The following is a 56154-nucleotide window of genomic DNA, read 5'->3' as shown; positions in this document are numbered from 1 at the left end:
CCGGTGATCGAGGATCTCGGCAGCGACGTCGAGGAAGCCAGCCGCTCGTTGGGCGCCAATGACCTGCAGATCTTGGCGAAGATCATCTTCCCGTCGATCTTCCCGGCCCTGCTGGCCGGATCCTCGCTGGCGTTCGCGCGCAGCCTCGGCGAATTCGGCGCAGTGATCTTCATTGCCGGCAACCAGCCGATGAAGACCGAGATCGTCGCGCTGCTCGCCTTCATCCGGCTCGAGGAATACGACTATCCGGCCGCCGCCACGATCGCCGTGGTGATGCTGGCGATGGCGTTCGCGATGCTGATCGTCACCAATGCGGTACAGGCCTGGCAGCTGCGCTATCTCGGACGCGGAGGCGTGTGATGAGCAAACCGCACGCAGCCCCTCACGTGTCGCCGAAGAAGGACTGGATGGTCACGCCGGTCGGCGCCGGCCGGGTGACCCGCCTGGTCGTGCTCGGCATTGTGGGCGTGATCACGCTGTTCATCCTGGTCGCGCCGCTGGCAGTTATCCTCAGCTCGGCGTTCGCGCAAGGCGTCGGCGTGTTCCTGCGCAACCTCGGCGATACCGGCACGCTGCATGCGATGTGGCTGACCACCATCACGGCGCTGATCGTGGTGCCGGTCAACATCGTGTTCGGCCTCGCCGCGGCCTGGACCGTCAGCAAGTTCGAATTCCCCGGCCGGACGCTGCTGATCGCGCTGATCGAGCTACCCTATTCGATCTCGCCGATCGTCGCCGGTGTCGCCTATCTGTTCGTCTATGGCACCCAGGGGCTGTTCGGGCCGCTGCTCGATGCGCTCGGCCTCAAGGTGATGTTCGCTCTGCCCGGTATCGTGCTGGCCAGCATGTTCGTCACCGCGCCCTATGTGGCCCGCGAGCTGATCCCGCTGATGCAGGTGCAGGGCACCGACGAGGAAGAGGCGGCGGTGACGCTGGGCGCCGGCGGCTTCGCCACCTTCCTGCGCGTCACCCTGCCGAACATCCGGTGGGCGGTGCTGTACGGCGCGATCTTGTGCAACGCCCGCGTACTGGGCGAATTCGGCGCGGTCTCAGTGGTATCCGGCAACGTTCGTGGCCAGACCACCACTTTGCCCCTGCAGATCGAGCTGCTCTACCAGGACTACAATGTCGCAGGTGCGTTCGCGGCCGCGACCACGCTGACGGCGGTGGCGCTGCTGACGATCCTGCTCAAGATCGTGCTGGAGCGGCTGGCGGCGGACGAGCACCCGGCTTCCTAGCCCCGCACCGGCGGCGGGCCCCTTCCAATACCCGCGCCTTTGGCGCTAAAAGAGGCGCCCCCGGGCCGCCTTCGGCGGCATCGGCTCATTTCGAACCCTGAAACGGCCGCCGCTCCGGCGCCTTTCTCGCGAGACATCCTCATATGAATCGTATTGACGCCCACGGCTTGAAAATCGCGCCCGTCCTGTTCGACTTCATCGCCAAGGAGGCCGTGCCGAAGACCGGGGTAGACCCCGACGCGTTCTGGGCCGGGCTCGCCGCGATCCTGCGCGACCTGACGCCGAAGACCCGTGCGCTGCTGAAGACGCGCGACGATCTGCAGGCCAAGATCGACGCCTGGCACCTCGCCAACAAGGGCAAGAAGCAGGACATGGCGGCCTACACCGCGTTCCTGAAGGAAATCGGCTATCTGCTGCCCGAGCCCAAGACCGTTCCGGTCGAGACCGCCAATGTCGACGAGGAAATCGGCAAGCTGTGCGGCCCGCAGCTGGTGGTGCCGCTGTCGAACGCGCGCTACGCGCTGAACGCCGCGAACGCGCGCTGGGGCTCGCTTTATGATGCGTTCTACGGCACCGATGCGATCCCGCAGGAAGCCACCCAGGCCAAGGGCTACGACAAGGTCCGCGGCGACAAGGTGATCGCCAAGGCCAAGGCGTTTCTCGATCAGGCTGCCCCCCTCGCGACCGGTAGCCACAGCGACGTGACCGGCTACAGCGTGATCGCCGGCCAGCTCTCCGCCAAGCTGAAGAACGGCAACGCCACCGGCCTGAAGACCCCCGCGCAGTTCGCCGGCTACAACGGCGACGCCGCCTCGCCCAGCGCCGTGCTGGTGGTCAACAACGGCCTGCATATCGAGATCAAGATCGACCGCGCCAACACGATCGGCAAGGACGATCCGGCGGGCGTCGCCGATCTGATCATCGAGTCCGCGGTCTCGACCATTCTGGACATGGAAGACTCCGTCGCCGCCGTCGACGCCGAAGACAAGGTGCTGATCTATCGCAACACCCTCGGCCTGATGGACGGCACGCTGTCGGAGAGCTTCGACAAAGGCGGCAAGACTGTCACCCGCGCACTCAACGGCGATCGCACCTACACGGCGCCGGACGGCAAGCAGCTCACGCTGCACGGACGTAGTCTCCTCCTGATGCGCAACGTCGGCCACCACATGTGGACCGATGCGGTGCTCGACAGCGAAGGTCAGGAGATTCCGGAAGGCTTCCTCGACGCCGCGGTGTCGGGCCTGCTGGCGATCAACGACCTCAAGGCGCTCGGCAAGACCCGCAACAGCCGCACCGGCTCGGTCTACATCGTCAAGCCGAAGATGCACGGCCCGGACGAAGTCGCCCTGACGGTCGAGCTGTTCGCCCGCGTCGAGAAGATGCTCGGCCTCAAGGAGAACACCCTGAAGGTCGGCATCATGGACGAGGAGCGCCGCACCACGGTGAACCTCAAGGCCTGCATCCAGAACGCCAGCAAGCGGATCGTGTTCATCAACACCGGCTTCCTCGACCGCACCGGCGACGAGATCCACACCTCGATGGAAGCGGGTCCGATGATCCGCAAGAACGAGATGAAGGCGCAGCCCTGGATCAAAGCGTACGAGGACTGGAACGTCGACACCGGTCTGGTCGACGGCCTGCCCGGCCACGCCCAGATCGGTAAGGGCATGTGGGCGGCCCCGGACAAGATGGCCGACATGCTGGCCCAGAAGATCGGCCACCCGCAGGCCGGCGCGACTACCGCCTGGGTGCCGTCGCCGACCGCCGCGACGCTGCACGCGCTGCACTATCACCAGGTCGACGTCGTCGCGCGGCAGCAGGAACTCGCCAAGGGCGGCCCGCGCGCCAAGCTCGAGGACATCCTCACCATCCCGGTGTCGAACTCGAACTGGGCGCCGGACGATGTCCGCCAGGAGATCGACAACAACTGCCAGGGCATCCTCGGCTACGTGGTACGCTGGATTGACCAGGGCGTCGGCTGCTCCAAGGTGCCGGATATCCACGATGTCGGCCTGATGGAAGACCGCGCCACGCTGCGCATCTCCAGCCAGCACCTCGCCAACTGGCTGCACCACGGCGTCGTCACCAAGGAGCAGGTGATGGAGTCGCTGAAGCGGATGGCGGTGGTCGTCGACAAGCAGAACGAAGGCGATGCGCTGTATCGCCCGATGGCGCCGGACTTCGACGGCGTCGCGTTCGAGGCGGCCTGCGACCTGATCTTCAAGGGCCGCACCCAGCCGAACGGCTACACCGAGTACATCCTGCACGAACGCCGCCGCGAAGCGAAGGCGGCGCATCTGCAAGACCTGCGCTGATCGATCCGACTGGCGACTGAGATCCGAGACCTCTCCCGCAAGGGAGAGGTCTTTTTCTTTGCCTGCTGCGCTGGGCTTCCCCGACCGCGCCAGAAAGCGACGCGTTGCCGCATCGCCGGGCGGAAACTGCGATGTCGCGAGCCGGTTATCGCGGCATCCAACGAGGGAGAGACGCAATGAACTGGGATCGTGTTGAAGGCAACTGGAAGCAGCTCAAGGGCAACATCAAGGAAAAGTGGGGCGAGCTGACCGACGACGATCTCGACAAGATCGCCGGCCGCCGCGACCAGCTCGAAGGCAAGCTGCAGGAACGCTACGGCTACGCCAAGGACAAGGTCAGCAGCGACGTCGACGACTGGTTCAAGACGCTGCGTTGATCGCGCAGAGAGACCAGACAGGGGAAGCCCGGGATCATCGATCCGGGGCTTTTCTTTGCGTATGGGCGGCCGCTACCTGTCTGCCCCGCACCAAAGAGAAAGGCGCCCGCCGTTGCGGCGCGCGCCTTTCCTTCAAAGCCTTTGGAGCTGCTCCCGGAGCGGGAGCGCTAGAATACGGCCAGATACTTCAGCAGCGAAATGATGCCGATGATGATCACCACAACGCGCGCGATCTGTTTGGCGCGGCCATCGAGCGGCAGCAGGTTGATCAAGTACAAGACCAGAATAACGACGAGAAACGTAATCAGGATACCGATCAGCATCGCAAAATCCTCTTCAGCCCGCGGTCAGCCCGCACTGCACCACTAACGGCGAGGAGGCAGCAGAGTTCCACGCCAGGAACCGGAACTCAGGATGGTCAGACGGTTCGGCTGTCCAAAGCGGGATAATCTCGGGACGCGTCCCGCCTTGTCCTACATGCGCCGCGGTGTTGAGGGCTTGAGGCCTTTCGACCAGTCGATCAGTTGGCGGCGACGACCGGGATGTTTCCATAGAGCGCGCGGATCGAGGCCGGCGCGGGGGAGAAATTGATCGCGCCTTGCCGACGGTCGCTGCGACCAGCGACCTTCAGACCGTCGTCGCTGGCCACGATGTCGCCTCGGCGCAGCGTCGGATCATCTTCGATCTTCACCTTGGCCAGACCGAAATGATCCTTGCCGTTGCAGGTGCAGCCATCGACGATTTCGGTGCGGAATTTGAACGCGTTGGGCATCTCGGAATACGCCTTGCCGCTCGACGTGCGCGCGCCGTCGATGTTCGAGCCAAAAACCACCTTGGTTTCGCTGGCCGGGCAGAAGCTGTTGCAGGTGGCGTCCTTGCTCTCACCGCCCGTCGCCGAAATCGGGAAGTAACGGCCGTCGCAGGTGCGAACGCAATAAGCCTGGCCGCCGCCGCTCGCGTAGGACCGCTGAGCCGGACGGGACTGGCGCACACCGTAATCACCCTCGCTGGCGAACGGGAACGCACGTGGCATCTGAGGCGCGTAACCGCGCTGCGGCTGGTAACCTCCGAACAGCGCCGAGAAGAAATCCTGCGCCTGCGCGCCGGAACTGGCGCCGACGACCAGCAGGGTCGCGGCTGCGGCGATCGCAGCGGTCGATTGAGCGACAGAGCGGGACATCGTGGACCTCCGGTCCGTGAGAAGATTAGTCGACCGACGAGACCGAAACGTTCATCGCCTGGCGGCCCGGCCGCGCCTTGCGGGCTTCCAGGTTCGGCGCGGACTTCCGCAGCACGACCACGCGGGTGCCGACCCGGGCGCGACTGAACAGGTCTTCGACGTCCTCATTGGTCAGGCGGATACATCCCGACGACACGAACTTTCCGATGGTCGACGGATCGTTGGTGCCGTGGATGCGGTACTCTGTCGAGCCGAGATACATCGCGCGGGCCCCCAAGGGGTTGCCCGGGCCGCCGGCCATGAAGCGCGGCAAATAGGGCTGACGCGCGATCATCTGCGCCGGCGGGTGCCAGTCCGGCCACTCCGCCTTGCGGGTGATGGTCTCGGTGCCGGACCAGGTGAACCCTTCCCGGCCCACGCCGACGCCGTACCGAATGGCCCGGCCGCCGCCGAGGACGTAGTACAGATAAGTATTCGACGTATCGATCACGATCGTGCCGACCGGCTGGTTGCTGTCATAGGCGACGACCTGACGGCGAAGACGATCGGACAATTGGGCGTCCTCATCAGCCGGCACGGAGGAGTCCGCTTCCGGCGCGGCGGGCACAGCCAGCACCTCGTCGTCGGCGCCGAACGGACCGGCCTGCGGCGCTGCCGCGTAGCCCATCATCTGCTGAGCCGACGCAGCTCCCGGAAGCGCAGCGGTCATCAGCAAGGCGGCGGCGATGGCCAGGACCGGGCGCGCGGCACGGTTGGTTCGCGATACGATCTCCGAAGTAATCATGATGATATCCCCGCAGTGTCGACGCATCGTCCTGGATGCCGCGGAGAAACGCGACTGCGTCATAACAGTTCCGGGCGTGACGCTTGCTCACGCAACTAAGCACGCCGACGGAGCGATGGCGGTGCCGAGGAACCATCCCCAGCCATTTAGGTTGAAGCCAACGAACTGCCGCGTATTCACCCGGCGGTGCAACCGGCGCGTCGCGCCTTCATCTCCTGCGAACAAGCTGGGTGGGCACTCGTGCGAACTCTTCCCGTCGAGCCCGTCAGCACTCCGCTTCCGGACAGCAAGGAAGAGCGCCCGCCGCTGATCCGGCGCACCGAAGTGGTTGCCTTCGCGCTGGTGGCGTTGCTGATCGTGATGCTCACCGGCCTGCTCTATGTGGCAAAGCCGTTCTTCCTGCCGATCGTCACCGCCTTCGTGGTTGGGACCATGCTGTCGCCGGCTGCGACCTTCATGGAGCGCTGGCGGCTCCCGCGGGCGCTCTGCGCGGTGCTGATCGTCTCGTTCGCGTTGATCACGGTCGGCTTCATGGTGGCGCTGATTTCGGTGCCGCTGATCGAATGGAGCAGCCGCCTGCCCGAACTGGGCGGCCTGCTGCGGGAGAAACTCAGCTTTCTGGAGCGCCCGATCGGGCTGTGGCGGCAGTTGCAAGCTTCCATCGGCGGCTCCGAGGCGCTGCCCGCGGCGCCGATCCAGATGCCCCAGATCGACTGGATGCAGCCGACCCTGGAATTCGTGTCCCCGACGCTGACCGAATTTCTGCTGTTTCTCGTGACGCTGGTGCTGTTCGTCGCGAGCTGGAAGGATCTGCGCCGCGCGCTGGTGATGAATTTCGGCGCCCGCGACGCACGTTTGCGGACCCTGCGCATCCTCAACGAGATCGAGCTCAGCCTCGGCGGCTATCTGCTCACGGTGACGACCATCAACCTGTGCTACGGCGCAGCCACCGGGGTGATCTGCGCTCTCGCCGGAATGCCCAATCCGGCCGGCCTCGGAGCCCTTGCGGCGATCCTGAACTTCATCCCGATCATCGGCCCGTCGGTGATGTTCATCGTTCTGGCGCTGGTGGGAATCGTCAGCATGCCGACGCTTGGCGAGGGGCTGATCGCGCCTTTGGGGTTCGCTGCGTTGACCTTCGTGGAAGGGCACTTCATCACGCCGACCATCATCGGCCGCCGGCTGGAGCTGAATGCGCTCGCAGTGTTCATCGCGCTGGCGTTCTGGACCTGGCTGTGGGGACCGATGGGCGGCTTCCTGGCATCACCGTTGCTGATCGTCGGCCTGGTGATGAAGGAGCACCTCCTGCCGAGCGACGCGCCGCAGCTCCCCGGCGGCGGCGAGCAGTGAGCGTTTCGCGGTCAGGTCATCGCGGATGAGCACTTCAAACGACAACATCCGCCACGAGGTGGCGGATGCAGGTATTCGATCCAGAAGATATGCTTGGTACCGAACTTCAGGTCATGCAGCGGCCCGGCTGGAGCTGTTTGGCGACCTCGGTCAGAACGCTGACAACCGGCTCGCACGCCACCATCCGGCGGGGGGCCGCAGAGGGCTGCTGGGCCCGGGTGCGCGTCGCCTCCCCAACCTGGGCGTCAGGCACCCGCACCAGAACGGACTGACCGACCAGCGTCACGCCAAAAGTCTGTCCCGGCTCGGGAAGCTGGGAAACGGCGCCACGGTCGGCCTTGCCGTCCCGGTTGACGTTCTGCGTGGAGGCGGCTTGTTGCTGCAGACGAGGCTCGCCGAGATCCCCGCCGATCGCCAATTGTGCGACGCCCAAGGTCCCTGTGACCGCGATGGCGCCTAAAATTCCCCGCACGATATGTGACATGGTATCCAGCCGCTGTTATCTCGCCGCGGCAGAATCGCCGCAATCTTTGTTTGGGCGGCTTGTCAATACCCGCCGCACAAATTAATCGCGCGGGCGGGCCTTAGGTTCGATCATGGTTGATCAACTAAGTGTGTGGCGTTTTTTGCATTCGGTCGGGAACGAAATTTTAGGCCCAAGGTTCTCCCCGCGCCGGTTAGTCCCCCCTGCCCCAATTAACCGGCGATACAGGGCGCAGCTGTGGTGATGCCAGCTGCGCCCTGTTCTTTTTCGCTGCCGGCGCCGATGCACGATCAGCCGTCGCAGGACATGGCGCAGCCTGAGCCCTTCAGAAAAGACAAGCCGCCCGCGCCTATCGGGCGCGAGCGGCTGTGTTGGAGTCGCGAAGCTTAGGATACGGCGGCGTTCGGCGTGCGGTTACGCGAGTTGCGCTGGAAGAACAGCGCCTGACTTGCGACCGCCGACACCATCGCGGGCTGGAACGGCTTGGAGATCAGGAACGCCGGTTCGGGGCGCTCGCCGGTCAGGAAGCGCTCCGGGTAGGCGGTGATGAAGACCACCGGCACTTCGAACGTCTTCAGCAGTTCGTTCACGGCATCGAGACCGGAGCTGCCGTCGGCAAGCTGGATATCGGCCAGGATCAGACCCGGCTTCTTGGTTCGCGCCAGCGCGATGGCATCGGAATGCGTCCGGGCGACGCCGATCACGTTATGGCCGAGGTTCTTGACGAGGCTCTCGAGATCCATCGCGATGAAGGTCTCGTCCTCGATGATCAGCACATCGGTCGCGATCTCTTCCGCCATTTCGCGGCCGGCGGCGTCGGCAAGCTGCCGAACCTCGCTGACGTCCGTATGCAGAACGAAGGCGACTTCCTCTTCGGAAAAGCCTTCGAGCGACAACAGCAGGAATGCCTGTCGCGGCAGCGGAGTGATCGCCGACAGACGACGCTCCGACGGCATCGGCAGAGAGCGGATCTCCGAATCGTCATTGAGAGCCACCGAATTCCAGATCTGGGCAAACAGCCGGAACAGCGCGGCGCGCGGTCCATGCCGTTCATCCAGCAGGCTCGGGTCCTGAAGCAGCGCTTCCAGCATCGCCGCCACATAAGCGTCGCCGGAGGCCTGGCTCCCCGTCAACGCGCGCGCATAACGGCGCAGCAAAGGCAAATGCTCAGCAACCAATTGCGATCTCGACATCCCCACTCCAATCTCGAAGCTTGTCTCGGCCCGTGATCCATCGGGGCGGCCGGCCTCCCCTGCAGCATCACCTACGCCCGACATGGCGAAAAGTTCCATCGTGCGCGGAACTTTAGAGCCGCTGTCGAATTAGGCTCCCAGTGACACGGCAAAACCTTCAAAAATCAAGCAAAACCCTAGATTTTCAGGGACTTGACCATGGGGAAAACATTGGATCAGTCATGGCAGAATTCAAGGCTAACACCATGAAGAAGTCGGCGCCTGGCAGTAAAGGCGGCCTGAACCAAGAGATTCAGGCGCGGATTGGCCACCAATTGCGCGCGATGTACGACGACGTCGTTCGACAGGGCGTGCCCGATCGGTTCGCGGAGCTGATCAAGCGGCTCGACGAGCCCCAGCAAGGCGAGGCGGCAGCAGTCGACAGCGAGAGGAGGGATTAATGCCTCTCACAGACTCTCTGCGAGACGATATTCTCGCCGCCGTTCCGAGTTTGCGCGCTTTCGCGATCTCGCTGAGCGGCAACGGCGACCGTGCGGACGATCTGGTGCAGGAAACGCTACTGCGCGCGCTCGCCAACATCGATTCCTTCCAGCCGGGTTCGAACCTGCCGGCCTGGCTGTTCACGATCCTGCGTAATCTGTTTCGCTCCGACTATCGAAAACGTCGTCGCGAAGTGGAAGACGCCGATGGAAGCTATGCCAAGACGCTGAAATCTCAGCCGGGGCAGAACGCTCATCTGGAGTTCGAGGAATTCCGGGCCGCACTGGACAAGCTTCCGCAGGACCAGCGGGAAGCGTTGATCCTGGTGGGCGCCTCGGGCTTCTCCTACGAAGATGCCGCCGCGATCTGCGGCTGCGCCGTCGGCACGATCAAGAGCCGCGTCAATCGTGCCCGATCGAAGCTGAGCGCCCTGCTCTATGTCGACGGAGCCGAAGACTTCGGGCCGGACGACACGGTGCGCGCCGTGATCGGCAGCAACGGCTAATCCTTATCGCTTTCCCCATGACACGCGAAGCGGCCTACGGGCCGCTTCGTTGTTTCTTGCGTGCTGTTTCTAGCCTAGCGCATTGTCGATGGGCCGGGCGGACCACCAACGATCGGCGTCAAGGAATAAGGAAGTCAGCTTCGGCGAAGCGGCGCGGAAATCTGGCCGGTACGGTCGCGCTCGTTCATGTCGACGACGGTTTCCATCGGAGCGGTCAGCTCATACACATAGCTGACGTCGGTGAAGTAGCGCTTGGCACTACCACCGAGGGCCTCCGGCGCGACGCGATCCAGCAGGATCACCCCGAATTCGCTGTCCGGCCGGCGCGTCGCTTCGCTGGTGTTGAACTCCTCCCAGCGGAAGTTGAACATCGAGTCGGCGCCATCTCCCGTGACTTCCCAGCTCGCGACGATATGCGGATGCTTGCCGACCAGCGACAATCCCTCGTCGGAGTGAGAGGCGAGCTCGAAGAACAACAGCGACAGGCTCTGCGCCGCCCGCGCGCTGACGGCGATATCCGGCCCGTTCACCGCAATGCGGTCGGCATGAGGGATCGCGCGGGCTTCGAACAACCCCTTCAGCATCACGCCCTGCCACTGACTTTCGCTCAGCAGCGAAACCACGTTGGACATGGCGTGAATTCGTCCGATCAGCAGCTCCCGGGCGACGTCCATATCCGATCCGTGCCGCAGCGTCCGCGTCACAATCGACTGGATGACGGCCAGGATGTTCTTCACCCGATGATTGAGTTCGTCGATGACCGCTGTCAACCGCCGCTCGAACCCGATCCTGATCTCAATTTCGCGGCGCAGCCGGATATTGCTGTTGGTCACATAACCGAACAAACCGCAGACGATGAAGGTCAGCGCCAGTCCGATCGCCGCGACGATCGCGGCGACCTGCTGGGCGCGGACATACGGACTCACCTTGGCGTAGTAAGCCAGCGACCAGTCGCGATCGCCAAATGTCACCGTCCTGATGACGGTCGGCTGAGGGCCGTCAGGATTGGCGTGACGCTCGCTGACCTTGCCGTGTTCGTCGGCGACCAGCTCGACATTCGCTTGCCGCGGGTCCTTGAGCACCACCGAGAACAGCGACATGTCGTCGTTCGTCAGCATCAGCGCGGACAGGTCGTAGGAGAAGGTGATGAACCCGACGGCCTCGGTCGCGTCTTCGCTCATGACCGGCGCCGCGAGAACGATGCCGATCGGCGCGCCGGGGACCTGGAGACGCGCCGGATCCGAGGCTTCGGGCTTGCCGTCCGCGAGCGAGCGGGCAAACATCTGGCCGAGCACCGGATGATCGTCCAGCGATCTGCCAAGAAGTTTGATGGTTTCGTCGTTTCGCGGCTCGATATCCATCACCACGTCGAGCGGCTGATCCTGGGTGGCCGGATCGATCAACGATCCGTCGGAATGACGGATCTTGATATCGGTGAAGCCGGCATTTGCCAGCTCCGTCTCGGCAGCCGTAAATTCCGGGCCTTTCAGCCGCACGACCCAGCTCGCCAGCAGGAAGTCGGTCTTGAACGCATAGATCGACGACCGCAGCGGCTTCAACATATCGGCTTTGATGATCGCCGGAGTCCGGAACAAGCCCGACGCGACGCGGCCGAGCAGTTCCCGCTCGGTCAGCCGATCCTGGACCTGGCTGGCATGGACATCGATCGCGCGGCCCAGCGCGATGCGCTCGACCGCGGCTTCCTGGTCATAGATGCGAAACGCCGCAAAACCCGACAGAAGGATCCCGACGATTGCAACCAGCGCAATGATGAGTCCCAGCCGAACCAACGCTTCTACTCGATCAACGGACGCAGGACTTCGTTGCCCTCCGCCCCAACATGCCGATGCTCGCGTCCATCAGCTGAGCCGACGGGCCACGAGGCAACTGGGACCATTGCTGGTGACATCCTTACAACATGAGTGTCAGGTCCGAAGCGGCACAACGTGAGTAACCCGTGATTGTTCCGGATTCGGCGGTTTTTACCGAAAAGCCAACGGGTTACTTGGTGCGCCATCAGACGGTCGATGGTTGCGGAGAGAGGCCGCCCTTGGCTTCGATGAAGCTGATGATCCGGTCGAGCCCGTCCTGCTTCTTCAGATTTGTCATAATGAAAGGCCGCTCGCCGCGCATCCGGCGGGCGTCGGTATCCATTTTTTCCAGCGAGGCGCCGACATGAGGCGCCAGATCGATCTTGTTGATCACCAGCAGATCCGACCGGGTGATCCCGGGACCGCCTTTAGAGGGGATCTTGTCGCCGGCAGAAACATCGATGACGTAGATCGTCAGATCGGCAAGCTCGGGCGAGAACGTGGCGGCGAGATTGTCGCCACCGGATTCGATCAGCACCAGGTCCAGCCCCGGAAACTTGCTGCGCATGTCCGCGACGGCCGCGAGATTCATCGAGGCGTCCTCGCGGATCGCAGTGTGCGGACAGCCACCAGTTTCGACGCCGGCGATGCGGTCGGGCGTGAGAGACCCGGATCGCACCAGAAACTCGGCGTCCCACTTGGTGTAGATATCGTTGGTGATCGCCGCGATGTCGTAGCGGTCCCGCATCGACTTGCAGAGCAGATCCATCAGCGCGGTTTTGCCGGAGCCGACCGGGCCGCCTATTCCAACGCGCAAAGGACCGTGATGAGCTGACATGGCTGTTTCCCAGTGACGCAGCTTTTCAGAACGGTGCAGCGTCAAGAAAAGCTGACACCGCGTGCGCTGGGAATAAGAACGATGAAGCAGAAGATTGCAAGTCACGTCGTCGGTTGATGAGCGCAGGCTCGAACGACGACGGTCGTGCAGCTACCACGTGCCCGGGCTCAAAGTCTCGCCCCCGTCCCTGATCAAGGTGATTGGGCCAGAGACTCTCCGATCGCCAGAGCGTCAGGCCGTCTTGGGCGAAGGCGCCGCCGGATCGGGATCTTTGGCGGGAGCTTGCCTTGCCGTTTCCTTGCGAGGCTCGGCCACCGGTTTCTTGGTCGACTTCCCATATCGGGACAACGCTGCGAGCTCTGCTTCGAGTTCGGCCTGCCGGGCGGCAACCTTCTCGGTCAACTTTTGGGCTGCGTCATCGCGCAAGGACGCCAATTCCTCGATGCTGAGTGCGTCGAGATCAATCTTCGCCATCGCATATCTCCGGTTCAGCAACTTTGGCTACCGGGTACCGCTTTTCGTCGCAAGCGACCCACGGTTTTATCCACTGACAGAAGGAAAACCGGCGCATTCGGGTTGACGCACGACAAATGGCGGACTGAATGATGCCGATAGAGGACCCTAATGACTTCATCGAAATCATTGAATAACGAGCCCGTCGCGCGTTCCGCGTCGTTGGACACCCAACCGCACGTCCCGGCTTCTCAGATATCGATCAAACAGCAACCGGTTGAGCTATCAGCCCATTACTCGCATTCTTCCGTGCAGGCCGAAGAGACACACTTGGCAGCGAGCGAGACTATTTCGTCGGCCGCCGGGGCCTCACCCGGGCCCGTAGATGCCGCAGGATCGGACGTTTCCAAGCGTGAGGCGGCCGAGCGCGCGGAAATTCTAAAACGCATTGCTGCATTCCGAAATCTGCAGGTCAAGCTGCGGCAGGATCGCGAAAAGTACTACGACGAGACCATGGCGCGCGCCCGATCGCTGCTGTCGCAGCCGCTGAAGCCGCGCCGCTGAGGCCCTCGGGACACCCCGTTAGTCTGACTACGTCTTTGGTTGGACGGATATCCCGCGATGCGGACACGCGGGCGCTGCCGGATGCTATCAGCGCAAATCGTGACGAATCAGCGCACCCGGGGCGAATGAGCAGCCATAGATCGACACAATTCCCGCGACCGGCATCCTAACAATCAGCGCAAGCCCCGTATTTACTACCTGGACGGTGCTGATTTTCGCCAAAATCTCAACTAAGCAGACTTAAGCGATTGCTAACCGCCGTGCCCGTGGTGAGTTAGATTTCGTGAAATTGAGAATTGTCGACACGAAACGAGTGTAGTAGAAGGGCGCTTCACTAAAGGAGCCTACGCGTGGCAAAGAAAGCTAAAGCCAAGACTGCAAAGACTGCAGCCAAGTCGAAGAAGGCGAAGACCGTAGCGAAAACCGCTGCGAAGCCCGCCAAGAAGACGAAGATCACTCGGCGCGAGTACACCAAGGAAGACATCAAGGAGTTGCGCGCGCACTCGAAGGCGCGGACCCCGGTCGCCGAGATCGCGAAGCTGACCAAGCGTACCGTCGGCTCGCTGCGTCAGAAGGCGCTCAAGCTCGGTATCGGCCTCGGCCACCAGCGCTGAGAGCTTAAAACCGCCTCGCGAAGCGCGTTTCAGGCCGCCGATCGGCAGCCTGATCGCTGGTTCGAATATCAGTCGCGCTTCGCGGGCGCCGGTAAAGCCTTCCTGATCCACACTTTATTATCGTGAAACGCCGCCCCACCGTGCGGTGCAACGGAATCCGCGCTGGTCAGCACGTTGATTCCGATCCCACCCTTATGCGCGCTGTTCGGAAACACCGATTCGGCGATCAGGACGCCTCGACGTAGTCCACCGTCGAGCTTGGCCATCAATTTGGTCTCACCCCGCTTATTGCCGAGGGTGACGATATCCCCCTCTTCCACCTCGATCGCGGCGGCATCGGCCGGATGTATCAGCACCGACGGGGCTCCCTCCCGCTCGCGTGATGACGGCGTCTCGTTGAACGTCGTGTTGAGAAAACTCCGCGCCGGGCTCGTCGCCAGGCGGAACGGGTGCTCGTCGTCGATCTCTTCGGTGACGGCCCAGTGGTCCGGCAGGCTCGGCATCTGCTGCCAGGGCCCGAATTTCAACTGCCGCGGCACCTTGATGTTCGTCCAATCGGCGCGGAAGTGGAACTTGCCGTCGGCATGGCCGAACCCATCGAGGAAATGTGCGGTTCTGAACTCCGGCTGCAGGTCGCGCCAGAGATCAGCCTCCAGCTCTTCGATCGTGCCGCGCCCGCTTTTCTTCAGCGTCGCATCGATCACTTCGCGCGGCGTCATCTCGAAGGCCGGGTGACGCACGCCGAGCCGCGTCGCGAGTCCCTGAAGCACTTCGTGGTTGGACCGGCATTCGCCCGGCGGGTCGACCAGGCGGGTGCCGACCGAAATGTGCTGATGGCCCCCGCCATAGTACAAATCATCGTGCTCCAGAAACATCGTGGCCGGGAGCACAAGATCGGCCATTTGCGCGGTTTCGGTCATGAACTGCTCGTGGACCGCAACAAACAGGTCTTCGCGCGAGAAACCGGCGCGGACGAGGGCCTGCTCCGGTGCGACCGTCATCGGATTGGTATTCTGGATCAGCATGGCCTTGACGGGCGGCCCGCCGCAGAGTGCCTCGGTATCACCTGTCAGGATTCGACCGATCTTGGACTGATCGAGCACCCGGGTGGTCGGATCGAGCGAATCCAATCCCTCGATTAGCGTCTTGTCGAAGCCGAAGATCGCCCCATTGTTGAAGAAGGCACCGCCGCCTTCGTATTGCCAGGCTCCTGTGACCGCAGGAATACATAGCGCGGCATGCATCTGCGCGGCGCCGTTGCGGCTGCGCGTGAAGCCGTAGCCGAGTCGGAAAAAGCTGCGTTTGGTTTCGCCGACCGCCCGGGCAAATGCTTCGATCTCGGCCACCGGCACGCCGCAGATCTCCGACGCCCATTCGGGCGTACGGGTCCCGAGGTGGGCCTCCAGCTCGTCCGGACAATCGGTGTAGCGATCCAGATACGCGCGGTCGGCGTAGCCCTCGCGAAACAGCACATGCATGACGCCGCAGGCGAAAGCGCCGTCCGTGCCGGGACGCAGGATGATCCGGATATCGGCCTGCTTCATGGTTTCGTTGTCGTAGATGTCGATCGCCGCGATCCGGGCGCCCCGCTCCTTCCGGGCGCGCGCAGCATGGGTCATGACGTTGACCTGGGTGGAGACCGGGTTGGTCCCCCAGATCACTACCAAATCGGACTTCGCCATCTCGCGGGGATCGACGCCTGCGACCTTGCCGGTGCCGGCCGCGTAGCCGGACCAGGCGATGTTGGAGCAGATCGTCGAGTAGAACCGCGAGTACTTCTTGACGTTGGCAAGCCGGTTGATGCCGTCCCGCATCACCAGGCCCATCGTTCCGGCGTAGTAATACGGCCAGACCGCCTCGGCGCCGAACTCCGCTTCCGCCGCGTTGAAGCGGGCTGCGATCTCGTCCAGCGCCTCGTCCCAACTGATGCGGACGAACTGACCGGAGCCCTTGGGACCCGAGCGCCGCATCGGGAACGTGAGGCGATCGGGATGATGGATGCGCTCGGCGTAGCGCGCGACCTTGGCGCACACGACGCCGGCCGTATAGGTCTGACGCTTCGACCCGCGGACGCGTCCGATTGTCGAACGATCGATCACCTCGACGTCGAGCGCACAGGCCGACGGGCAATCATGCGGGCAGGTCGAATGGCGGATATCGATGCCGGTACGCGGGTTCATATGCGAATCGTTAGCATGTCAGGTCGCCGCTGAGAACGGCTTCCAGCCTGCAACTGCTATTCCCTGCCCGCGTCCGAATTCCCGCGCTGATCGGCAACTTCTTTGCTGCTTCGCGGTTACCGCGCTGAACAACGATCGAGCAGCGCGTGCACTCCGGAAAAATCGTCCAATTCGAGCGACTGATGCAGGAATTCCGTGCCTGGCGGGCTGTCCCGGAGAGTGATCGCGCGCCGGCAGCAGCGTGGTGGTGGGGAACGGCCGTCGAACTGTTGGACGAAAGCGACCGGATGTCGCCGGAACATTGCGACGCATTCGGCCTGCCGAAAGGTTGTTCCTATGCGCATGCGGCGGGCCGATTGATGGACTTGATCGCCGGCCAGAAGTCTCTGGCGTCCGCTGCGGGCTTTCCGCGCAAACCGGCTGAAGCCGATCGGAAGCCGGAGCGGTCCGGATCGTCAGCCGTACCATCAGGGCGGGACATGTCCTGATCGGACGGGCGCGACGTAGCAGCCCCCCGCAGATCAGTCGATCTTTTCCAGCGGCGCCTCGGCGGTGACGTCGTCCTGGCCCTCGATATCGGCGATCTCCAGATTGAGAGTCCGTCCGGTGCGGCCTTCGACGATCTCGTTGATCTTGCGAGCAATCCCCGGCTCGCGGCTGATCAGGGAGCGTAGATCCGCGGCGTCCAGGACCAGCAGGCGAGCCCGCGACACCGCCTTTACGGTGGCGGACCGCTCGACGCGCTTCAGCACTGCTATCTCGCCAAAGAAATGCCCAGCGCCAAGCCGGATGCGCCTCCCCCGCTCCTCAGGCCCCAGCTCGATCTCGACATCGCCCTCGGCGATGAAATACATCGCCGTCGCCGGATCGCCCCGGCGGAAGACCACGTCACCGCGGTCGATCTGCCGGGCCTGCAGCAACTGCATGATATGCGCGATGTCGCCGGCGGTGAGATGGGAGAACAACGGCACCCGTGCCACCATGCTCCAGTTGACGATGAAATCGCGGCGGTGAATGACTTCGGAGAAGGCGTTCGCCACGATGCCGACCGGCAAGGCGATCATGATCAGGCCACCGACAATGGTGACAGATGCGATCATCCGGCCCAGACCGGTCGCCGGCACTACGTCGCCGTAGCCGATCGTGGTGAGGGTCACGATCGCCCACCACATCGCATCCGGGATGGTGCCGAACTTGTCCGGCTGAACATTGCCTTCGACAATATGCATCGCGGTGGCGGATACCAGCGTGGCGCAGCCGAGGATCACCAGACAGGCGAGCAGCGCGCGTCGCTCCGCCTCCAGCACCTCGAGCAGCGAGCGCATCCCGGACGAGTAACGGGCGAACTTGAGCACGCGCAGAATGCGCAGGATGATCAGCACCCGCAGATCGTCGAAGCCGAGCATCGCGACCCACAGCGGCATCACCGCGAGGCAATCGACGATGCCCTGGGCGCTCGTCATGTAGGCCCAGCCGGCGCGCAACGAGCTCATCTCGCGATAAGGCACATGCTCCGGCGCGATCCAGATGCGGATGTAATACTCGATCGAGAAGAACACGAGGCAAACGAATTCGAGCGCGCGGAACAGCGCGCCGTAGTCATCGCGCAGATGCGGCACCGACTCCAGCACCGTGACGCCGACGCTGAGCATGATGAAGAATACGATGACGCGATTGACGAACACGCCCATCGGCGTGCTCTGCGCGTGAGATTCCAGGATCTCGTAGAAATATTGCCGTGCTCTGAGGTAGAGCGGGCGGTCGTGGCGCATCGGTGGGCCTCTAAAGACCTCAGGCGGACGCGCCGTCAGACGAACCGGATCAGGCCGCGGCGAGCGCGTCGAAACGCTTCGGATCCAACACGCGCACCCCGTCGGGGACGATCACGATGAGTTTTTCCCGCTCCAGCTTGGTGAAGGTGCGGCTGACAGTTTCGATGGTGAGGCCGAGGAAGTCGGCGATGTCTTGCCGCCCCATCGGCAGGCTGACGGTCTTGGTAACGCCTTCGAGCCGCGCGAGCCGATCGCGCCATCCGACCAGGAAGGCCGCGACCTTTTCTTCAGCCGAGCGGCGGCCGAGCAGCAGCATCTGATCCTGCGCCAGGCTCAGTTCCCGGGTGGCGAACTCGTTCATTCTCAGCAGCATCTGCGGGCGGTTCTCGATGAATCGCATGAACGGACCACGGAAGAATTTACAGACCGTGACGCCGCCGATCGAATCGGCCGAAAAAGAGTAGCGTGCCGAGGGCGCCATGCCGAGGAAATCGCCCGGAAGCGCGAACCCGATGATCTGGCGACGGCCGTCGGGCAGCAGCTTGTAGAGCCGCGCGATACCCTCGACCAGACTGTACACCGCGTCGGCGACTTCATCTTCCGAGAACAGCGCCTCTTTCGGCCCATAGCGCACGTGCTGAGCAAGGCGCTCGAATTCTTCGTGCTCGAGCTGCTCGAGTTCGCCGCAAATCGCGAGGGGACGAACCGAACAATGCGTCGCGCAACGAAAACCGTCGCAAGTCGAGTTCGGAAAAGCGAGGTGCGGCATCCATCACTCCATGGGGTCGCCAGATTTACATCATGTGCCGCGCACTGCCGTCGAAGACTACGTACGATGCGCCCGACAAGGTAATATGTCGGTAAATCGTCAAGACAGCTTGACACAGATCAAGGCCGTATCCGACCGTGCACGGAATGGTCGATGTTTCGATAGCGCCCCTCCCGGACCGAGCGCCCGATGCGACTCACCCCTGCTATTATAATGTCGGCAACGCTTCTGATGATCAGTTCGGCCGACGCCGCGACTCGGACCGAATACCGCGGGTACGTTTTTGCCAAATCGCATTGCGCCCGCTGCCACGCGATCGGCCGCACCGGGCAGAGCCGGCTGAAACAAGCTCCGCCGTTTCGAACGCTGCACAACCGTTACCCGATCGAAACGCTGGCCGAGGCCTTCGCCGAAGGAATCTACACAGGGCATTCCAAGATGCCGGCGTTCGAACTCGATCCCGACGAGATCAACGACCTTTTGTCGTACCTGAAGAGCCTGAACTGATCGGCTTGGCCTCGCCGCCGCCCGACAGGCTGTTCATGGTCCATGGAATAAGCGCCTTGGCGACGGCGTCGAACGACGCATCGAAGGCCGTGACCGCTGCGGCAGGGTCCGGCTTGTCGAGTTTGGTCGTCTCCTGAAACAGCCGCGCGACAACCAATTTACCGTTCTTGTCGATGATCTTGGCCCCCAGGCTGACATCGGCGGTCGGCTCGCCTTCGCCCGCGATCTGAAAACTTCGGATATCGATCAGCAGCTGATAGTCCGGCGTCACCGCATCGTTCGGCCGCAACGGCGGATGCCCGATGTCGTAGTTCTCGAAACTCTGGATCAGCTTCTCCTGGACCAGTTTCGGAATGCTGTCGCTCCACTGTGCGCCGGCGAAAGCCGGCAGGTCGAGATTTGGCGCGACGAGCATTTTCTGACTGTCGAACAGCACCACGGTGGTCGGCTCGGGAATGGTCAGCTGGCCCTTGATCGCGCCGGTCGGCGGCGGAAAGCCGGAAGCCGGCTGCAGATCGTACACCACCTTCTTCACCACCGGCTCGTTGGCGCCGGTCATGCGTTCGACACCGCCGAGAATACCGTCGAGCGCGCCGGTCTTGCTGGAGAGCCATTCGGAGAAGGTCTTCAGATTCCCGATGGTATCCTTCAGCGGCTGGGCATTCTCGCCGAGCACGGTATCGACCTTGCGAAGCGCCTCGCGCGCAGCCTGGGTCATGCTGAGTCCCGCACCCGGCTCGGCGACCAGTGTGGTAGCGATGGCAGAGCCGGTGAGATCCTTGCCGCCCTCCAGAGCCACGACCGGAACGCCGGTGAGTCCCTGGAAATCGAGCCCCACCTTGGTGTCCGGCCGGACCGGCGTGTCGGTCGCCACCGCAATCGTCGCATTCACCCGGCGCGGATCGTCGGTCGCCAGGCTGAGCGCCGTGACCTCGCCGACGCGGATGCCGTTGAACAAGACAGCGGCGCCGACCAGCAGGCCGGGCACCGGATCGCGGAATTGAATGTGGTAGCTGGTCCGCGCCCCGATGCCGCTGGTGTTGTGCAGCCAGAACACGAAGCCGAACACCGCCAGGATGGCCGCGAGGACGAAGGCACCGACGACGACGAAGGGAGCACGGGTTTCCATGGAGCGTCCTAGTCCTGTTTGGGCTGCAGCATCGACGAGCGCTTGCCGTGGAAATAGGCGTGCACCCAGGGATGCTCGGATTGCAGCAAATCGTGCATCGGGCCGATCGCGACGATCTTGCCGTCGGCCAGCGCGGCGACGCGATCGCAGACGACGTTGAGACTGGCGAGATCGTGCGTCACCATGAATACGGTGAGGCCGAGCGTGGTCTGCAGCGTCTTGATGAGCTGATCGAAATCGCCGGCCGCGATCGGATCGAGGCCGGAGGTCGGCTCGTCGAGGAAGACGATGCCCGGATCGAGCGCCAGCGCGCGCGCCAGCGCCACGCGCTTGGTCATTCCGCCGGAGAGTTGCGCCGGGTACTTGTCCCAATCGTCCGGTCCGATCCCCACCATCTCGAGCTTGGCAGTGGCGATCTCGTCCTGCAGCTTCTCCGACATCGTGAGCATCTCGCGCAGCGGAAACTGCACGTTCTGCCGCGCCGTGAGCGACGAGAACAGCGCGCCCTGCTGAAACAGAATGCCCCATGTCGCGGCGATCGTGGTGCCGCGGCCGAGCCCGCGCTCGCTGTCCCGGCCCATCACTTCGATGTGCCCGCTCTGCTTCGGGATCAGGCCGATGATGGTGCGCATCAACACCGACTTGCCGCCGCCGGAGGCACCGACGAGACCGAGGATCTCACCGCGACGCACGTCGAGCGACAGATGGTCGAGCACGACCTGGCGGCCAAAGCCGACCACGAGGTCGGAGACGCGGATGGCATAGAGCTCGGCGAGCGCGTCCATCGTCACATCCCGATCGAGGCGAAGAACACGGCGAACAGGCCATCGAGCACGATCACCAGGAAGATCGACTTCACCACCGAGGTGGTGGTCTGCAGGCCGAGCGACTCCGCGCTACCCTGGACACGAAGCCCTTCGCTGCAGGCCACGATGCCGATCACCAGCGCCATGAACGGCGCCTTCCACATCCCGACCTCGAAGCTGTTGAGCGACACCGCCTCGTGCAGCCGGGCGATATACACCGCCGGCATCATGCCGCCGTAGAACCAGGCCGTGAGCAGGCCGCCATACAGCGCCGCCATCGAGCCGATGAAGGTGAGGATCGGCAGTGCGATCACCAGCGCGATGATGCGCGGCAGGATCAGCACCTCGACCGGATCGAGTCCCATGGTGGAGAGCGCGTCGATTTCCTCGCGCATCTTCATCGAGCCGAGCTCGGCCGTGTAGGCACTGCCGGAGCGGCCGGCCACCATGATGGCGACGATCAGCACCCCGATCTCGCGCAGCACCAGGATGCCGACCATATCGACCACATACGATTCCGCGCCGAATTTGCGGAAGTGGAAGATGCCCTGCTGCGCGATGATGGCGCCGATCAGGAAGGTGATCAGCACGACGATCGGGATGGCCTGCCAGCCGACGCGGTAGACCTGGTACGTCAACGAGGTCAGACGCAACGACCGCGGGCGCCGCAGCACGCCGAGCATCGCCATCGCCAATGCACCCAGCATGTCGAGAAACACCGACACATCCTGGGTGGCGCTGTAGGCGGAGCGGCCGAGCTGATCGAGGCGCGCGATGATCGGGTTGACCTTCGGCCTTGGTACCGGGCCACGGCGATTGACCTGACGAACCTCCTCGATCAGTCCCGCGTAGCGATCGCCGACGCCGACGAACAACGCAGTGCGCCCCGCCTGAACCGCCTCGCGTGAGACCTTCTCCAGCAGCCACGCCCCGATCGTATCGATTTCAGCAACGTCGCTCATGTCGATTTTGAGCGACCTTGCGGCGGCGACCTGGGAAGCGACTCCCGCGAACAACCCCTCAAGCGCGGCGGAATGCGTCGCGGTCCACGCGCCCCCCGGATGCAGCTCGAGCACATCGCCATCGACCACCGCATTCAATACAGGCGCAGAACTCACGGCAGCTTCGCCCCGACCTTCAAATTCACCACCGGTGCTCCGTTCGCGAATCGCCGGCCGCCATGCGGCCCGTCGAGGCGGCAGCTTGCGTCGCAAGATGGGATTGACGCAAATCAATTATCGCGACGGTGTGCTGCGTAAGCTTCAAGCAAGCAAGGACGACAGGATCGATCCGATGACCAAGGGCTCTCCGTCCGCCATTCTCAACACCTCGTTGCCTGCGCGCTTCCGTCAAATTCGACTCGAACTTGCACGCGAGCCGGGTCACCCGGAGGGCGCCTCGCAGATCGCTTATGTCCTGATCGCGCCGCTGGATGAGAACGACCGGATCGATGCGGAGACGTGGCGCAGCCATCGCGAGGCCTGCCGGGTTGCGCGGCAGCGGCCGCAGCAGGCCGACAGCCTCGGGCATCTGGTGCATCGACCGGGCGGCTCGTGGGCCTTTCAGTACGAGGCCGACGCCGCGATCCCGGACGAAGCCGGATATCACTTCGGCGACGAACGTTTCGTCCAGGGCGAATATGTGTCGATCCGCGAAGAAGGCGACATGCATACTTTCCGCGTCGTCTCGGTCAGCAGGCTATAGACACCTTCCCGCCCGGAACTTGTTTCATCCGCATGACGTCGGCACGTCGCGGCTTACGCCCGCGCTGCCGCTCTCGCCGACTCTTCGGTCAGCGCCAGCGTCACGTTGAGGATATCGGGCTCCGAGTGATCCGCTTTGGCCTCGAAGCCGAGATGCCGGCACATCCGCAGCATCGCGGAGTTCTCGCGCAGCACCTGACCGCAGACATATTTCAGCCCCTCGGCCCGGGCGTACTCGATGATCAGCTTCATCAGTACCCAACCGAGCCCCTTCCCCTTCAGGTCGGAGCGCAGCAGGATCGCGTATTCGCCGCTCTCGTAGATCGAATCCGAGTGAATGCGCACCACGCCGAGCGTCTCGCCGGTGGCCTCGTCGATTGCGATGAACGCCATCGCGCGCGCATAGTCGATCTGGGTCAGCCGCGCGATGAAGGCGTGGCTGAACTCCTTCATCGCCGCGAAGAAGCGCAGCCGCAGATCCTCCGGCGTGACGTGCTGCAAGAACGCGTGGATCGCCGGCTCGTCGTCCGGTCGTAGCGGCCGCGCCAGGACGCGCCAGCCGTCCTTCACCTCCAGGTGCCGCTCCCATTCCGAGGGATACGGCTTCACCGCGAAGGTGGTGTTGCCGAGGCCGGCGAATTTCCGCTGCGCCTGCCGCACCATCACGCGCGCATCGATCGCCACCACGCCGCTTTCATCGGCGAGCAGCGGATTGATGTCGAGTTCGTGGATCTGCGGGAAATCGGCCGCCATCTGCGACAGCTTCACCAGCGTCAGCGCAACCACGCCGTCCTTGACCGCCGGCACATCCCGGTAGGCCTGCAGCAGCTTGGAGACGCGGGTGCGGGCGATCAGCGAATGAGCAAGCGGCAGATCCAGCGGCGGCAGCGCCAGCGAGCGGTCATCGATGATCTCGACGGCCGTACCGCCGTGCCCGAATGCAATCACCGGTCCAAAGGTCGGGTCATCGGCGATGCCGACGGTGAGTTCGCGCGCCTTGCGGCGGATGATCATCGGCTGGACGATGACCCCGTCGATCCGCGCCTGGGGCCGCAGCTTCGCGGCGCGATCGAGAATCTCGACCACCGCGGACCGCACCGCCTCCGCACTGGTGAGATTCAGCACCACGCCGCCGACATCGGATTTGTGAGTGATATCGCGCGACATCACCTTGACCACAACGGTCACGCCCTGGGCCAGGAACGGCTCGGCCCAGGCAACCGCCGCATCCGCATTCGGCGCGGCGAGCGTCGGCACCATCGGGATTTGGTAGGCAGCGAACAGCGCGCCGACTTCGATCGGATCGAGCCAGGAGCGACCTTCCACCAGCGCCTTCTCGATCACCAGCCGAGCCGACTCGGTATCAGGCTCGAACTCCTTCGGCAGGCTCGGCGGCACTTCGGTGAGGAGCTGCGCCGCTTCGCGGTAGCGCACCAGATTCATGATGCTGCGAACGGCGTCGTCTTCGGTCGGATAGTTCGGGATGCCGGCCGCATCGAACGCATGCGTCACGGAGTCTTCGACTCCGACCCAAACCGCGAACACCGGCTTGAAGAACGCGCGGCGGACCCGCTCCTCGCCGACCAGCCTGATCACCGATTTGGCAATCTCGCTCGGTGACGCCATGGCGGTCTGAACGTTCATCACCAGCACGGCGTCGTTGCCGGGATCGGCGAGCAACGTGGCGAGCGCCGTCGCGTAGCGCTCGGCGTCGGCATCGCCGGTGATATCGACCGGGTTGGAACCGGACCAACTCGGCGGCATCGTCGCGTTGAGCTTGTCACAGACGTCCTTCGACAGCGTCGCCGGAATGCCGCCCAGTTCGGCCAACCGATCGACCGCGAGCACACCGATTCCGCCGCCATTGGTGAGGATCGCGACCCGCTTGCCGCGCGGTGCGCTGACTCGCCCCAGCGTTTCGGCGCAGTCGAACAACTCGCGAAGATCGAAAACCCGCAGCATGCCGGCGCGGCGGAACGCGGCATCGTACACCGCATCGGCACCGGCAAACGCGCCGGTGTGGGTCGCGGCCGCCTGGGCGCCATGCGCGAGACGTCCGGACTTCACCACCACCACGGGCTTGACGCGCGCCGCGGCGCGGGCGGCCGACATGAACTTGCGAGCGTCGGTGATCGCCTCGATGTAGAGGAGGATGGCGCGCGTCTCGATATCGGCCGCGTAGTAATCGAGCATGTCGGCGATATCGATATCGAGCTGATCGCCGATCGACACGATACCCGAGAACCCGATATCCTTGACGGCAGCCCAGTCCACCATCCCGGCCGCAATCGCGCCGGACTGCGAGATCAGTGCCAGATGGCCGCGGCGCGGCATGTGGGCCGCGAAGGACGCATTCAGATTGGACGACGGCACCATCAGGCCAAGGCAATTCGGCCCGAGCAGCCGGATGCCCGACTTGCGGGCCGCCACATTGGCAGCTTCGGCGTAGGAGCCCTTGCCGCGCCCCATCTCGGCGCTGATGATGATCGCGCCGGCGACGCCGCGTTCGCCCGCATCCGCGACAATCTTGGCCACGAAGCGCGACGGCGCCGTGATGACGATCAGATCCGGCACGAAGGACAGATCTGCCAGCGAGCGAACGGTCTTGAAGCCGCCGATCTCGGGATAGCGCGGATTGACCACGCCGATCTCGCCCTTGAAGCCGGCGCTGCGTAGATTTTCGAGGACGGCGCGGCCCAGCGAGGCCGGCCGCGGGCTGGCGCCGATCACCGCCACCGCAGCGGGCGCCAGGAGATTGTTTAATCGATAGGTCGACATCTCACCTCGGCACCGGGCGCCGGAGGCCTATGTCTGCGGGATCCATCGATTCCCGGCACCCACCGACTGTGTAGTACAAATAAGCGCCCGATTCCAATTCCGGCCGCCGCGGCCGAGCGCCGCGCGACTAGGGAGCCGTCTTGGTGAAGCTCGCCAGCGCCTTGATCACGTCCTCGCGGGAGATGATGCCCTCCAGCTTTCGATCGTCTTCCAACACCGGAATGCTGCGGGTTTGGTGCTCGACCATGAGCTGCAGCACCCGCGTCAGCTTGGTGTCGGCATGAACATAGATGAAATCCGGCGTCATGATGTCGCCGACGGTCCGATTCATCAGGTCGTCATAATGCGGCAGCATCTGGGTCGGATGGAACGCGAAGCAGCTGAGAAAATCGTACTTCGTCACCAGACCGATGGCGCGGGTGTTCTCCACCACCGGATAGGCATTGTAGTCATCGCGTTCGAACTGGTCTTCCAGCTCGCGCATCGTCATTTCCCGCGATACGGATTTAACCGAACGCGTCATGTGGTCGGCAACGGTTGCCTCGAGAAACTTGTACAAGAGCAGATTCCAATCGCCTGCAACGTCAGTCCTGGGCACAGGTTAAGTGTATCGAGACACCTGCTAATCGCCCTTTCGGGCAAATTGACCGCAGCTTTGAGGAATTGAATTGATCAAGGTCAATCCGCCCTCGTTTTCCCGGACCTCTTGTTATGCTTGCAGCAATTCCATCTTGATGCACCCGCGACGCTGATCCAATTCCGGACAACACGTAGGTTCCCGGACTTCGCCATGGCTGATCCGATGACGGATTCCGAGCGCGCCTTGCAGGAGCAGATATTCGGATTCATGGCAGACCCGGCCACGCATGGTGGCGCTGCGGTGACCCGGATCGATACGCATGGTGCGGCCGTCTTCCTGGCCGGCGACCGCGCTCTCAAGATCAAGCGCGCAGTCCGGTTCCCCTTCCTCGACTATTCGACGCTGGCGCGGCGGAAAACCGCCTGCGAGCAGGAACTCGACGTCAATCGTCGCTTCGCACCGCAGATCTATCGCCGCGTCGTGCCGGTCACACGCACCGCCGCGGGCACGTTCGAGATCGGCGGAGGCGGTGAACCGATCGAATGGGCGGTCGAGATGCAGCGCTTCGACGAAAGCCGCACCGTCGACCACCTTGCAACGAAGCAGCCCCTCGCACCCGCGCTGGTCGACGCCATCGCGGACGCGATCGCAGCGTCGCACCGCGCGGCGCCGAAGGCCGACACCGCGACCTGGATCGCATCGCTCCTGCCGATCCTCGACGACAACACCGCGTCCTTCACAGCCGGCCATTTTCCGTCCGACCGGGTTACGGCGCTGGATCACGCCACGCGGGCTGCGTTCGAGCGTGTCCGCCCGTTACTCGACCGACGGGGCGCGCAGGGCTTCGTGCGCTGGTGCCACGGCGATCTCCACCTCGCCAACATCGTCCTGATCGACGAAGCGCCGGTGCTGTTCGACGCCATCGAATTCGATCCGGCCTTCGCATCGGTGGACGTTCTCTACGATCTTGCCTTCCCGATCATGGATCTAATCCAGCATGACCGCGGCGATGCGGCGGCTGGATTGCTGAACCGCTATCTCGCGGTCGGTGATGAGGCTCACGGCGATGCGCTTGCGGCGTTGCCGCTGCTGATGTCGCTTCGCGCGGCGATCCGCGCCAAAGTGATGCTGTCGCGCCCGGCCGCGGACGAAGACACCGAGCGCAGCAATCGGCAGATCGCGCTGTCATATTTTGCTCTCGCGGAACGTCTCATCGTGCCTCCGCGACCTCGACTGATTGCCGTGGGCGGCCTGTCCGGCACCGGCAAATCCGTGCTCGCACGAGCGCTGTCCAGCCATGTGGCGCCGCTGCCGGGTGCCATCGTGCTGCGTTCGGACGTGACACGAAAGCGACTGTTCGGGGTTGCGGATACGGAGCGGCTGCCGGCTTCGGGTTATTCGGCCGAGGCCACCGCCAGGGTGTATCGGTGGCTTGCCGAGCGGGCGGCTCTCGTTCTGGCCCAGGGCTGTTCGGTGATCGTCGATGCCGTGTTCGCCAAGGCGGCGGAGCGCGGAGCGATCGAAGCCGTCGCTCGGGAACGCGGCGTCGATGTCGCAGGGCTCTATCTGGTTGCCGACCTCCAGATCAGGATCGATCGTGTCGCCGGCCGCCTCGGCGATGCCTCGGACGCGACGCCTGAGATCGCCCGGCAGCAGCAGGCTTATGAGCAGGGCGAAATCGGCTGGACGATGATCGATGCCTCCGGCACGCCGGGCCAGACACTGGCCCGCGCCGAAGCCGCATTGGGGCTTCCCGGTCAGGTCTGCAGCACGTAGCTCCCGGGCGCATCCGGAAGCGCCGCAACAGTCGCACCGGGCAGCCCCATCTGCGGCGGTGACACCGGAGCGCCGGATCGAACGCCGAGCCAATTCACCCACTCGGTCCACCACGAGCCTTCGGCGTGCGGCGCTTCGGCGAGCCAGACGTCCGGACCGACATAGGGCCCATCGGCCTCCTTCACCATCACCTGATAACCATGGGCCGTGGGCGACGGCGGAGAGACGATGCCGGCATTGTGGCCACCGCCGGTCAGGCAGAACGTGATCTCGGCATCCGCCAGCAAGTGGATCTTGTAGGTCGAGCGCCACGGCGCGACGTGATCGCGCAAGGTGCCGACCACGAACATCGGCGTGTGGATATCCGACAGCGCGATCGGCTTGTCGTCGACCATGTAGTGGCCCCCGGCCAGATCGTTATCGAGGAACAGCTTGCGCAGATATTCCGAGTGCATCCGGTAAGGCATTCGGGTCGCGTCGGCGTTCCACGCCATCAGATCGTTCGGCGGCGACCGCTCGCCCATCAGATAGTCGCGCACCATCCGCGACCAGATCAGATCGTTGGAACGGAGGATCTGAAAGGCCCCCGCCATCTGGCTCGTGTCGAGGACGCCGCGCTTCCACATCATGTCTTCGAGGAAGGCGACCTGGCTCTCGTTGATGAACAGTGTAAGCTCGCCCGCCTCGGTGAAGTCGGTCTGCGCGGCGAACAGCGTGATCGATTTCAGCCGCTCGTCGCCATCGCGCGACATCGCCGCCGCGGCGATCGACAGCAGCGTGCCGCCGAGACAATAGCCGGCCGTGTGAATCCGCTGACCTGGAACGATCGCGCCGACTGCATCGAGCGCAGCCATCACCCCGAGCCGGCGATAATCCTCCAGGGACACGTCGCGCTCCCGTTCGGTCGGATTGCGCCACGACACCATGAACACGGTGAAGCCCTGCTCCGTCAGATACTTCACCAGAGAGTTATGTGGCGACAGATCGAGGATGTAGTATTTCATGATCCAGGCCGGCACGATCAGGACCGGCTCCGGACGCACCTCCGCGGTGGCCGGCGCATATTGGATCAGCTCGATCAGGTGGTTGCTGTAAACCACCTTGCCGGGCGTCACGGCGACGTCGCGGCCGACCTTGAAGTCCGGATTCGGCTCCGGATCGTGCGACACCGTGTGCAGCAGATCTTCCCACCAATTGTGCAGACCAGCCGTGACATTGCCACCGCCGGAGGCCAGCGTTCGCCGGATCACCTCCGGGTTCGTCCATGGGAAGTTCGACGGCGCGAACACGTCGAGCATCTGGCGCGTGGCGAACTCGACGATCTTCTCGTTCTGACGGGACACGCCGCGATTGCCCGTGGTGGCGTTGTGCCACCACTCCTCGGCAAGCAGGAAGCCTTGCGCCATCAGGTTGAACGGGGCCTGCTGCCATTCCGGCGCGCTGAACCGCCGATCCTGAGGCTGCGGCGCAATCAGTGACCACGGCGAAGTGGGAAACAACCCGGCTTCGGTGACTCGCGACGCCCGTTGCAACGCGTCGTGCGCGAGTTCGCGCTGGCGCGCCGGCGACCAGAACAGGTGCGCGAGCCAGTCGGCGTAGGCCTGCGACAAGGCGGTCGGCGACAGCCCGCCGGTCAACGGCGCGAGGGTCGCGTGCAACGCGCGATCGCTGTCCACGGCCCGCGCATGCGCGGCCGCCTGCGGCGACCCAACCTCGACAGGGAGCGCTCGAGCCTGCTTCTGCAACATCATCGCCTCGTTCGGTAAGCTTTGGATCACGGCGAAGGTAGTGCCGACCGTCGCCGCGCGGCAGCGCTATCGCCTCGATAGATAGGATGAAGAGGCCGTCATGGCATCGTCACAGGTCGATGCAGCGCACTGATTGGTCCGATGGTTAAACCCGCGTAACGCATGCGTTGCGCCGCAGCTTGGCAGCCGAGCCGGGGCAGGCCTTGATGGCGATCAATGCGGGATTCGACGTAACCAGCGACGGGCGCATAACCGGATCAGCGGGCGAGAAAGACGCAGCGGGCCGATTGTTCGAGGAGATGCTGGGTGACGCCGCCCAGAATCCATTCCCGAAATCGTGAGTGACCATAAGCCCCCGCAATGATGGCGCCCGCGCCGACGCGATCGGCAACCTTGTCGAGCTGCGCCGCGACATCGCCGGCCTCTGCGGGCACGTCGCCCACCGCATGGATGTGATGCCGGGACAGCCAGTCGACGACATCGTGGACGCCGGCCAGCGCCTCGGCGCGGTCGCCGTCTTCCTCGACAATTTCCAGCACGGTGACATGGCTCGCCTGGCGCAGCAGCGGCAGGGCATCGACGATCGCGCGCCGTGCTTCCGGATTGTCCTTCCACGCGACGAGCACGCTCGATAGATCGACCCGGCAGACGCCGGTCGGGACCACCAGCAACGGCCGTCCGATCCGCATCACGAGATCGGCCGGATCGGTCACGGTGAAGGGGTCTGTCAGCGCTCCACGGTCGGTGGCGCCGGTGATGACGAGGTCGGCGGCGCGGGCCTGCTGCACGATGTACTTGGCCGGCTGGCCGATCGCCGAGCGCCATTGGAGTTCGCGGGCATGGCCGCGCATCGCGTCCCGAAACTCGGTCTCCAGATCGGCGAGCCGCTTGCGGATGGTGGCGATCCCCTGCTCCAGCAGCCGCTCGGCACTGTCTCCCGAGGTATAATACAGGGGTGGGCTGAGGTCGGACGCCGAGACGCCGATCAGCCGTGCCTCGAAGCGCTCGGCCAGCTCTGCGGCGATCCCGAGCGCATACGCATTCGGCTGGTCGCATTGCAGGGCGACCATTACCGTCGAATACGTCATCGGAACCTCCCTTTTCGGCTGCTCGCCCGAACTAATCGTCTTGAGCGGACGGCTCTTTGCTGCAGGGGAGCCATGTTTGGGCGGCGGGCGCCCCGATACGATGAGCTAGATCAAAGTGCAGCGTCTTCAGGCGGATATATTCCAGCCACAATTCGCATCACGTGCGATCCGGAGTCTTCTCCCATGCTGAACGATGTCGTCGTGCATATCCCGGCCGACCGGCCGGCTGACGGAATCATCGACTGCGCTGTTTCCATCGCCAAAACCTTCGACGCTCACCTCGACGGCATCGTCTGCACCTACCAGCCGATCAATCCGGCGGTCGTGGTCGGGGCTTCGACCGCCTACTACGCGGCCGTCAATCAGTACAACACCGACAACGATCAAGCCGCGGCACGGCTCGACCAGTTCGAGATCGCCGCCCGCGCGGCCGGAGTCACGCATGGTGCACGCAGCGTCTGCGACACTCCGGTGCTCGCGAACGAGTCGCTCTCGGAGATCTCGCGGCTGTACGATCTCGCTGTCGTGCCGCAGCCCGACCGCGCCCACCCCGGCCACCAGGATCCACTGCCCGAAAGCATCCTGTTCAATTCCGGCAAGCCGATGCTGATGGTGCCTTACATTTACAAGGGACCGCTCAATCTCGACCGTGTTCTGATCTGCTGGGACGGCGGCCGCCCGGCTACTCGCGCGGTTCACGACGCCATGCCGTTCATGCGACGGGCGAAGACCATCGATGTGCTGGCGGTGAACGAGGACGAGGACGACGTCGGTCAAGCCACGACCAACGCCCTGCTGGCCCATCTGATGCGGCATGATCTCGCAGCGACCGCCCACCACTTCACCGCGCCGCCGACCAACGTTCACAACACCATCCTGTCGATGGCGTCGGACATCGGAGCCGATCTGCTGGTGATGGGCGGCTACGGCCATTCACGGCTACGTGAATTCATTCTTGGCGGCGTCACTCGCGGCATCTTCAAGTCGCTGACGCTGCCGGCGCTGATTTCGCATTGAGCTGCCGGCGCAGCGGTCGTTGAGACATGCCGGCAGGTTCGATCAAAGGCGGCACGATGTGCCGGAGGGGATACAGACATGCGCGCAGATCAGATCATGACATCCCAGGTGGTGACGATCGGCCCTGAGGCTTCGATCGTCGATGCCGCCAACGCGATGCTGGAGCACCACGTGAGCGGCCTTCCGGTGGTCGACTCGGGCGGGCGGTTGATCGGCATCATTTCGGAAGGCGACTTCATCCGCCGCGCCGAACTCGGCACGCAGCGCAAGCGCAATCGGTGGCTCCGGATGCTGCTCGGGCCCAGCACCTGCGCCGACGACTTCGTGCACGAGCACGGCCGGAAAGTCGGCGAGGTGATGACGCATCATCCGCACACGATCACCGAGGACACCTCGGTCGAGACGATCGTCAGGACGATGGAGAAACACCACGTCAAACGCTTGCCGGTGATGCAGGGCGAACGTCTGGTCGGCATCGTCACGCGCAAGAACCTGCTCCGCGCGGTCGCCGAGCTGGCCCGTCAGGCTCCGGATCCATCCGCGGTCGACGACAAGATCCGGGATCGGATCATCGCCGAGATCGAACGCAACGACTGGCGCCCGTTCGGACTGAGCGTGGTGGTGCGCGACGGGGTGGTGCATCTCAACGGCGTCATCACCGAGGAGAGTTCGCGTCAGGCCGTCATCGTCGTCGCCGAGAATGTCTGCGGCGTCAAAGAGGTGCACGACCATTTGTGCTGGGTCGACACCATGTCCGGCTTTTATCTCAATTCGCCGGAAGACGATCGCTCCGCCAAGAAGACGAGCTGAAACCGCCCCAGCGCTCCGGACTTGACACCACCAACCGATGCGGCAAACCCAAGGCGTTTGCCCATCGGTTTTTTGTTGGCCATTGCGTCCGTTGCGGATTGGAACACCTGTATGATAAGACCACTTCCATGAGTAGCGAAGGTAACTCGTGACCGATCAAGCCCAAACATCGGACGCCCTTGCGCGCGATCGGCGGCTGCAGCAGGGCATCGATCAATACGGCGTTGGGAGTTGGGAGCTCGATCTCGCGACCCGCAACTTGGTGCTGTCGGTGACGGCCCGGCGTCTGTTCGGCGTCGCACCGGATGTGCCGGTCGACTTCGATGGGTTTCTGTCGCTGATCGATCCGGAGGACCGGGAGCGCGTCGCGCAGGCGATGCAGCGCGCGATCGATCAGGGTGAGAACCTCGACATCATGTACCGTGTGGCGGACCGCAACCAGGCCAGCCACTGGCTGCGCTCGCGCGGCGGCATGGTCCGGGAGGACGGCGGCGCCGGCTATCTGTGCGGCATCGTGCTCGACGTCGACCAGCAGAAGGTGCTCGAGCAGGAGCTGCGGCTGCAGCAGAACCAGCTCCGCTCGATTCTCGACACCGTGCCGGACGCGATGATCCTGATCGACGGCCGCGGCATCATGCGATTCTTCTCCAGCGCCGCCGAGCGGATGTTCGGACTGACCGAGAAGGAAGCGATCGGCCAGAACATCAGCATCCTGATGCCTCGCCCGGACGCGACCCGTCACGACAACTACATCACCCGCTACAACTCCACCGGCGAGCGGCACATCATCGGCATCGGCCGCATCGTCACCGGCCAGCGCAAGGACGGCACGACCTTTCCGATCCATCTGTCGATCGGCGAAATGGAATCCGGCGGCGAGCGTTATTTCACCGGATTCATCCGCGATCTCACCGAGTATCAGCAGACCCAGGCGCGGCTGCACGAACTCCAGGCCGAACTGGTCCACGTCTCGCGGCTGACCGCGATGGGAGAAATGGCTTCGGCTCTCGCGCACGAGCTCAACCAGCCGCTGTCGGCCATCAGTAACTACATGAAAGGATCGCGCCGCCTCCTCGCCGGCAGTCGCGATCCGAACACGGCCAAGATCGAGAACGCGATGGAGCGCGCCGCCGAGCAGGCGCTGCGCGCGGGTCAGATCATCCGCCGGCTGCGCGACTTCGTCGCACGCGGCGAATCCGAGAAGCGGGTCGAGAGCCTGGCCAAGCTGGTCGAGGAAGCCGGTGCGCTCGGCCTCACCGGCGCGCGCGAACAGGGCGTGGTGCTGCGCTTTCAGATGAACCCGGCCAACGATCTCGTGCTGGTCGACCGCGTCCAGATCCAGCAGGTGCTGGTCAATCTGTTTCGCAACGCACTCGAGGCGATGGCCAACGCGCCGCGCAAGGAATTGTCGGCCTCGAACGCGCGAGTCGCCGACGACATGATCGAAGTCACGGTTTCGGACACCGGCAGTGGCATTCCGGACGACGTTAAGGCAAAGCTGTTTCAGACTTTCTTCACCACCAAGGACACCGGAATGGGCGTTGGACTGTCGATCAGTCGCTCGATCATCGAAGCCCATGGCGGGCGGATGTGGGCGGAGACCAACAGCGCGGGCGGCGCGACTTTTCGTTTCACGCTGCCGATGGCACCGGGCGAGGACGTGAGCGATGGCGCGTAAGGGCATTGTCTATGTGATCGACGACGATCAGGCGATGCGGGAATCGATCGACTTCCTGCTCACGTCCGCCGATTACGAAGTCCGCCTGTTCGAAACCGCGGCGTCGTTCCTCGAAGCGAGCGGCAGCATTGCATTCGGCTGCGTGCTGTCCGATGTCCGGATGCCGGGGATCGACGGGCTCGATCTTCTGAAGCGGCTGAAAGCCGGGCGCAGCCGGCTGCCGGTGGTGATCATGACCGGCCACGGCGACGTGCCCTTGGCGGTGGAAGCCATGAAGCTCGGCGCGATCGACTTTATCGAGAAGCCGTTCGATGACGACCGCCTGATCGGCCTGATCGAAACCGCCATCAAACAGGCTGGTGACGAAGCCAAGAGCGAGGCCCTGTCGCAGGACATCGTCGCGCGCATCCAGTCGCTCAGCCCGCGCGAACGGCAAGTCATGGACGGTCTGATCGCCGGCATGTCGAACAAGGTGATCGCCCGCGAGTTTGATATCAGTCCGCGGACGATCGAGGTCTATCGCGCCAACGTGATGACCAAGATGCAAGCCTCGAGCTTGTCGGAACTCGTCAGGATGGCGATGCGCGGCGGCGTGATCAAGGATTGAGGCAGATCAACCCGCTTCCCCCAACCCCGATTATCTTTCCGCCATGGAAAAATTGCATGCCGGGTTGGGTGCGTAGGAGCGAGCTATGACCTGCGCGCCCTCAAAGACTGTTGTTTATGTCGTCGACGACGATCAGGGCGTGCTCGGATCGCTGCGCTTCCTGCTGGAAACCGATGGCTTCGAAGTTCGCACGTTCCGCAGCGGACCGGCGTTGCTCGACTCGCTGAACGATGGCCGGGCCGATTGCATTGTCGTGGACTACAAGATGCCCAACATGAACGGCATCGACCTCGCGCAGAAGTTGCGCGACCGCAACATCGCTTGCCCCGTGGTGATGATCACCGGCTATCCGGATGAAAGCATCTCCAGCCGCGCAGCCGCGGTCGGCGTGCGCCACGTCGTGCTGAAGCCGCATCTGGAAGAAAGCCTCGTGTCGCACATTCGCGACGCGCTGGTCGATCACGGCGCAGCGGTCTGAACGCCCGGTCAGTGATCTTCCTCTAACCTTTTGAAATTGCTGAATTGGCTTTGCGGCGACCACTCTCAGGTAGGCCGCCAGCTCCGTAAAACCCCTTAGGGAACCCAACTTAAGATATGGGGCGAAATATTCGGCTCCGGCATTCTTCACTACAACCACGCCATCCGATCCCGATACCCGCAGGAGATGGCAAAATGCTGAACCAGTCGCTCAGGGCCCCGACCGTCGCCAAGGCTCCGGTTGACCCTTCCCGCTCCCCGGCTGATCAGTTCTTTGCAACCACCGGTCACGCCGGCCTGATCGCCTCCGAATTCACCTACAAGAAGGAAGAGGAAATCTACGGCGAGGACGAGCCGTCCGAGTACGTCTACCAGGTCGTGTCGGGTGCCGTCCGCAGCTACAAGCTTCTCTCCGACGGCCGCCGCCAGATCGGCGCCTTCTATCTCCCCGGTGATGTGTTCGGGCTGGAGTCGGGACCGACCCATCGCCTCACCGCGGAAGCCATCGTCGACACCACCGTTCGCCTGCTGAAGCGCCGCAGCCTCGAACAGGCCGCCGCCACCGACGTGCACGTCGCCCGCAGCCTGTGGTCGATGACCGCCGGCGAGCTGCGCCACGCCGAAGATCACATGCTGCTGCTCGGCCGCAAGAATGCGATGGAGCGGGTCGCCAACTTCCTGCTCGAGATGGATCGCCGCCTCGCCGTCGCCGGCATGATGGCGCTGCCGATGTGCCGCCGCGACATCGGCGACTATCTCGGCCTCACGCTCGAAACCGTGTCGCGCGCGCTGTCGCAGTTGCAGAGCCAGGGCATCCTCGGCTTCTCGGGCGCCCGCCAGATCGAACTGCGCAACCGCCAGCAGCTGCGCAACCTCGACGCCTGATCGACAGCGCGGCCCCTCCAGCCGCCTGCCTGCCCCCTCTCCAGGGTCTCTCGAATGGGCCGCCAGCAATGGCGGCCTTTTTTTTGTGACGCGATGAGCCCCTCTCCTCAGCGAGGCCGAACGCTATCTCGAAAGATTTTTCTCCGCATCATGTCTTTTATCGGAGAATGAACGCTTCAATGCGACACCGAAAGGCAGTCGATAGATTTTTATTTCCTCGACTTGATTGACTTGGAGGCGCCCGCCCGACCTGATGGACGTCCCGGCGAACCTCTGTGCTGGCCCCTGAACAGGCACCAGCGCATCGCCTTTCATCGTCGCAGGATTTTGTCATGACCGAGAAACTTCACCCCGAAACCCTCGCGCTGCATGCCGGCTGGCGCGCCGATCCTTCGACCGGCTCGGTTGCGGTGCCGATCTTCCAGACCACCTCGTACCAGTTCAACAACACCGAGCACGCCGCGAACCTGTTCGCGCTGAAGGAGCTCGGCAACATCTACACCCGCATCGGCAACCCGACGACCGACGTCCTGGAAAAGCGCGTGGCCGCGCTGGAAGGCGGCGTCGCCGCGCTCGCGGTGGCGTCGGGCCAGGCCGCGTCGGCCTTCGCGCTGCAGAACCTCGCCCGCGCCGGCGACAACGTCGTCAGCTCGACCGACCTTTACGGCGGCACCTGGAATCTGTTCGCCAACACGCTGAAGGATCAGGGCATCGAAGTGCGCTTCGTCGATCCGTCCGATCCGGAGGCGTTCGAGCGCGCGACCGATGACCGCACCCGCGCCTACTACGCCGAGACGCTGCCGAATCCGAAGCTCGCGGTGTTTCCGATCGAAGAAGTCGCCGCGATCGGCCGCAAGCACGGCATCCCGCTGATCGTCGATAACACCGCGGCGCCGCTGCTGGTGAAGCCGCTCGAACACGGCGCCGCCGTCGTCGTGTACTCGGCGACCAAATATCTCGGCGGCCACGGCACGTCGATCGGCGGCCTGATCGTGGACGGCGGCAATTTCGACTGGGAGAAGTTCCCGCAGCGCCAGCCCGCGCTCAATACGCCGGACCCGAGCTATCACGGCGCGGTCTGGGTCGAAGCGGTGAAGCCGCTTGGGCCGATCGCCTACATCATCAAGGCGCGGACCACGCTGCTGCGCGACCTCGGCGCCGCGCTGTCGCCGTTCAACGCCTTCCAGATCCTGCAGGGCCTCGAAACCCTGCCGCTGCGGATCGAACGCCATGTGCAGAACGCCCAGGCGGTCGCCGACTATCTCGAGAAGCGGCCGGAAGTCGTCAAGGTGATTCACCCGTCGAAGCAGACGGGCATCGCACGCGAGCGCGCTGATCGCTACCTGAAGGGCAAGTTCGGCGGCCTGGTCGGCTTCGAACTCGCAGGCGGGCATGAAGCCGGGCGGAAGTTCATCGATGCGCTGCAATTGCTGTATCACGTCGCCAATATCGGCGACGCCCGCAGCCTCGCGATCCATCCGGCCTCGACCACGCACTCGCAACTGTCGACCGAAGACCAGCTCGCGACCGGCGTCTCCGACGGCTACGTGCGGCTGTCGATCGGCCTCGAGCACATCGACGACATCATCGTCGATCTGGAACGCGGCCTTGCAGCGGGACGCCTCGCCCGCGCCGCCTAACGGAACATCGCTGCTCGCCTCCGGTTGTCGTCGGAGAAATCCGAACGACATTCCGGAGGCGACATGCAGGAAAAAATCACCGGTGCATTTTCAACCAGGCGGGCCGCCGAACTCGCGGTCGAGCGCCTGGTGCAGGAACACGGCGTCGATCGCAAGCAGGTCGTCGTGCAGGCCCGCGGTCGCGACAACAGCGCCGGCACCAAAGCCGCCGGCGCAGATACGCAGAGCGGCCACCCTGGCGAGACGAAACACGGCGATCCGGAATTGAACGACGTGATCGAAGTCTCGGTCTCCGGCGGCGACGCCAGCGTGATCAAATCCGCGATGAAAGATGCAGGCGCGAGCTCCGTCGGCTAGAGCAGTTCTGCTTCACAAGCTTGATGATCTGCGGCGCGCGCCACAACGAAACCTCATGGTGAGGAGGCGCGAAGCGCCGTCTCGAACCATGGGCCTCGTGCACTCTGCGGCCCCATCCTTCGAGACGCCCGGCTTCGCCGGGCTTCTCAAGATGAGGTCGGTGCATTTTGAAGCGCGTGATTGTTGCAATCAATCATTGGACCGCTCTAGCCCAGGTGGGCTACGCTTCGCCCATCCTATGATCAGTGCGGAGTGACGGCCGGCAACAGTGCCATCAGCGTCATCGGCGCGACGCCGAACAGGAGGATCAGCACACTGCAGACGATCAGCAGGCCGCGATCCAGCGGCGGCAGAGGTTCGGCCTCGGCGTGGCTTTGCCCAATGAGCGGCGCGGTGAAGAACCTCGCGTAGTAGAAGAAGCCCAGCGACGAGCCGGTGACGGCGATCGCCAGCAGCGCCCACAATCCGCCGTCTACCAGCACGCGCAGCAGATACAGCTTGGCGATGAAGCCGCCCGCCGCGGGCAGGCCGGCGAGCGACAGCATCGACAGCGACAGTGCGATCGCTTCCAGCGGCCGCCGCTTCACCAACCCGTGCAGATCCGGCAGCGTCGGGGCGCGGCCGAGCAGCCCGGCGACGCACAGCGCCACCAGCATCGCCGGTGCGTAGACGCCGAGATAGAACAGCGCCGCTTCGCCGGCGAGCGGCTGGCCCGACGCCAGGAGCAGCGCGACGTAGCCGGAATGCGCGATGGTCGAGTAGCCGAGCATCCGCGGCAGCTGCGGCTGGCGCAGCGCCAGCAGATTGCCGGCCAGCACCGAGGCGGCGCCGAGCGCCGCAAGGCCGCTGCTCCACACCGGCTCGGGCAGATGCGCGGTGAGCACCAGCCGCAGGATCACGATCGTCATCGCCGCCTTGGACACGACGCCGGCCAGCGCCGCCGCACTCGCCGGCGAGGCTTCGAACGCGTCCGGCGTCCACATGTGGAACGGCACCAGAGAAAACTTGAAGCCGAGGCCCGCGAGCAGCAGCGCGGTGCCGAGCGCCGCCAGCGCGTCGTGCCCGGTCCAGCCGGCAAAGTCGAGCGCGCCGGTCTCCGCGTAGATCAGCGCGATGCCGAGCAGCAGCGCCGACGAGGCGAGCCCGCTCATCACCAGAAACTTGTAGGCCGCCTCGAGGCCCTGCCGTGACAGCCGATACGCGAACAGCGCGATCAGCGACAGGCTGACGATCTCGATGCCGAGAAACAGCGTCGCCGCATGGCCCGCGCCCGCCAGCGTCACCGCGCCGGTCGCCACCAGCACCAGCAGCGACGGCGCCTCTTTGGCGGGATGACCGGTGCGCAGGAACACCAGCGCGCCGAGCGAAGCGAGACAGATATAGACGATGCCGAACCGCGCGATCGCGTCATCGGTGAACAGCGCGCCCGTGGGCGCCGCTGGCGCACCGAGCCGTAGCAGCACTAGCGCCGCGGCCGCGGCGAGCCCCGCGGCTGCGGCCCCCTGCGCGGCTTCGATACGCGCCAACGGCACCAGCATCATCGCCGCGATGGCGGCGACGGCCAGCACGATGAGCGGCGAAAGCGCGGCGAACTGGGTTGCGGTCATGGCGCGGCGATCACGGCGTCTGGATTAGCGCGGCCCTGATCGCCGGCTCGAGCAGCGCCAGCAGGCTCTGCGGATAGAGGCCGATCACCAGCGTGGCGAGGCCCATCACCACCACAGGCGCATATTCGCGCCAGCTCAGATCGGCGAGCGGCCCGGCCGGCTTCGGCAGGCCGAACACCAGTCCCTTCAACAGGCGCGTCGCGTAGATCACCGAGACGATCAGCGTCGACAGCGCCAGCAGCGCGAACACCCAATTGACCTGGAAGATGCCGACCACCACCAGCGCCTCGCCGACGAAATTCGCCGTGCCGGGCAGCGCCAGCAGCGCCGAGCAGAACAGTGCGAACGCCGCGGCGAATTTCGGCGCGACCTGCTGCAGGCCGCCGAGCTGGCGCAGATCGCGCGTATGGGTGCGCTCGTACAGCGCGCCGATCAGCAGGAACAGCGCCGAGGCCGAGAACGAATGCGCGATCATCTCGACTGCGGCGCCGGCCAGTGCGTAGTGCACGCCGGCCGAGATGCCCATCAGCACGATCGCCATATGGGCGATCGACGTGTAGGCGACCAGCCGCTTGGCGTCGTTCTGGCCGCAGGCAACGAGGCCGCCATACAGCGCGCCGGCGGCGCCGAGCGCGATGCCGTAAGGTGCCACGGCGGCGAGCCCCTCGGGAAACAGCATCGGCGCGAAGCGGAACAGGCCGTAGGCGCCGGTCTTCAGCAGGATGCCGGCGAGCAGGATCGAGCCCGCGGTCGGCGCCAGCGTGTGCGCCTCCGGCAGCCAGGCGTGGAACGGAGGCACCGACAGCTTGACCATGAAGGCCAGCGAAAAGCCGAGCAGCATCCAGACCTGCGCCGACGTCGAGAGCTTCATCTCGGCGAGTTCGAACGCGCTGAACGTCATGTGATCGGACATCGCCGCCAGCGCGAACGACGCTGCGAGCAGACCGAAGCCGGCGACCGCGTTGAAGATCAGGAATTTCAGCGCCGCACCTTCCTTGTCGCCATGCCCCCACACGGCGATCAACATAAAGGCCGGCACCAGCATCGCCTCCCAGAAGAACGCGAAGATCAAGAGGTCGAACGAGATGAAGACCCCGACGGTGGCGGACACCGTCCAGCACAGGCTGGCGTGAAACAGCCCGGACTGCGTAGGGATCTCCGTCCACGACGCCATCACCGAAATGATGCCGAGCCCCGCGGCGATCGCGATCAGCGCGGCGGACAGGCCGTCGAGCGCGAAGTCGAGCGCGATGCCGAACGACGGCACCCACGGATAGCTGACCTTGGCGTACCAGCGGCCCTCCGGCGCGCCGGCGACGATCGCGATAAGCAGCACCAGCATCAGCGCGAAGGTCGCGATGCTGACCCAGCGCTCGCGTTCGCCCTTGCCGGCGACCAGAAACGCAACGACGCCGCCGAAGGCCGGCAGCAGAATAAGCGCGATCAGCGCCATGATGTCCCCCAGGCAAACAACAACAGCGCCGCGCAGCCGAGCGCTATCCACAGTGAGTGATCGCGGACGCGGCCGGTCTGAACCCGGCGCGCCTGCGCCCAGGCGAGGCCGAAGCCGCCCGCAAAGCCCATCCAGCCGCGGTCGATCGCATCCGGCCTGAACCGCGCGACGAAGCCGCTGACGAACAGCCGCGCCGCAGCGACGACAAACCGACCAACCGGATCGCCGGAGACCAGCCGCACCACCGGCGTCTGGCCTTCGGTCGCGCGGGTGATGAAGTCGGGCGAGACCGCGCCGCCATGCGCCAACGGGTCGTCCGCCGGCAGGCCGGGCACCTCGACGCCCTCGCGGCGCAGTTCCGCCGCGCGCGCGAACGCCTCGGTGCCCTCGGCATTGCCGAGCACGAAGGCGACACGGCGGAAGCGGCGGACGAAGTAGTAATAATACAGCACGTCGACGCGGAAGATGCGGACGTGGCGCAGCCGCTGCGCCGCCCGCTCCAGCTCGCGCGGATGCCGCACGATCTGCCGGGCCAGCAGCACACCCAGGATCGGCGCAGCAGCGCCGAGCAGCGTCGGCAGCAGCGGGATGTGATCCGGCGTGCCGCCGGCGAAGCCGATCAGCGCGCCGACCGAAAGGCCGCCGGCGACCGCGACCGTGGTGAGCACGACCAGCGGGATCATCACCGCCGCCCCGCCCCACGGCGGCGCGGCGAGTTCGGCGGACTGACTGCCGGCGACGAACACCACGCGGAACGCATAGGCGCCGGTCAGCATCGCCGCAGTTGCTGCCAGCAGCCACAGCGGCACGCCCCACGGCCCGCTGCTCCACACCGCGGCCAGCACTGCTTCTTTCGAGTACCAGCCCGCGGTGATCACCGGCAGGCCGGCGAGCGACGCCGCGCCGATCGCAAACGCCCAGAACGCCCAGGGCTGGCGATAGCGCGCACCGCGCAGCGCCTCGATCGCGGTCGAGCCGCCGGAGGCGTGGCTCATCACGCCGGCGCTGAGGAACAGCAGCGACTTGAACGCGGCATGGATGGCGAAATGCGCCAGCGCCACGGCCGGTGCGCCGAGGCCGAGCGCCAGCACCATGAAGCCGATCTGGCTCATGGTCGAAAACGCCAGCAGCTTCTTCACATCGGTCTGGATCAGCGCGACCAGCGCGCCGAGCGCCGCGGTGGCGATGCCCAGCATGGCTACCATCGCGGAGATTTCCGGTGCGGCCGCGAACAGCGGCGCGAGCCGCGCCAGCAGGATCACGCCGGCCGCGACCATCGTGGCGGAATGCAGCAGCGCCGACACCGGCGTCGGGCCGGCCATCGCGCTCGGCAGCCAGGTGTGAAACGGGATCTGCGCCGATTTGCCGAGCGCGCCGAGCGCGATCAGCCCGGCGATCGGCGCCAGCCGCCACGGATCGATCGCCGGCACCGCGGCCAGCATGCCGTCGAGCCGCGTGGTGCCGGCGGACAGAAACAGCATCATCAGGCCGGCGAGCAGCATGCTGTCGGCGATGCGCGTGGTGATCAGCGCCTTGCGGCCGGCCGACACCGCCTTCGGCAGCTGATCGTAGAACGCGATCAGCATGAAGCTGCACAGGCCGATGGTTTCCCAGCCGAGAAACAGCAGGATGACGTCGGCGGCGAACACCACCGCCAGCATGCCGGCGAGAAACAGGTTCATCACCGCGAAGAAGCGGCGCAGATCCGGCACCGGTTCCGACGCCATGTAGGCGCCCGAATAGATCAGCACCAGCGCGCCGACCAGCACCACGGTGCCGCCGGTGACCATGCTGAGCGGATCCATCGACATCGCAATCTGTGCGACGAACACGCCGGTGTCGATCGACAGGATCGGCACCACCGCGCCCGCCACGCAGCCGCCGTCGAGGCAGCCCAGCGCCACCGGCGCAAACAGGATCGCCGGCAGCACCGCGGCGCCGACGCCGAGCGCGATCACCGCGGCACGCGGCAGCGCGATCGGCACCAGCGACAACACGATGAAGCCGAGCAGCGCCGGCATCGGGACGAAGGGAAGCAGCTGTGCCATGCTCACCCCTTCATGCCGCTGATCAGATCGCTGTCATCGCTGCCGGCGACGCGGCGGATCCGCAGCAGCAGCGCCAGCCCGACCGCAACCTCGGCGGCGGCCAGCGTCAGCACCAGGACGAACATCCCCTGCCCTTGCGGATCGGCGTGATACGCGCCAGCCGCCACGAAGGCGAGCGCGGGGCCGCTGAGCGCGACTTCCAGCGCGACGAGCTGAAACATGATGCCGCGCCGTGCCAGCACGCCGAACAGGCCGATCGCGAACAGGCCGGCGGCGAGGATCATCAGGCCGATCAGATCCGAGCCGGTCATGGGCGCTTCCCCGATGCGCGATCGCTGCGGCCGATATGCCGGACGCCGATCAGCCCGGCGAGCAGCAGCAACGAGGCGAGTTCGATCGCCAGTGCCCACGGCCCGAACAGCAGCCGCCCGACCTCCTGCGCCGACACCGGCGCAGCGACGGTGTTGGCCGAGATGCCGAACTGCCCGAACGCGAACGGCGCGATCACGAGCGCCGACATCAGCAGCGGCAACGGCCAAGCCCCGCGCAGCGTCAGCCGCTCGCGCGCCGTCGCCTCCGGCGAGGTCGGCAGCGTCATCACCACGAACACGAACAGCACGACGATCGCGCCGGCATAGATCATGATCAGCAGCACCGCCGCGAACGCCGCGCCGAGTGCGAAGAAGCACACCGCCAGCGCCAGCAGCGTCACCACGAGATACAGCAGCGCATGCACCGCATTGGGCCGGGTCACGGCGAGCGCGGCGGAGACGAGGGCGAAGGCGCCGGCATAGAGCGCGAGCGACAGGCTCATGGCAGCAGCCCCTTCAGATCGACCGGCGGCGCTTCGTGCTCGGCCTCGCCCTTGTCCTTGCCATCGATCGCCTTGCCGGCGACCGACCAGTAGCGATAGCCGCGCACCTTGCCCTCGCCGGCGATCAGCAGATCGTGCTTCTCGTAGACCAGCGCATCGCGGCGCCATTCGCCGAGCTCGAAATCCGGCGTGAGCTGGATCGCCGCCGTCGGGCACGCCTCCTCGCAGAAGCCGCAGAAGATGCAGCGGGCGAAATTGATGCGGAAATGCTCCGGGTACCAACGGCCGTCCTCGGCCACGGCTTTGGCGAGATCGATGCAGCCGACCGGGCACACCGCCGCGCACAGATTGCAGGCGACGCAGCGCTCCTGGCCGTCCGGATCGCGCGTCAGCACGATGCGGCCGCGCGTGCGCGGGTACAGCTTCGGCTTCTCTTCGGGATAGAGCTGCGTCTCCGGCTTGACGAACAGCTTGCGGCCGACCCGCAGCAGGGCTTCGAGCCATCCGATCATGGCGCACTCCTCGCCACCACGACGATGCCGGTGAGCAGCAGATTGAGCAGCGACAGCGGCAACGCGATTTTCCAGGCGAAGCTCAGCAACTGATCGTAGCGCGGCCGTGGCAGCGTGGCCCGGAGCCAGACGAACACCACGGCGATCACGCCGGTCTTGAGGCCAAACCATACTGGGCCGGGCAGCCACGGCCCGAGCCAGCCACCGAAGAACAGCGTCACCGCCAGCGCCGACACCAGCAGCACCGCGAGATATTCGCCGAGGAAGAACAGGCCGAACGACATGCCGGTGTATTCGGTGATAAAGCCGGCGACGAGATCGTTCTCGGATTCCGGCAGGTCGAACGGCAGCCGGTGCGCGGCGGCGACGCCCGCGATGGTGAACAACGCTGCGCCGAGCGGCTGCAGCAGCACGAACCAGGCGCCGCGCTGCGCCTCGACGATCTCGCTCATCGACAGCGAGCCGGCCAGCATCACCACGCCCATCAGCGACAGCCCGAGGAACACCTCATAGGCCAGCATCTGTGCCGCGGCGCGCATGCCGCCCATCAGCGAGAAGCGATTGTGCGAGGCCCAGGCGCCGAGCAGCACGGCGTAAGCTGTCAGCCCGAGCATGCCGAGCAGGAACAGCACGCCGACATCGACCGGCGCCAGCGCGACGCCGTCGCCGATCGCCACCACGCCGAAGCCGATCAGCACCGGCGTCGCGGCGACTGCGGGCGCCAGGATGTAGGTGAACTTGTCGGCGCCGGGCGGCGGCACATCTTCCTTGGTGAGGATCTTCACCGTATCGGCAACCCATTGCAGCGAGCCGAACGGCCCGACGCGGTTGGGGCCATAGCGCTCCTGCACGAAGCCGAGCAGCCGCCGCTCCACCCAGGTGAAGGTGCCGGCGATCACCAGCAGCGCCATGATCAGCGCCGCCGAGATCGTCGCGGTGATGATCATCCCGATCATGACGCCGCCTCCACCCGCACGCGGCGCAGCGGCCCGCGTGGCACGATCAGGCCCGCGCTGATCGCGACGCAGCCGCGCGGCAGCGATGCGTCGAGCGCGACATGCGCGGTGCAAGGCTGGCCGTCGATCAGCACCGCAGCGCCCTCCGCGAGGCGCTGCATCGCGGCGTCGTCCGGATGCAGCAGCAGGCGCGGCTGCGGCCGCCGCGCCGTCAGCAATGCGCTGGCGCGGCTGAGATCGAAGCCGGTGAAGGCGTCGTGCAGCGGGATCAGCAGCAGCCCCTCGCCGTCCACCGGCGCCGGCGCAGCCGCATCGGGCAACGACATTTCGCCCGCCTTCAACAGTATCGCGCCGGGATCGCCGCCGCGCAGCGGGCCGCCGATCTCTTCTACGAAGCGCGTGACGTTGTTGGCCGAGTGCTGACCGGAGGTCTTGTAGCTGGTGATAAGCGCCGGCGGCACTTTGGTCCCGCGCGCGCCCTTGATGCCGAAAGTCAGCGGCGAATCCGGATCGATCGGCGGCGCGGCGTCGGCGAACTGCCCGGCGCGATCGTCCGCGGTGCGGCCCGAATACGGCCGCGGCGCGCGGGTGACTTGGCCGTCGGCCATCATGAAGTCGGCGTCCGGCGCCGCATCGGCGACACCGACGAGATCGGCACGCTCGACGATCAGGTCGCCGATCAGCGCGTCGAGGCCGTGCCAATCCCCGGCGCCGAACGCATCGAGCCGGCGCCAGGACGATGGCGCTGTCTCCGACGGCGGCAGCGCGGCGATGAAGCGCTGCGCGCGGCCTTCGTAGTTGACGAAGGTGCCGGTGCATTCGGTGAACGCGGCGACCGGCAGCGCGACCGAGGCCCGCGCCGTCGTCTCGCTCGCCATCGCATCCAGCGCGACGACGGCTTTAGCGGCCGCGAACAGCCGCTCGACACTGGGACGCGGCGCGCGGTCGAACAGATCGGCTTCGAGCACGATCGCAGTCTTGGCGGCGCCGCGCTCGAGCAGCGCCGCGGCGCTCTCGATGCCGTCGCCGCCGAGCAGCGCCAGGCCGAGGCTGTTGGCCTCGGGCGTCAGCAGCGCGATCTTCGCCTTGGCGCCGAGCGCCGACGCGATGGACGCAGCCGCCTCGACGATCCCGGCTGCGCCGAGCGAGCAGCCCGCGATGATCAATGGCCGCTGCGCAACGGCAAGGATCTCGGCTACGCGCTGTGCCTCCGCATCAGCGATCGCTTTGCCGCCGAGCGCATCGGCGATCGCAGCCCCGAACGCGGCAATCCTCTGCGGATCGCAGCGCAGCGACAGCGTGGCGATGTCGTCGAGTGCGTCGGGCAGCGGCGTCGCCAGCACGATCGGCGAGCGGCGGCCTTCGCCGGCGGTGCGCACCGCCGGATCGAGCCATTGCGGCACGCCCTTCTGCGCGGCGAGTTCGCGCTCGGCGCCGCGCGCGGTCTGGCGCAGCGCCAGCGCCAGGCGCGGCGATGCGTTGGTCAGATCCTCGCCCAGCACCAGCACCGCGTCGGCACGCTCGACCTCGGCGAGCGAGGCGACCTTCGCCGGCCCGGCGCGGACGATCTCGACGATGCGCCGCACCAGCCGTGCCTCGGCATCCGAGACGCCGGCGAAGAACCGCTCCGGCCCGACCAGCCGCTGCAGCGCGTAATTGGCTTCCAGCGAGGCGCGCGGCGAACCGATGCCGATCGCGCCCTCGGCCACGGCCGCATGCGCCGCCGCACAGGCGTCGTGCTCGCTCGCCGGCTCGCCATGCATCAGCGGCTGACTCAGCCGATGATCCGAGACGACATGCAGCGGGCCATAGCGCCCCCGGTCGCAGATGAAGTAGCCGTTGAGCGCCCCGTGATACCGGTTCTGCACACGGCGCACCCGGCCGCCGCGCTGGTCGACCAGGATGTTGCAGCCGAGCGCACAATGCGGGCAGATGGACGGCGTGGCCCGCATGTCCCATTTGCGCGCATAATCCTCCGACCACCCCCTGTCGTTGAACACACCGGTCGGGCAGACTTCGGCGAGATTGCCGGCGAACGGGCTCTCCAGCACGCCGTCCTCGGCGCGGCCGAAATACACGTTGTCATGCGCGCCGAACGCATCGAGATCGCGGCCGCCCGCGTAGTCGCGATAGAACCGCGTGCAGCGATAGCAGGCGATGCAGCGGTTCATCTCGTGCGTCAGCAGCGGGCCTAGATCCTGATTGCGGTGCGTGCGCTTGGTGAATCGATAGCGGCGGTCGAGGTGGCCGGTCGCGATCGTCATGTCCTGCAGATGGCAGGAGCCGGCTTCCTCGCACACCGGGCAGTCGTGCGGATGGTTGACCATCAGCCATTCGATCACTTGGGCCCGGAAAGCCGTGGCCTCCGGATCGCTGACCGAGACGCGTTCGACATCGGCGACCGGCGTCATGCACGACATAACGATGCGGCCTTCGGTGTCGTCCGGTCCGGCATAGACTTTGACGGCGCATTGCCGGCAGGCGCCCACCGAGCCGAGCGCGCCGTGCCAGCAGAAATACGGCACGTCGATGCCGTGCGTCAGACACGCCGACAGCAGGTCCTCGTCGTCCCTGGCCTCGATGATGCGGCCGTCGATGTCGATCTTCTTCGTCATGCGCGGCCCACCGGACAATGGCCCGCGAGGTGGGCAGTGAAGATATCGCCGAAGCGTTCGAGCCCGCTGCGCAGCGGCGTCAGCGCGCCGGTGTTGAGATCGCAATAGGACCGGCCCGACGGCCCGGACAGCGCGACGTGCTGATGCAGCAACTCGATATCGCCACGGGTGCCGTTGCCGGCCTCCAGCGTATCGAGCAGCTTCGCCACCCACGGCAGGCCGTCGCGGCACGGCGTGCACAGCCCGCAGCTCTCGCGGGCATAGAACCGCATATGCCGACCGATCGCCGCGACCGGGCAGGCGTGGTCGTCGAGCACGATCAGCGCGCCGGTGCCGAGCGAAGACCCGGCTTTTTTGGTGTGGGCGAAGTCGAGCGGGACGTCGAGATCGGCGGTTTCGAGAAACGCCGTCGCGCCGCCACCGGGCTGGAACGCGAACAGCGAACGCTCGTTGCGGATGCCGCCGCACAGCTCGAGCAACTCGCGCGCGGTCGTCCCCATCGGCGCTTCGATCAGTTGCGGACGCGTCACGCAGCCGGAAACGCCGTACAGCTTGGTGCCGCCCTCCTCGCTGCGCGCGAGCGACCGATACCAGTCCGCACCGTTCTCGATAATCGACGGCACGGCCGACAGCGTCTCGACGTTGTTGACCGTGGTCGGCCTGCCCCACAGTCCACTAACCGCCGGATAAGGCGGCCGATGCCGCGGCACCGGGCGCTCGCCTTCGAGCGCGGCGATCAGCGCAGTCTCCTCGCCGACGATGTAACGGCCTGCGGAGGCGTGCACCCGCATCGTGAGATCGAAACCCGAGCCGAGAATATCGCGGCCGAGCAGGCCGGCTCCTTCCGCCTCGGCGATCGCGCGGGTCAGCGCCGTCGCGGCGGCACGATACTCGTCGCGCACCAGGATGATCACTTCGGTCGCGCCGATCGCGTAGGCGGCAATCAGCGCGCCCTCGATCAGTTGATGCGGCAGCGCCTCCATCAGCAGGCGGTCCTTGAACGAGCCCGGCTCGGTCTCATCGCCGTTGACGCAGAGATAGCGCGGACCCGGCCCGGCCTTCTCGGCACCGCTGCGCATGAAGCGCCATTTGTTCGCGGTCGGGAAACCCGCGCCGCCGCGGCCGCGCAGGCCCGCGGCCTCGACCATCGCGATGACCGCCTCGGGGCTGTGGCGCTTCAGCGCCTGCATCAGCGCCGCGTAGCCGCCGAGCCCGCGCCAGGCGGCGAGGCTGTGCGGCTGACGATCGGCGCGGGCGCGGCCGGTGAGCGGCTTGTCGCTCATCGCGCACCTCCAGTAGCGTTGCCACGGATCAGCGCATCGAGCGCGTCCGGCGTCAGCGGCCCGACCAGCTTGCGCTCCGGGCCGACCAGCGCCACCGGCGCACGGTCGCAGCCGCCGACGCAGCAGATGTTGATCAGCGTGAACTTTCCATCGGCGGTGGTCTCGCCGAAGCCGATGCCGAGCTTGCTCATCACCGCATCGCGCACGGCGTCGCCGCCGCACAGATAGCAGCTCAGCCCGTCGCACAGCAGGATCACGGTGTCGCCGACCGGACGGCGGAAGATCTGGCTGTAGAACGTCGCGAGGCTCTCGATCTCGGCGGTAGTGACGCCGAGCGTGCGCGCGGCCTCGGCCAGATGCTCGTCGGACACCCAGCCCTCGGCTTCCTGCACCAGCTTCAGCGCGTCGAGCATCGCCGCCTTGCCGCCATGAGCGGCAGCAGCCTGCGCGATCGCCGTCTTGATCGGGGCGCTGAGGCTCATCGGTCGACGTCCGACATCACATAGTCGATGCTGCCCAGATAGGCGACGAGGTCCGCCACCATCATGCCGGGCGCAACGGCTGATATCATCTGCAGATGCGGGAACGACGGCGTGCGGATGCGGGTGCGATAGCTCGACGGCTCGCCGTCGGAAATCAGCGCGAATTGCGTCAGTCCGCGTACGGTTTCAACTTGTCCCGTGTATTCGCCAGCCGGCAGCACAGGGCCCCAGCTCGCGCCGACGAAATGATGGATCATGGTTTCGATGTCGTGCAGCATGCGCTCGCGCGGCGGCGGCGTGGTCAGCGGATGGTCGGCCTTGATCGGGCCGGACGGCATGTTGTCGACGCACTGCCGGATGATCTTCAGCGACTGCCGGATCTCCTCGACCCGCACCACCGTGCGGTCGTAGCAATCGCCATTGTGGCCGGTCGGAATCTCGAAGTCGAAATGTTCGAAACCCGCATAGGGCCGCGCCTTGCGGACATCCCAGGCTTGGCCAGTGGCGCGAAGCCCGGGCCCGGTCACGCCCCATTCATGCGCCATCGCCGTATCGTATGCCGCAACACCTTTGGTGCGCGCGCGGAAGATTTCGTTGCGCAGCACCATGCCTTCGTAGTCGTCGAGCCGCGACGGCATCCAATCGAGGAATTCGCGGATGATCTTGTCCCAGCCCTCCGGCAGATCCATCGACAGGCCGCCGATGCGGAAGTAACCGGGATGCATCCGCGCGCCGGTGATCGACTCGATGACGCGGTAGCCGCGCTCGCGATCGGTGAACATGTAGAACACCGGCGACATCGCCCCGGTGTCCTGCGCCATGGTGCCGTAGAACAGCAGATGGTTCATGATGCGGAACATCTCCGACAGCATGATCCGCACCGTCAGCGCGCGATCCGGCGGAGTGATGCCGCAGGCTTTCTCGACCGCCTGCAGATACGGCATCTCGCCCATCACGCCGCCGAGATAGTCGACGCGGTCGGTGTAGGGCAGGAAGTTGTGCCAGGTCTGGCGCTCGGCCATCTTCTCGGCGCCGCGATGGTGGAAGCCGATGTCCGGCCGCGCCGCGACGATCTCCTCGCCGTCGAGCGCCAGCACGATGCGGAACACGCCGTGGGTCGCCATCGAATGCGGCCCGTAGTTCAGGATCATCAGCTCGACGCCGTCGCGATGCGTCGGTAGGCCGAACTTCTCCGGATCGGCGGCGAGCGCGTGCTCCTTGGCGTCGAACAGCGCGGCGGTCATGTTGAACAACGGCCGCTCAGTGGCGCGCCCCGGCTGGGTCTTGCGCATCGGATGGCCTTCCCATCCGGGCGGCAGCAGGATGCGCAGCGAGTGCGGCTGCAGTTCGAACTCGACGCCGAACATGTCGTAGGCTTCGCGCTCGTACCACAGCGCATTGGCAAACACGCTGCCGATCGACTTGGCGCGCGGATACTCCGCATCGAGCGCCGTCTTGATCCGGATATCGGCGTTGCGGTCGTGCGACAGCAGATGGCTGGCGATGGTGATGCCGCTCGGCGGCTGGCCTTCGCGATGTTTTCGCGCGGTCTCGTCGATCGCCCACAGGTCGACCAGCATCTTGAACGGCCGATCGATCTCGTCCTTCAAGTAACGATGTACGGCGATCGTCGCCTCCGGCCGGATCCACACCGTCGGGAAGCTGTCGCGCGTGATCTGCTCGCTCAGCACCGCGTCTCCGAACCGCGCGCTGAGCTCGCCGACGAGGTCGGATCTGCTCACAATCGCTCCGGCGGATCGAGAAGGGTCTGCGCCATGCGTTCGTCGTGGCGCTGGTCGCGCCGACGCGGGGCATCGAAGCCGAGTCCGGCGGTGTTGCCGACGGTGACGCCGAGCGGGCGTCGCTCGCTGCCGATCTGCTGCTGCAGCATGATCAGCGCATCGAGCATCGCCTCCGGCCGCGGCGGACAGCCGGGGATGTAGACGTCCACCGGGATGAAGCGGTCGACGCCCTGCACCACCGAATAGATGTCGTACATGCCGCCCGAGCAGGCGCAGGCACCCATCGCGATCACCCAGCGCGGCGCGCGCATCTGCTCGTACAGCCGCAGCAGCGGCGCGGCCATCTTGTGAAACACGGTGCCGGACACGACCAGGAGATCGGCCTGCCGGGGCGAAGCGCGGATCACCTCGGCGCCGAACCGCGCCTGGTCATAGACCGGCGTCAGCACCGTGACCTGCTCGACGTAGCAGCACGACAGCCCGAAGTTGAACGGCCACAGGCTGTGCTTGCGCGACCAAGCGGTGAGGTCCTCGAGCGTGGTGAACAGGCTCGACAGCGCCATATGTTCTTCGACCGAGACGAGCTCGACCGACTCCAGCGAATTCGGCGGCTGCAACGTCATCGCTTGCGCTCCTTGTGCCAGTCGAGCGCGCCGTCGGCCCACAGATAGACCAGCGCCAGCAGCAGCACGCCGATGAACACCGCCGCCTCGATCAGGCCGAGCCAGCCGGTGTCGCGCGCCGCCACCGCCCAGGCGAACAGGATCGCCGCCTCCATGTCGAAGATCACGAACAGCGCTGCGATCAGGAAATACGGCGCATTCACCGGCCCCTGCTGCGGCGCGGCCGGCAGCACGCCACCCTCATAGGGCACGTCGGCGCGCGCGCCGGAGCGCTTCTCGCGCAGCCAGGCGGCGACCACAATGATCGCGGCGACGATGCCGGCCGACAGCGCCACGTGAATGGCGAGTGCGGCGCCCGGATCAATCGGGAAGATCAGGTCGCTCACCGGCGGGGCTCCTTGGGACGACAGGAAGCACGCGCGCCCCGAAGCCGGTCAGGCTACTGGAACGTTCGATGCATCGTCACCATGTCATCCGGAGCGTCAAGGACCGTTGACGCCGATCAAGGTCCGACCTCCGCAGGGGAGAAATCCCGTTTCGATATCCGCAGGTTGACCAACGGTAAAATTTGTCAAAAAGCCCCGTGACTGCGGCGTTTCCACCGTCCTGATCGGGCCTGTCGACCCCCCTGTGATTCGGGCGCCGGGCCAACTGCGGCACCATGCCGCCCTGCCAAACCCGCTCCCACTCCGGGCCCGGACGCATCGGCCGACGCCGCTTCACAGCTTCGTCCGCAGACGCACATTCCGCCGCCGCGGCAAATCATCTAATCCTACAGTTCCATCGTTCGGGGGCGGTCGATGTCGCTGCTACGTCTCTATACCCGCGTGCTCCGCCTGCTTGGCAAGGAGGTCCGGCTCGGCTGGGCGCTCGCTGTCGCCAACCTGCTGCTGGCCGTCGCGCAATTCGCCGAGCCGGTGCTGTTCGGCCGGATCGTCGACGTGATGAGCGGCAACCTCGCGACCGGCGCGCTGGTGCCGGAGGCGCGGTCGCCCTGGCCGCTGCTCGCCGCCTGGGCGTCGTTCGGCCTGTTCACCATCATCTGCTCGGCCGTGGTGGCGCTGCAGGCCGACCGTCTGGCGCATCGCCAGCGCCAGGTGATCCTCACCAGCTATTTCGAGCACATCCTGCAACTGCCGCTGACCTTCCATACCGGTACCCATTCGGGCCGGCTGATGAAGGTGATGCTGCAGGGCACCGACGCGCTGTGGCGCGTCTGGCTCGGCTTCTTCCGCGAGCACTTCGCCGCGGTGCTGTCGCTGCTCGTGCTGCTGCCGCTGTCGCTGTATATCAACTGGCGTCTGGCGGTGCTGCTGTTCGTGCTGTGCGGCGTGTTCACGGTGCTGACGACGCTGGTCGTGCACAAGACCTACGGCATGCAGAACGAGGTCGAGGAGCAGTACAGCGATCTGTCAGCCCGCGCCTCCGATGCGCTCGGCAACGTCGCGCTGGTGCAGAGCTTCGTGCGGATCGACGCCGAGGTGCAGGGGCTGCGCTTCGTCGCCGACAAGCTGCTCGCCGCGCAGATGCCGGTGCTGTCGTGGTGGGCGCTGGTCACCGTGATCACCCGCGCCTCCACCACCATCACCGTGCTGGCAATCTTCGCGCTCGGCATCTGGCTCAATCAGCAGGGCCTCACCAGCGTCGGCGAGATCGTGATGTTCGTGTCGTTCGCGACGCTGCTGATCCAGCGGCTCGAACAGGTGGTGAGCTTCATCAACAGCCTGATGATGGAAGCGCCGCGGCTGCAGGAGTTCATCACCGTGTTCGACGCCGTGCCGGCGGTCCGCGACAGGCCCGACGCGATCGATCCGGGCCGCGTCACGGGCCTGGTCGAATTCGACAAGGTCTCGTTCTCCTACGATGGCAAACGCCCGGCGATCGAAGACCTGACGCTGACCGCGCTGCCGGGTCAGACGATTGCGCTGGTCGGCGCCACCGGCGCCGGCAAGTCCACCGCCATCGCGCTGCTGCATCGCGCGTTCGATCCACAGTCCGGCACGGTCAAGATCGACGGCATGGACGTGCGCGGCCTGACGCTGGCGGGGCTTCGCCGCAACATCGGCGTGGTGTTCCAGGAGGCGCTGCTGTTCAACCGCTCGATCGCCGACAATCTGCGCGTCGGCAAGCCGGACGCCACCGACGCCGAGCTGCGCCAGGCAGCGGAGCGCGCGCAAGCGCTGCAGTTCATCGAGCGCAGCGAGCGCGGCTTCGACACCAATGCGGGCGAGCGCGGCCGGATGCTGTCCGGCGGCGAACGGCAGCGGCTGTCGATCGCCCGCGCCCTGCTCAAGGACCCGCCGATCCTGATCCTGGACGAAGCCACCTCGGCGCTCGATGCCGTAACCGAGGCCAAGGTCAATCTCGCGCTCGACGAGCTGATGAAGGGCCGCACCACCTTCGTCATCGCCCACCGGCTCTCGACCATCCGCCATGCGACGCGCATTCTCGTGTTCGACAACGGCAAGGTGATCGAAAGCGGAACCTTCGATGAACTGGTTGCGCAACGCGGCCATTTCGCCGAGCTCGCCCGCGCGCAGTTCATGGTCCAGGAGGACGCGCGGGCCGCCGTCGCAACCGCCACCAGCGACAACGCCGCCCAGCTCTGAGCACCGCCGAATTTCGGCCCCTTTCATCCCCGATTAACCGCCTCCTAGCTCTGTTCGACGAGCACAAGCCGGTATAGGGTCGGGTCTGCTGGGCCATCGCCTGAACCCGAACGTCAACCCGTAAAGACTCCGCCCGCCTTGGGACGGATCTCAAAGGACCGGAATCGGATAGTGCCTTTCTTCACCGCGCAGCCTCGCAGATCATCGCTGTTTTGGATCCTCTTCGCCGCCCTGCTCGGGTTGACGGCTCTGCCGCGGCTGGCCTCCGCCGAAGCGCTGCTGCTGATCGAAGCCGACACCGGCAAGGTGCTGCAGGCGGAGAACGCCACCTATCCGTGGTACCCGGCCTCGGTCACCAAGATCATGACCGCCTACGTCACGCTGAAGGCGGTGAAGGAAGGCCGGCTGACGCTCGACTCGCTGCTCACGGTTTCGCCGGTCGCGGCGGCGCAGTCGCCGTCGAAGATGGGCTTCAGCCCGGGCACCCAGCTCACCGTCGACAACGCCCTGAAGATGATGATGGTGAAGTCGGCCAACGACATGGCGGTGGTGCTGGCCGAAGGCGTCGGCGGCTCGATCGACGGCTTCTCCGAGATGATGAACGCGACCGCCCAACGCCTCGGGATGACGCAGACCCACTACGTCAATCCGAACGGACTGCCGGCCGACGGCCAGGTCACCTCCGCGCGAGACCTCGCCATCCTGGCCCGCGCGGTGATCCGCGATCTGCCGGAGTACGAGTACTTCGTCCACATTCCGGCGATCCGTTTCGGCAAGCGCGTCACCTACAATTTCAACAAGCTGATCGGCCGTTATCCGGGCGCCGACGGCTTCAAGACCGGTTTCATCTGCGCCTCCGGTTACAATCTCGTCGCCAGCGCGACTCGAAATGGCCGGCGGTTGATCGCCGTCGT

At 65.3% G+C, this 56154-nt stretch carries 54 protein-coding genes (2 of these 54 only partly in view); 23 read left to right on the top strand and 31 right to left on the bottom strand.

Translation table 11 applies throughout. The features are described 5' to 3' along the window. The 4 genes from cysT to ACFFJ6_RS03855 form a co-directional block, all read left to right on the top strand. A protein-coding gene (gene cysT, locus ACFFJ6_RS03870) for a sulfate ABC transporter permease subunit CysT (protein ID WP_378384544.1) crosses the window boundary here: on the top strand, nt 1–360 show its end. It extends 468 nt beyond the left edge of the window; 360 of the gene's 828 nt are visible here — the last part of the coding sequence; its start codon lies beyond the left edge, outside the window; it ends in the stop codon at nt 358–360. Beyond that, nucleotides 360–1238: a sulfate ABC transporter permease subunit CysW gene (cysW, locus tag ACFFJ6_RS03865; protein WP_378384542.1), complete on the top strand. Its 879-nt coding sequence runs from the start codon at nt 360–362 to the stop codon at nt 1236–1238. The genes cysT and cysW overlap by 1 nt, the downstream gene beginning before the upstream one ends. A 143-nt stretch (nt 1239–1381) precedes the next feature. Continuing rightward, nucleotides 1382–3556 (top strand): malate synthase G, encoded by a 2175-nt coding sequence (locus tag ACFFJ6_RS03860; protein ID WP_378384540.1) that lies wholly within the window; start codon nt 1382–1384, stop codon nt 3554–3556. Nucleotides 3557–3732: 176 nt separating this feature from the next. Continuing rightward, on the top strand, nt 3733–3933 hold the full coding sequence (locus ACFFJ6_RS03855) for a CsbD family protein (protein WP_378384538.1): 201 nt from the start codon (nt 3733–3735) through the stop codon (nt 3931–3933). A 167-nt stretch (nt 3934–4100) separates the two neighbouring features. On the opposite strand, the gene ACFFJ6_RS03850 is transcribed toward ACFFJ6_RS03855, so the two are convergent. The 3 genes from ACFFJ6_RS03850 to ACFFJ6_RS03840 form a co-directional block, all read right to left on the bottom strand. Beyond that, the gene (locus ACFFJ6_RS03850) at nt 4101–4256 is read right to left on the bottom strand and encodes a Thivi_2564 family membrane protein (protein ID WP_011501795.1); all 156 of its coding nucleotides are present in this window, start codon (nt 4254–4256) and stop codon (nt 4101–4103) included. 197 nt (nt 4257–4453) lie between these two features. Next, entirely contained in the window at nt 4454–5113 is a 660-nt protein-coding gene (locus ACFFJ6_RS03845; protein ID WP_378384535.1) for a DUF2865 domain-containing protein, read from the bottom strand. A 25-nt stretch (nt 5114–5138) separates the two neighbouring features. Further along, complete coding sequence (locus ACFFJ6_RS03840; protein ID WP_378384533.1) at nt 5139–5897, bottom strand: L,D-transpeptidase; 759 nt, start codon at nt 5895–5897, stop codon at nt 5139–5141. A gap of 240 nt (nt 5898–6137) precedes the next feature. On the opposite strand from ACFFJ6_RS03840, the gene ACFFJ6_RS03835 reads away from it, so the two are divergent. Further along, entirely contained in the window at nt 6138–7247 is a 1110-nt protein-coding gene (locus ACFFJ6_RS03835) for an AI-2E family transporter (protein WP_378384531.1), read from the top strand. 106 nt (nt 7248–7353) lie between these two features. Here ACFFJ6_RS03835 and ACFFJ6_RS03830 read toward each other — a convergent pair whose 3' ends face one another. Both ACFFJ6_RS03830 and ACFFJ6_RS03825 read right to left on the bottom strand, forming a co-directional pair. Next, entirely contained in the window at nt 7354–7731 is a 378-nt protein-coding gene (locus tag ACFFJ6_RS03830) for a hypothetical protein (RefSeq protein ID WP_378384529.1), read from the bottom strand. 386 nt (nt 7732–8117) lie between these two features. After that, complete coding sequence (locus ACFFJ6_RS03825; RefSeq protein WP_378384527.1) at nt 8118–8924, bottom strand: response regulator; 807 nt, start codon at nt 8922–8924, stop codon at nt 8118–8120. 221 nt (nt 8925–9145) lie between these two features. Between ACFFJ6_RS03825 and ACFFJ6_RS03820 the strand changes: the two genes are divergently transcribed. Both ACFFJ6_RS03820 and ACFFJ6_RS03815 read left to right on the top strand, forming a co-directional pair. Next, nucleotides 9146–9364, top strand: a complete 219-nt coding sequence (locus tag ACFFJ6_RS03820; protein WP_378384525.1) for a NepR family anti-sigma factor — start codon at nt 9146–9148, stop codon at nt 9362–9364. Next, nucleotides 9364–9909 carry a sigma-70 family RNA polymerase sigma factor gene (locus ACFFJ6_RS03815; protein ID WP_378384523.1) on the top strand — a complete coding sequence of 182 codons (546 nt, stop codon included), beginning with the start codon at nt 9364–9366 and terminating at the stop codon, nt 9907–9909. The genes ACFFJ6_RS03820 and ACFFJ6_RS03815 overlap by 1 nt, the downstream gene beginning before the upstream one ends. A 134-nt stretch (nt 9910–10043) precedes the next feature. On the opposite strand, the gene ACFFJ6_RS03810 is transcribed toward ACFFJ6_RS03815, so the two are convergent. From ACFFJ6_RS03810 to ACFFJ6_RS03800, 3 genes are all read right to left on the bottom strand, one after another. Further along, nucleotides 10044–11699 (bottom strand): HWE histidine kinase domain-containing protein, encoded by a 1656-nt coding sequence (locus ACFFJ6_RS03810; protein ID WP_378384521.1) that lies wholly within the window; start codon nt 11697–11699, stop codon nt 10044–10046. Nucleotides 11700–11925: 226 nt separating this feature from the next. Next, nucleotides 11926–12558: an urease accessory protein UreG gene (gene ureG / locus ACFFJ6_RS03805; RefSeq protein WP_378384519.1), complete on the bottom strand. Its 633-nt coding sequence runs from the start codon at nt 12556–12558 to the stop codon at nt 11926–11928. Between the two features lie 231 nt (nt 12559–12789). After that, nucleotides 12790–13032, bottom strand: coding sequence for a hypothetical protein (locus tag ACFFJ6_RS03800; protein WP_378384517.1), 243 nt, complete (start codon nt 13030–13032; stop codon nt 12790–12792). Between the two features lie 150 nt (nt 13033–13182). On the opposite strand from ACFFJ6_RS03800, the gene ACFFJ6_RS03795 reads away from it, so the two are divergent. Both ACFFJ6_RS03795 and ACFFJ6_RS03790 read left to right on the top strand, forming a co-directional pair. Further along, nucleotides 13183–13575 (top strand): hypothetical protein, encoded by a 393-nt coding sequence (locus ACFFJ6_RS03795; protein WP_378384515.1) that lies wholly within the window; start codon nt 13183–13185, stop codon nt 13573–13575. A gap of 350 nt (nt 13576–13925) precedes the next feature. After that, complete coding sequence (locus tag ACFFJ6_RS03790; RefSeq protein ID WP_054164155.1) at nt 13926–14189, top strand: hypothetical protein; 264 nt, start codon at nt 13926–13928, stop codon at nt 14187–14189. Between the two features lie 68 nt (nt 14190–14257). On the opposite strand, the gene ACFFJ6_RS03785 is transcribed toward ACFFJ6_RS03790, so the two are convergent. Continuing rightward, a complete protein-coding gene (locus tag ACFFJ6_RS03785; protein WP_378384513.1) occupies nt 14258–16369 on the bottom strand; it encodes a molybdopterin oxidoreductase family protein in 2112 nt (703 codons plus the stop codon). 182 nt (nt 16370–16551) lie between these two features. Between ACFFJ6_RS03785 and ACFFJ6_RS03780 the strand changes: the two genes are divergently transcribed. Continuing rightward, nucleotides 16552–16857 (top strand): hypothetical protein, encoded by a 306-nt coding sequence (locus ACFFJ6_RS03780; RefSeq protein WP_378384511.1) that lies wholly within the window; start codon nt 16552–16554, stop codon nt 16855–16857. A 33-nt stretch (nt 16858–16890) separates the two neighbouring features. On the opposite strand, the gene ACFFJ6_RS03775 is transcribed toward ACFFJ6_RS03780, so the two are convergent. Continuing rightward, nucleotides 16891–18141, bottom strand: coding sequence for a cyclic nucleotide-gated ion channel (locus tag ACFFJ6_RS03775; RefSeq protein ID WP_378384509.1), 1251 nt, complete (start codon nt 18139–18141; stop codon nt 16891–16893). A 49-nt stretch (nt 18142–18190) separates the two neighbouring features. Beyond that, complete coding sequence (gene aadR / locus ACFFJ6_RS03770) at nt 18191–18910, bottom strand: transcriptional activatory protein AadR (RefSeq protein WP_378384507.1); 720 nt, start codon at nt 18908–18910, stop codon at nt 18191–18193. Between the two features lie 213 nt (nt 18911–19123). Between aadR and ACFFJ6_RS03765 the strand changes: the two genes are divergently transcribed. After that, nucleotides 19124–19417: a c-type cytochrome gene (locus ACFFJ6_RS03765; RefSeq protein WP_378384505.1), complete on the top strand. Its 294-nt coding sequence runs from the start codon at nt 19124–19126 to the stop codon at nt 19415–19417. Here the strand turns inward: ACFFJ6_RS03765 and ACFFJ6_RS03760 are convergent. Genes ACFFJ6_RS03760 through ACFFJ6_RS03750 form a run of 3 tightly spaced genes read right to left on the bottom strand, consistent with a single transcriptional unit; the run spans nt 19380 to nt 22470 of the window. Continuing rightward, the gene (locus ACFFJ6_RS03760; RefSeq protein ID WP_378384503.1) at nt 19380–20546 is read right to left on the bottom strand and encodes an ABC-type transport auxiliary lipoprotein family protein; all 1167 of its coding nucleotides are present in this window, start codon (nt 20544–20546) and stop codon (nt 19380–19382) included. The two genes, ACFFJ6_RS03765 and ACFFJ6_RS03760, sit on opposite strands and share 38 nt — an antisense overlap. 8 nt (nt 20547–20554) lie before the next feature. Then, a complete protein-coding gene (locus ACFFJ6_RS03755) occupies nt 20555–21331 on the bottom strand; it encodes an ABC transporter ATP-binding protein (protein WP_378384501.1) in 777 nt (258 codons plus the stop codon). A gap of 2 nt (nt 21332–21333) precedes the next feature. Then, complete coding sequence (locus tag ACFFJ6_RS03750; RefSeq protein ID WP_378384499.1) at nt 21334–22470, bottom strand: ABC transporter permease; 1137 nt, start codon at nt 22468–22470, stop codon at nt 21334–21336. 175 nt (nt 22471–22645) lie between these two features. Here ACFFJ6_RS03750 and ACFFJ6_RS03745 point away from each other — a divergent pair, with 175 nt between their 5' ends. Then, nucleotides 22646–23056, top strand: a complete 411-nt coding sequence (locus tag ACFFJ6_RS03745; protein WP_378384497.1) for a hypothetical protein — start codon at nt 22646–22648, stop codon at nt 23054–23056. Nucleotides 23057–23109: 53 nt separating this feature from the next. On the opposite strand, the gene ACFFJ6_RS03740 is transcribed toward ACFFJ6_RS03745, so the two are convergent. Both ACFFJ6_RS03740 and ACFFJ6_RS03735 read right to left on the bottom strand, forming a co-directional pair. Then, nucleotides 23110–25833, bottom strand: coding sequence for a bifunctional acetate--CoA ligase family protein/GNAT family N-acetyltransferase (locus tag ACFFJ6_RS03740; protein ID WP_378384495.1), 2724 nt, complete (start codon nt 25831–25833; stop codon nt 23110–23112). 127 nt (nt 25834–25960) lie between these two features. Next, nucleotides 25961–26392 carry a CBS domain-containing protein gene (locus ACFFJ6_RS03735; RefSeq protein ID WP_378384493.1) on the bottom strand — a complete coding sequence of 144 codons (432 nt, stop codon included), beginning with the start codon at nt 26390–26392 and terminating at the stop codon, nt 25961–25963. Nucleotides 26393–26623: 231 nt separating this feature from the next. Here ACFFJ6_RS03735 and ACFFJ6_RS03730 point away from each other — a divergent pair, with 231 nt between their 5' ends. Beyond that, nucleotides 26624–28189 carry a bifunctional aminoglycoside phosphotransferase/ATP-binding protein gene (locus tag ACFFJ6_RS03730; protein ID WP_378385720.1) on the top strand — a complete coding sequence of 522 codons (1566 nt, stop codon included), beginning with the start codon at nt 26624–26626 and terminating at the stop codon, nt 28187–28189. Here ACFFJ6_RS03730 and ACFFJ6_RS03725 read toward each other — a convergent pair. Together ACFFJ6_RS03725 and ACFFJ6_RS03720 are read right to left on the bottom strand one after the other, a co-directional pair. Beyond that, nucleotides 28171–29937 (bottom strand): PHA/PHB synthase family protein, encoded by a 1767-nt coding sequence (locus ACFFJ6_RS03725; protein WP_378384491.1) that lies wholly within the window; start codon nt 29935–29937, stop codon nt 28171–28173. The genes ACFFJ6_RS03730 and ACFFJ6_RS03725 overlap by 19 nt on opposite strands. A gap of 257 nt (nt 29938–30194) precedes the next feature. After that, a complete protein-coding gene (locus ACFFJ6_RS03720; protein ID WP_378384489.1) occupies nt 30195–31025 on the bottom strand; it encodes a universal stress protein in 831 nt (276 codons plus the stop codon). Nucleotides 31026–31208: 183 nt separating this feature from the next. Here ACFFJ6_RS03720 and ACFFJ6_RS03715 point away from each other — a divergent pair, with 183 nt between their 5' ends. The 8 genes from ACFFJ6_RS03715 (at nt 31209) to ACFFJ6_RS03680 (ending at nt 38496) form a co-directional block, all read left to right on the top strand. Next, nucleotides 31209–32042, top strand: coding sequence for a universal stress protein (locus ACFFJ6_RS03715; RefSeq protein WP_378384487.1), 834 nt, complete (start codon nt 31209–31211; stop codon nt 32040–32042). 78 nt (nt 32043–32120) lie between these two features. Further along, nucleotides 32121–32852 carry a CBS domain-containing protein gene (locus tag ACFFJ6_RS03710; protein ID WP_378384485.1) on the top strand — a complete coding sequence of 244 codons (732 nt, stop codon included), beginning with the start codon at nt 32121–32123 and terminating at the stop codon, nt 32850–32852. Between the two features lie 148 nt (nt 32853–33000). After that, nucleotides 33001–34530: a sensor protein FixL gene (fixL, locus tag ACFFJ6_RS03705; RefSeq protein WP_378384483.1), complete on the top strand. Its 1530-nt coding sequence runs from the start codon at nt 33001–33003 to the stop codon at nt 34528–34530. Next, complete coding sequence (gene fixJ / locus ACFFJ6_RS03700; protein WP_378384482.1) at nt 34520–35137, top strand: response regulator FixJ; 618 nt, start codon at nt 34520–34522, stop codon at nt 35135–35137. Before fixL ends, fixJ begins: the two co-directional genes overlap by 11 nt. An 85-nt stretch (nt 35138–35222) precedes the next feature. After that, the gene (locus ACFFJ6_RS03695) at nt 35223–35615 is read left to right on the top strand and encodes a response regulator transcription factor (protein WP_378384480.1); all 393 of its coding nucleotides are present in this window, start codon (nt 35223–35225) and stop codon (nt 35613–35615) included. Between the two features lie 194 nt (nt 35616–35809). After that, nucleotides 35810–36499 carry a helix-turn-helix domain-containing protein gene (locus ACFFJ6_RS03690; protein WP_054164172.1) on the top strand — a complete coding sequence of 230 codons (690 nt, stop codon included), beginning with the start codon at nt 35810–35812 and terminating at the stop codon, nt 36497–36499. Nucleotides 36500–36831: 332 nt separating this feature from the next. Further along, on the top strand, nt 36832–38139 hold the full coding sequence (locus ACFFJ6_RS03685) for an O-acetylhomoserine aminocarboxypropyltransferase/cysteine synthase family protein (protein WP_378384478.1): 1308 nt from the start codon (nt 36832–36834) through the stop codon (nt 38137–38139). Nucleotides 38140–38202: 63 nt separating this feature from the next. After that, on the top strand, nt 38203–38496 hold the full coding sequence (locus ACFFJ6_RS03680) for a hypothetical protein (protein ID WP_378384476.1): 294 nt from the start codon (nt 38203–38205) through the stop codon (nt 38494–38496). 242 nt (nt 38497–38738) lie between these two features. On the opposite strand, the gene ACFFJ6_RS03675 is transcribed toward ACFFJ6_RS03680, so the two are convergent. Genes ACFFJ6_RS03675 through ACFFJ6_RS03615 form a run of 13 tightly spaced genes read right to left on the bottom strand, consistent with a single transcriptional unit; the run spans nt 38739 to nt 53017 of the window. Continuing rightward, nucleotides 38739–40103 (bottom strand): NADH-quinone oxidoreductase subunit N, encoded by a 1365-nt coding sequence (locus ACFFJ6_RS03675; protein ID WP_378384474.1) that lies wholly within the window; start codon nt 40101–40103, stop codon nt 38739–38741. Nucleotides 40104–40113: 10 nt separating this feature from the next. Beyond that, nucleotides 40114–41556 carry a complex I subunit 4 family protein gene (locus tag ACFFJ6_RS03670; RefSeq protein WP_378384472.1) on the bottom strand — a complete coding sequence of 481 codons (1443 nt, stop codon included), beginning with the start codon at nt 41554–41556 and terminating at the stop codon, nt 40114–40116. Beyond that, nucleotides 41547–43604: an NADH-quinone oxidoreductase subunit 5 family protein gene (locus tag ACFFJ6_RS03665; RefSeq protein ID WP_378384470.1), complete on the bottom strand. Its 2058-nt coding sequence runs from the start codon at nt 43602–43604 to the stop codon at nt 41547–41549. Before ACFFJ6_RS03665 ends, ACFFJ6_RS03670 begins: the two co-directional genes overlap by 10 nt. 2 nt (nt 43605–43606) lie before the next feature. After that, a complete protein-coding gene (nuoK, locus tag ACFFJ6_RS03660; protein ID WP_378384468.1) occupies nt 43607–43915 on the bottom strand; it encodes an NADH-quinone oxidoreductase subunit NuoK in 309 nt (102 codons plus the stop codon). After that, nucleotides 43912–44418 carry an NADH-quinone oxidoreductase subunit J family protein gene (locus tag ACFFJ6_RS03655; protein WP_378384466.1) on the bottom strand — a complete coding sequence of 169 codons (507 nt, stop codon included), beginning with the start codon at nt 44416–44418 and terminating at the stop codon, nt 43912–43914. Before ACFFJ6_RS03655 ends, nuoK begins: the two co-directional genes overlap by 4 nt. After that, nucleotides 44415–44930, bottom strand: a complete 516-nt coding sequence (gene nuoI / locus ACFFJ6_RS03650) for an NADH-quinone oxidoreductase subunit NuoI (protein WP_378384464.1) — start codon at nt 44928–44930, stop codon at nt 44415–44417. Before nuoI ends, ACFFJ6_RS03655 begins: the two co-directional genes overlap by 4 nt. Continuing rightward, nucleotides 44927–45886 (bottom strand): NADH-quinone oxidoreductase subunit NuoH, encoded by a 960-nt coding sequence (gene nuoH / locus ACFFJ6_RS03645; protein ID WP_378384462.1) that lies wholly within the window; start codon nt 45884–45886, stop codon nt 44927–44929. Before nuoH ends, nuoI begins: the two co-directional genes overlap by 4 nt. Then, complete coding sequence (gene nuoG, locus ACFFJ6_RS03640) at nt 45883–48501, bottom strand: NADH-quinone oxidoreductase subunit NuoG (protein ID WP_378384460.1); 2619 nt, start codon at nt 48499–48501, stop codon at nt 45883–45885. Before nuoG ends, nuoH begins: the two co-directional genes overlap by 4 nt. Next, nucleotides 48498–49784, bottom strand: coding sequence for a complex I 51 kDa subunit family protein (locus tag ACFFJ6_RS03635; RefSeq protein WP_378384458.1), 1287 nt, complete (start codon nt 49782–49784; stop codon nt 48498–48500). The genes nuoG and ACFFJ6_RS03635 overlap by 4 nt, the downstream gene beginning before the upstream one ends. Continuing rightward, nucleotides 49781–50266, bottom strand: coding sequence for an NADH-quinone oxidoreductase subunit NuoE (nuoE, locus tag ACFFJ6_RS03630; RefSeq protein ID WP_378384456.1), 486 nt, complete (start codon nt 50264–50266; stop codon nt 49781–49783). Before nuoE ends, ACFFJ6_RS03635 begins: the two co-directional genes overlap by 4 nt. Further along, nucleotides 50263–52008 (bottom strand): NADH-quinone oxidoreductase subunit C/D, encoded by a 1746-nt coding sequence (gene nuoC / locus ACFFJ6_RS03625; RefSeq protein WP_378384454.1) that lies wholly within the window; start codon nt 52006–52008, stop codon nt 50263–50265. The genes nuoE and nuoC overlap by 4 nt, the downstream gene beginning before the upstream one ends. After that, nucleotides 52005–52631 carry a NuoB/complex I 20 kDa subunit family protein gene (locus ACFFJ6_RS03620; RefSeq protein ID WP_378384452.1) on the bottom strand — a complete coding sequence of 209 codons (627 nt, stop codon included), beginning with the start codon at nt 52629–52631 and terminating at the stop codon, nt 52005–52007. The genes nuoC and ACFFJ6_RS03620 overlap by 4 nt, the downstream gene beginning before the upstream one ends. Then, on the bottom strand, nt 52628–53017 hold the full coding sequence (locus tag ACFFJ6_RS03615; RefSeq protein WP_378384450.1) for an NADH-quinone oxidoreductase subunit A: 390 nt from the start codon (nt 53015–53017) through the stop codon (nt 52628–52630). Before ACFFJ6_RS03615 ends, ACFFJ6_RS03620 begins: the two co-directional genes overlap by 4 nt. Nucleotides 53018–53431: 414 nt before the next feature. Here ACFFJ6_RS03615 and ACFFJ6_RS03610 point away from each other — a divergent pair, with 414 nt between their 5' ends. Then, nucleotides 53432–55240, top strand: a complete 1809-nt coding sequence (locus ACFFJ6_RS03610) for a glucan ABC transporter ATP-binding protein/ permease (protein WP_378384448.1) — start codon at nt 53432–53434, stop codon at nt 55238–55240. A 171-nt stretch (nt 55241–55411) separates the two neighbouring features. Beyond that, nucleotides 55412–56154, top strand: the 5' portion of a protein-coding gene (locus ACFFJ6_RS03605; RefSeq protein WP_378384446.1) for a D-alanyl-D-alanine carboxypeptidase family protein. It continues 676 nt past the right edge of the window; the window shows 743 of its 1419 coding nt (coding positions 1–743); the start codon lies at nt 55412–55414; the stop codon falls past the right edge of the window.

It is taken from the genome of Rhodopseudomonas telluris (assembly GCF_042432815.1).
Lineage (GTDB): Bacteria > Pseudomonadota > Alphaproteobacteria > Rhizobiales > Xanthobacteraceae > Rhodopseudomonas > Rhodopseudomonas telluris.
Note: the sequence above shows the minus strand (reverse complement) of the source record. Positions and strands in the feature narration are given on the sequence as shown.

What these genes read in the sequence shown, in the direction of transcription:
- cysW (WP_378384542.1), top strand. Translation starts at nt 360, where the DNA reads ATGAGCAAACCGCACGCAGCCCCTCACGTGTCGCCGAAGAAGGACTGG.
- ACFFJ6_RS03860 (WP_378384540.1), top strand. Translation starts at nt 1,382, where the DNA reads ATGAATCGTATTGACGCCCACGGCTTGAAAATCGCGCCCGTCCTGTTC.
- ACFFJ6_RS03855 (WP_378384538.1), top strand. Translation starts at nt 3,733, where the DNA reads ATGAACTGGGATCGTGTTGAAGGCAACTGGAAGCAGCTCAAGGGCAAC.
- ACFFJ6_RS03850 (WP_011501795.1), bottom strand. Translation starts at nt 4,256, where the DNA reads ATGCTGATCGGTATCCTGATTACGTTTCTCGTCGTTATTCTGGTCTTG.
- ACFFJ6_RS03845 (WP_378384535.1), bottom strand. Translation starts at nt 5,113, where the DNA reads ATGTCCCGCTCTGTCGCTCAATCGACCGCTGCGATCGCCGCAGCCGCG.
- ACFFJ6_RS03840 (WP_378384533.1), bottom strand. Translation starts at nt 5,897, where the DNA reads ATGATTACTTCGGAGATCGTATCGCGAACCAACCGTGCCGCGCGCCCG.
- ACFFJ6_RS03830 (WP_378384529.1), bottom strand. Translation starts at nt 7,731, where the DNA reads ATGTCACATATCGTGCGGGGAATTTTAGGCGCCATCGCGGTCACAGGG.
- ACFFJ6_RS03825 (WP_378384527.1), bottom strand. Translation starts at nt 8,924, where the DNA reads ATGTCGAGATCGCAATTGGTTGCTGAGCATTTGCCTTTGCTGCGCCGT.
- ACFFJ6_RS03820 (WP_378384525.1), top strand. Translation starts at nt 9,146, where the DNA reads ATGGCAGAATTCAAGGCTAACACCATGAAGAAGTCGGCGCCTGGCAGT.
- ACFFJ6_RS03815 (WP_378384523.1), top strand. Translation starts at nt 9,364, where the DNA reads ATGCCTCTCACAGACTCTCTGCGAGACGATATTCTCGCCGCCGTTCCG.
- ureG (WP_378384519.1), bottom strand. Translation starts at nt 12,558, where the DNA reads ATGTCAGCTCATCACGGTCCTTTGCGCGTTGGAATAGGCGGCCCGGTC.
- ACFFJ6_RS03800 (WP_378384517.1), bottom strand. Translation starts at nt 13,032, where the DNA reads ATGGCGAAGATTGATCTCGACGCACTCAGCATCGAGGAATTGGCGTCC.
- ACFFJ6_RS03795 (WP_378384515.1), top strand. Translation starts at nt 13,183, where the DNA reads ATGACTTCATCGAAATCATTGAATAACGAGCCCGTCGCGCGTTCCGCG.
- ACFFJ6_RS03785 (WP_378384513.1), bottom strand. Translation starts at nt 16,369, where the DNA reads ATGAACCCGCGTACCGGCATCGATATCCGCCATTCGACCTGCCCGCAT.
- ACFFJ6_RS03780 (WP_378384511.1), top strand. Translation starts at nt 16,552, where the DNA reads ATGCAGGAATTCCGTGCCTGGCGGGCTGTCCCGGAGAGTGATCGCGCG.
- ACFFJ6_RS03775 (WP_378384509.1), bottom strand. Translation starts at nt 18,141, where the DNA reads ATGCGCCACGACCGCCCGCTCTACCTCAGAGCACGGCAATATTTCTAC.
- aadR (WP_378384507.1), bottom strand. Translation starts at nt 18,910, where the DNA reads ATGCCGCACCTCGCTTTTCCGAACTCGACTTGCGACGGTTTTCGTTGC.
- ACFFJ6_RS03765 (WP_378384505.1), top strand. Translation starts at nt 19,124, where the DNA reads ATGTCGGCAACGCTTCTGATGATCAGTTCGGCCGACGCCGCGACTCGG.
- ACFFJ6_RS03760 (WP_378384503.1), bottom strand. Translation starts at nt 20,546, where the DNA reads ATGGAAACCCGTGCTCCCTTCGTCGTCGTCGGTGCCTTCGTCCTCGCG.
- ACFFJ6_RS03755 (WP_378384501.1), bottom strand. Translation starts at nt 21,331, where the DNA reads ATGGACGCGCTCGCCGAGCTCTATGCCATCCGCGTCTCCGACCTCGTG.
- ACFFJ6_RS03745 (WP_378384497.1), top strand. Translation starts at nt 22,646, where the DNA reads ATGACCAAGGGCTCTCCGTCCGCCATTCTCAACACCTCGTTGCCTGCG.
- ACFFJ6_RS03740 (WP_378384495.1), bottom strand. Translation starts at nt 25,833, where the DNA reads ATGTCGACCTATCGATTAAACAATCTCCTGGCGCCCGCTGCGGTGGCG.
- ACFFJ6_RS03730 (WP_378385720.1), top strand. Translation starts at nt 26,624, where the DNA reads ATGGCTGATCCGATGACGGATTCCGAGCGCGCCTTGCAGGAGCAGATA.
- ACFFJ6_RS03725 (WP_378384491.1), bottom strand. Translation starts at nt 29,937, where the DNA reads ATGTTGCAGAAGCAGGCTCGAGCGCTCCCTGTCGAGGTTGGGTCGCCG.
- ACFFJ6_RS03720 (WP_378384489.1), bottom strand. Translation starts at nt 31,025, where the DNA reads ATGACGTATTCGACGGTAATGGTCGCCCTGCAATGCGACCAGCCGAAT.
- ACFFJ6_RS03715 (WP_378384487.1), top strand. Translation starts at nt 31,209, where the DNA reads ATGCTGAACGATGTCGTCGTGCATATCCCGGCCGACCGGCCGGCTGAC.
- ACFFJ6_RS03710 (WP_378384485.1), top strand. Translation starts at nt 32,121, where the DNA reads ATGCGCGCAGATCAGATCATGACATCCCAGGTGGTGACGATCGGCCCT.
- fixJ (WP_378384482.1), top strand. Translation starts at nt 34,520, where the DNA reads ATGGCGCGTAAGGGCATTGTCTATGTGATCGACGACGATCAGGCGATG.
- ACFFJ6_RS03695 (WP_378384480.1), top strand. Translation starts at nt 35,223, where the DNA reads ATGACCTGCGCGCCCTCAAAGACTGTTGTTTATGTCGTCGACGACGAT.
- ACFFJ6_RS03690 (WP_054164172.1), top strand. Translation starts at nt 35,810, where the DNA reads ATGCTGAACCAGTCGCTCAGGGCCCCGACCGTCGCCAAGGCTCCGGTT.
- ACFFJ6_RS03685 (WP_378384478.1), top strand. Translation starts at nt 36,832, where the DNA reads ATGACCGAGAAACTTCACCCCGAAACCCTCGCGCTGCATGCCGGCTGG.
- ACFFJ6_RS03680 (WP_378384476.1), top strand. Translation starts at nt 38,203, where the DNA reads ATGCAGGAAAAAATCACCGGTGCATTTTCAACCAGGCGGGCCGCCGAA.
- ACFFJ6_RS03675 (WP_378384474.1), bottom strand. Translation starts at nt 40,103, where the DNA reads ATGACCGCAACCCAGTTCGCCGCGCTTTCGCCGCTCATCGTGCTGGCC.
- ACFFJ6_RS03670 (WP_378384472.1), bottom strand. Translation starts at nt 41,556, where the DNA reads ATGGCGCTGATCGCGCTTATTCTGCTGCCGGCCTTCGGCGGCGTCGTT.
- ACFFJ6_RS03665 (WP_378384470.1), bottom strand. Translation starts at nt 43,604, where the DNA reads ATGGCACAGCTGCTTCCCTTCGTCCCGATGCCGGCGCTGCTCGGCTTC.
- nuoK (WP_378384468.1), bottom strand. Translation starts at nt 43,915, where the DNA reads ATGACCGGCTCGGATCTGATCGGCCTGATGATCCTCGCCGCCGGCCTG.
- ACFFJ6_RS03655 (WP_378384466.1), bottom strand. Translation starts at nt 44,418, where the DNA reads ATGAGCCTGTCGCTCGCGCTCTATGCCGGCGCCTTCGCCCTCGTCTCC.
- nuoI (WP_378384464.1), bottom strand. Translation starts at nt 44,930, where the DNA reads ATGATCGGATGGCTCGAAGCCCTGCTGCGGGTCGGCCGCAAGCTGTTC.
- nuoH (WP_378384462.1), bottom strand. Translation starts at nt 45,886, where the DNA reads ATGATCGGGATGATCATCACCGCGACGATCTCGGCGGCGCTGATCATG.
- nuoG (WP_378384460.1), bottom strand. Translation starts at nt 48,501, where the DNA reads ATGACGAAGAAGATCGACATCGACGGCCGCATCATCGAGGCCAGGGAC.
- ACFFJ6_RS03635 (WP_378384458.1), bottom strand. Translation starts at nt 49,784, where the DNA reads ATGAGCGACAAGCCGCTCACCGGCCGCGCCCGCGCCGATCGTCAGCCG.
- nuoE (WP_378384456.1), bottom strand. Translation starts at nt 50,266, where the DNA reads ATGAGCCTCAGCGCCCCGATCAAGACGGCGATCGCGCAGGCTGCTGCC.
- ACFFJ6_RS03620 (WP_378384452.1), bottom strand. Translation starts at nt 52,631, where the DNA reads ATGACGTTGCAGCCGCCGAATTCGCTGGAGTCGGTCGAGCTCGTCTCG.
- ACFFJ6_RS03610 (WP_378384448.1), top strand. Translation starts at nt 53,432, where the DNA reads ATGTCGCTGCTACGTCTCTATACCCGCGTGCTCCGCCTGCTTGGCAAG.